53 protein-coding genes and 1 pseudogene (2 of these 54 running past the window's edge) are annotated in these 55,935 nt (G+C 72.6%); 24 read left to right on the top strand and 30 right to left on the bottom strand.

Annotation, left to right across the window (positions count from 1 at the left end; translation table 11 throughout):
- Positions 1 to 94 carry the 3' portion of a D-alanyl-D-alanine carboxypeptidase family protein gene (locus OG448_RS28450; protein ID WP_405558020.1) on the top strand. The gene continues 1,091 nt to the left of window position 1, outside the view, so the window shows 94 of its 1,185 coding nt (coding positions 1,092-1,185); its start codon lies beyond the left edge, outside the window; its stop codon occupies positions 92 to 94.
- Between the two features lie 4 nt (positions 95 to 98).
- Here OG448_RS28450 and OG448_RS28445 read toward each other — a convergent pair whose 3' ends face one another.
- From OG448_RS28445 to OG448_RS28430, 4 genes are all read right to left on the bottom strand, one after another.
- A complete protein-coding gene (locus OG448_RS28445) occupies positions 99 to 1,133 on the bottom strand; it encodes an asparaginase (RefSeq protein WP_405558019.1) in 1,035 nt (344 codons plus the stop codon).
- Positions 1,130 to 1,888, bottom strand: a complete 759-nt coding sequence (locus tag OG448_RS28440) for a FadR/GntR family transcriptional regulator (protein WP_405558018.1) — start codon at positions 1,886 to 1,888, stop codon at positions 1,130 to 1,132. Before OG448_RS28440 ends, OG448_RS28445 begins: the two co-directional genes overlap by 4 nt.
- Positions 1,889 to 2,006: 118 nt before the next feature.
- Positions 2,007 to 2,843 carry an undecaprenyl-diphosphate phosphatase gene (locus OG448_RS28435; RefSeq protein WP_030804062.1) on the bottom strand — a complete coding sequence of 279 codons (837 nt, stop codon included), beginning with the start codon at positions 2,841 to 2,843 and terminating at the stop codon, positions 2,007 to 2,009.
- A gap of 222 nt (positions 2,844 to 3,065) precedes the next feature.
- Entirely contained in the window at positions 3,066 to 3,350 is a 285-nt protein-coding gene (locus OG448_RS28430; protein WP_405558016.1) for an ArsR family transcriptional regulator, read from the bottom strand.
- Positions 3,351 to 3,585: 235 nt separating this feature from the next.
- Between OG448_RS28430 and OG448_RS28425 the strand changes: the two genes are divergently transcribed.
- Entirely contained in the window at positions 3,586 to 3,987 is a 402-nt protein-coding gene (locus OG448_RS28425; protein WP_405558014.1) for a MarR family winged helix-turn-helix transcriptional regulator, read from the top strand.
- A gap of 181 nt (positions 3,988 to 4,168) precedes the next feature.
- On the opposite strand, the gene OG448_RS28420 is transcribed toward OG448_RS28425, so the two are convergent.
- The 3 genes from OG448_RS28420 to OG448_RS28410 form a co-directional block, all read right to left on the bottom strand.
- Complete coding sequence (locus OG448_RS28420) at positions 4,169 to 4,573, bottom strand: SseB family protein (RefSeq protein ID WP_030804053.1); 405 nt, start codon at positions 4,571 to 4,573, stop codon at positions 4,169 to 4,171.
- A 165-nt stretch (positions 4,574 to 4,738) separates the two neighbouring features.
- On the bottom strand, positions 4,739 to 5,296 hold the full coding sequence (locus OG448_RS28415) for a cysteine hydrolase family protein (protein ID WP_405558012.1): 558 nt from the start codon (positions 5,294 to 5,296) through the stop codon (positions 4,739 to 4,741).
- Positions 5,293 to 6,798, bottom strand: coding sequence for a purine-cytosine permease family protein (locus OG448_RS28410; RefSeq protein WP_405558010.1), 1,506 nt, complete (start codon positions 6,796 to 6,798; stop codon positions 5,293 to 5,295). Before OG448_RS28410 ends, OG448_RS28415 begins: the two co-directional genes overlap by 4 nt.
- Before the next feature lie 103 nt (positions 6,799 to 6,901).
- Between OG448_RS28410 and OG448_RS28405 the strand changes: the two are divergent.
- The 3 genes and pseudogenes from OG448_RS28405 (at position 6,902) to OG448_RS28395 (ending at position 9,734) form a co-directional block, all read left to right on the top strand.
- Positions 6,902 to 7,404: pseudogene (locus OG448_RS28405) on the top strand (heme oxygenase (biliverdin-producing)).
- Between the two features lie 86 nt (positions 7,405 to 7,490).
- Positions 7,491 to 7,940, top strand: a complete 450-nt coding sequence (locus tag OG448_RS28400; RefSeq protein WP_405558008.1) for a MarR family winged helix-turn-helix transcriptional regulator — start codon at positions 7,491 to 7,493, stop codon at positions 7,938 to 7,940.
- A gap of 72 nt (positions 7,941 to 8,012) precedes the next feature.
- Positions 8,013 to 9,734: an MFS transporter gene (locus OG448_RS28395; RefSeq protein WP_405558006.1), complete on the top strand. Its 1,722-nt coding sequence runs from the start codon at positions 8,013 to 8,015 to the stop codon at positions 9,732 to 9,734.
- Between the two features lie 58 nt (positions 9,735 to 9,792).
- Here OG448_RS28395 and OG448_RS28390 read toward each other — a convergent pair whose 3' ends face one another.
- Together OG448_RS28390 and OG448_RS28385 are read right to left on the bottom strand one after the other, a co-directional pair.
- Positions 9,793 to 10,500: an FAD binding domain-containing protein gene (locus tag OG448_RS28390; protein WP_405559013.1), complete on the bottom strand. Its 708-nt coding sequence runs from the start codon at positions 10,498 to 10,500 to the stop codon at positions 9,793 to 9,795.
- 237 nt (positions 10,501 to 10,737) lie between these two features.
- Positions 10,738 to 11,526 carry an SAM-dependent methyltransferase gene (locus OG448_RS28385; protein WP_405558004.1) on the bottom strand — a complete coding sequence of 263 codons (789 nt, stop codon included), beginning with the start codon at positions 11,524 to 11,526 and terminating at the stop codon, positions 10,738 to 10,740.
- Between the two features lie 567 nt (positions 11,527 to 12,093).
- Here OG448_RS28385 and OG448_RS28380 point away from each other — a divergent pair.
- The 4 genes from OG448_RS28380 (at position 12,094) to OG448_RS28365 (ending at position 17,687) form a co-directional block, all read left to right on the top strand.
- On the top strand, positions 12,094 to 14,256 hold the full coding sequence (locus tag OG448_RS28380; protein WP_405559011.1) for a transglycosylase domain-containing protein: 2,163 nt from the start codon (positions 12,094 to 12,096) through the stop codon (positions 14,254 to 14,256).
- A 70-nt stretch (positions 14,257 to 14,326) separates the two neighbouring features.
- On the top strand, positions 14,327 to 15,601 hold the full coding sequence (locus OG448_RS28375; RefSeq protein WP_405558002.1) for a hypothetical protein: 1,275 nt from the start codon (positions 14,327 to 14,329) through the stop codon (positions 15,599 to 15,601).
- A gap of 196 nt (positions 15,602 to 15,797) precedes the next feature.
- Positions 15,798 to 16,910 (top strand): amidase domain-containing protein, encoded by a 1,113-nt coding sequence (locus OG448_RS28370; RefSeq protein WP_405559009.1) that lies wholly within the window; start codon positions 15,798 to 15,800, stop codon positions 16,908 to 16,910.
- A 150-nt stretch (positions 16,911 to 17,060) separates the two neighbouring features.
- A complete protein-coding gene (locus OG448_RS28365; RefSeq protein WP_405558001.1) occupies positions 17,061 to 17,687 on the top strand; it encodes a pyridoxamine 5'-phosphate oxidase family protein in 627 nt (208 codons plus the stop codon).
- A gap of 79 nt (positions 17,688 to 17,766) precedes the next feature.
- Here OG448_RS28365 and OG448_RS28360 read toward each other — a convergent pair whose 3' ends face one another.
- The 12 genes from OG448_RS28360 to OG448_RS28305 all read right to left on the bottom strand — a co-directional run bounded on the left by OG448_RS28360 (position 17,767) and on the right by OG448_RS28305 (position 28,981).
- A complete protein-coding gene (locus tag OG448_RS28360) occupies positions 17,767 to 18,591 on the bottom strand; it encodes a class I SAM-dependent methyltransferase (protein WP_405557999.1) in 825 nt (274 codons plus the stop codon).
- A gap of 71 nt (positions 18,592 to 18,662) precedes the next feature.
- Positions 18,663 to 20,054, bottom strand: a complete 1,392-nt coding sequence (locus tag OG448_RS28355; RefSeq protein ID WP_405557997.1) for an aldehyde dehydrogenase family protein — start codon at positions 20,052 to 20,054, stop codon at positions 18,663 to 18,665.
- Positions 20,054 to 21,163 (bottom strand): phenazine antibiotic biosynthesis protein, encoded by a 1,110-nt coding sequence (locus OG448_RS28350; protein ID WP_405557996.1) that lies wholly within the window; start codon positions 21,161 to 21,163, stop codon positions 20,054 to 20,056. Before OG448_RS28350 ends, OG448_RS28355 begins: the two co-directional genes overlap by 1 nt.
- 21 nt (positions 21,164 to 21,184) lie before the next feature.
- Entirely contained in the window at positions 21,185 to 21,568 is a 384-nt protein-coding gene (locus OG448_RS28345; RefSeq protein WP_405557994.1) for a VOC family protein, read from the bottom strand.
- A 29-nt stretch (positions 21,569 to 21,597) separates the two neighbouring features.
- On the bottom strand, positions 21,598 to 22,236 hold the full coding sequence (gene phzG / locus OG448_RS28340) for a phenazine biosynthesis FMN-dependent oxidase PhzG (RefSeq protein WP_405557992.1): 639 nt from the start codon (positions 22,234 to 22,236) through the stop codon (positions 21,598 to 21,600).
- A 24-nt stretch (positions 22,237 to 22,260) separates the two neighbouring features.
- Entirely contained in the window at positions 22,261 to 23,094 is an 834-nt protein-coding gene (locus OG448_RS28335) for a PhzF family phenazine biosynthesis protein (protein WP_405557990.1), read from the bottom strand.
- A complete protein-coding gene (locus OG448_RS28330; RefSeq protein WP_405557988.1) occupies positions 23,094 to 23,420 on the bottom strand; it encodes a hypothetical protein in 327 nt (108 codons plus the stop codon). The genes OG448_RS28335 and OG448_RS28330 overlap by 1 nt, the downstream gene beginning before the upstream one ends.
- On the bottom strand, positions 23,417 to 25,318 hold the full coding sequence (locus OG448_RS28325) for an anthranilate synthase family protein (RefSeq protein WP_405557987.1): 1,902 nt from the start codon (positions 25,316 to 25,318) through the stop codon (positions 23,417 to 23,419). The genes OG448_RS28330 and OG448_RS28325 overlap by 4 nt, the downstream gene beginning before the upstream one ends.
- Complete coding sequence (locus tag OG448_RS28320) at positions 25,315 to 25,938, bottom strand: isochorismatase family protein (RefSeq protein ID WP_405557985.1); 624 nt, start codon at positions 25,936 to 25,938, stop codon at positions 25,315 to 25,317. Before OG448_RS28320 ends, OG448_RS28325 begins: the two co-directional genes overlap by 4 nt.
- 55 nt (positions 25,939 to 25,993) lie before the next feature.
- Entirely contained in the window at positions 25,994 to 27,166 is a 1,173-nt protein-coding gene (locus tag OG448_RS28315) for a 3-deoxy-7-phosphoheptulonate synthase (protein WP_405557983.1), read from the bottom strand.
- Positions 27,167 to 27,216: 50 nt separating this feature from the next.
- The gene (locus tag OG448_RS28310; RefSeq protein ID WP_030803987.1) at positions 27,217 to 27,678 is read right to left on the bottom strand and encodes a PhzA/PhzB family protein; all 462 of its coding nucleotides are present in this window, start codon (positions 27,676 to 27,678) and stop codon (positions 27,217 to 27,219) included.
- A gap of 106 nt (positions 27,679 to 27,784) precedes the next feature.
- Positions 27,785 to 28,981 carry an acyl-CoA dehydrogenase family protein gene (locus tag OG448_RS28305; protein WP_405557980.1) on the bottom strand — a complete coding sequence of 399 codons (1,197 nt, stop codon included), beginning with the start codon at positions 28,979 to 28,981 and terminating at the stop codon, positions 27,785 to 27,787.
- A 381-nt stretch (positions 28,982 to 29,362) separates the two neighbouring features.
- Between OG448_RS28305 and OG448_RS28300 the strand changes: the two genes are divergently transcribed.
- The 8 genes from OG448_RS28300 (at position 29,363) to OG448_RS28265 (ending at position 36,728) form a co-directional block, all read left to right on the top strand.
- Positions 29,363 to 30,073: a class I SAM-dependent methyltransferase gene (locus OG448_RS28300; protein ID WP_405557978.1), complete on the top strand. Its 711-nt coding sequence runs from the start codon at positions 29,363 to 29,365 to the stop codon at positions 30,071 to 30,073.
- A 48-nt stretch (positions 30,074 to 30,121) separates the two neighbouring features.
- Positions 30,122 to 31,000, top strand: coding sequence for a diiron oxygenase (locus OG448_RS28295; protein WP_135790815.1), 879 nt, complete (start codon positions 30,122 to 30,124; stop codon positions 30,998 to 31,000).
- Complete coding sequence (locus tag OG448_RS28290) at positions 30,997 to 31,245, top strand: acyl carrier protein (protein ID WP_391298561.1); 249 nt, start codon at positions 30,997 to 30,999, stop codon at positions 31,243 to 31,245. Before OG448_RS28295 ends, OG448_RS28290 begins: the two co-directional genes overlap by 4 nt.
- Complete coding sequence (locus OG448_RS28285) at positions 31,245 to 32,081, top strand: hypothetical protein (protein WP_405557976.1); 837 nt, start codon at positions 31,245 to 31,247, stop codon at positions 32,079 to 32,081. The genes OG448_RS28290 and OG448_RS28285 overlap by 1 nt, the downstream gene beginning before the upstream one ends.
- A 43-nt stretch (positions 32,082 to 32,124) precedes the next feature.
- Entirely contained in the window at positions 32,125 to 32,976 is an 852-nt protein-coding gene (locus OG448_RS28280) for an alpha/beta fold hydrolase (protein WP_051720139.1), read from the top strand.
- Between the two features lie 64 nt (positions 32,977 to 33,040).
- Positions 33,041 to 33,568 carry a 4'-phosphopantetheinyl transferase superfamily protein gene (locus OG448_RS28275; RefSeq protein ID WP_405557974.1) on the top strand — a complete coding sequence of 176 codons (528 nt, stop codon included), beginning with the start codon at positions 33,041 to 33,043 and terminating at the stop codon, positions 33,566 to 33,568.
- A 131-nt stretch (positions 33,569 to 33,699) separates the two neighbouring features.
- A complete protein-coding gene (locus tag OG448_RS28270; RefSeq protein WP_405557972.1) occupies positions 33,700 to 35,121 on the top strand; it encodes an FAD-binding oxidoreductase in 1,422 nt (473 codons plus the stop codon).
- A gap of 38 nt (positions 35,122 to 35,159) precedes the next feature.
- Positions 35,160 to 36,728, top strand: a complete 1,569-nt coding sequence (locus OG448_RS28265; protein ID WP_405557970.1) for an MFS transporter — start codon at positions 35,160 to 35,162, stop codon at positions 36,726 to 36,728.
- A gap of 64 nt (positions 36,729 to 36,792) precedes the next feature.
- Here OG448_RS28265 and OG448_RS28260 read toward each other — a convergent pair whose 3' ends face one another.
- Positions 36,793 to 37,707, bottom strand: a complete 915-nt coding sequence (locus OG448_RS28260; protein ID WP_405557968.1) for a LysR family transcriptional regulator — start codon at positions 37,705 to 37,707, stop codon at positions 36,793 to 36,795.
- 102 nt (positions 37,708 to 37,809) lie between these two features.
- On the opposite strand from OG448_RS28260, the gene OG448_RS28255 reads away from it, so the two are divergent.
- The 5 genes from OG448_RS28255 (at position 37,810) to metK (ending at position 42,968) form a co-directional block, all read left to right on the top strand.
- Positions 37,810 to 38,175, top strand: a complete 366-nt coding sequence (locus OG448_RS28255) for a nuclear transport factor 2 family protein (protein WP_161149662.1) — start codon at positions 37,810 to 37,812, stop codon at positions 38,173 to 38,175.
- A 532-nt stretch (positions 38,176 to 38,707) separates the two neighbouring features.
- Positions 38,708 to 39,769 (top strand): ParB N-terminal domain-containing protein, encoded by a 1,062-nt coding sequence (locus OG448_RS28250; protein ID WP_405557967.1) that lies wholly within the window; start codon positions 38,708 to 38,710, stop codon positions 39,767 to 39,769.
- A 62-nt stretch (positions 39,770 to 39,831) separates the two neighbouring features.
- Positions 39,832 to 40,686 (top strand): SDR family oxidoreductase, encoded by an 855-nt coding sequence (locus OG448_RS28245; RefSeq protein ID WP_405557966.1) that lies wholly within the window; start codon positions 39,832 to 39,834, stop codon positions 40,684 to 40,686.
- Between the two features lie 52 nt (positions 40,687 to 40,738).
- Positions 40,739 to 41,710 carry an aldo/keto reductase gene (locus OG448_RS28240; RefSeq protein WP_405557965.1) on the top strand — a complete coding sequence of 324 codons (972 nt, stop codon included), beginning with the start codon at positions 40,739 to 40,741 and terminating at the stop codon, positions 41,708 to 41,710.
- Between the two features lie 70 nt (positions 41,711 to 41,780).
- Positions 41,781 to 42,968: a methionine adenosyltransferase gene (gene metK, locus OG448_RS28235; protein WP_405557963.1), complete on the top strand. Its 1,188-nt coding sequence runs from the start codon at positions 41,781 to 41,783 to the stop codon at positions 42,966 to 42,968.
- A 56-nt stretch (positions 42,969 to 43,024) separates the two neighbouring features.
- Here the strand turns inward: metK and OG448_RS28230 are convergent, their stop codons facing one another.
- The 4 genes from OG448_RS28230 to OG448_RS28215 form a co-directional block, all read right to left on the bottom strand.
- Positions 43,025 to 43,759, bottom strand: coding sequence for an isocitrate lyase/phosphoenolpyruvate mutase family protein (locus OG448_RS28230; RefSeq protein ID WP_405557962.1), 735 nt, complete (start codon positions 43,757 to 43,759; stop codon positions 43,025 to 43,027).
- Between the two features lie 209 nt (positions 43,760 to 43,968).
- Positions 43,969 to 45,360 (bottom strand): lyase family protein, encoded by a 1,392-nt coding sequence (locus OG448_RS28225; RefSeq protein ID WP_405557960.1) that lies wholly within the window; start codon positions 45,358 to 45,360, stop codon positions 43,969 to 43,971.
- Positions 45,357 to 47,297, bottom strand: coding sequence for an FAD/NAD(P)-binding protein (locus OG448_RS28220; protein ID WP_405557959.1), 1,941 nt, complete (start codon positions 47,295 to 47,297; stop codon positions 45,357 to 45,359). Before OG448_RS28220 ends, OG448_RS28225 begins: the two co-directional genes overlap by 4 nt.
- Positions 47,298 to 47,301: 4 nt before the next feature.
- The gene (locus OG448_RS28215) at positions 47,302 to 49,044 is read right to left on the bottom strand and encodes an AMP-binding protein (RefSeq protein WP_405557958.1); all 1,743 of its coding nucleotides are present in this window, start codon (positions 49,042 to 49,044) and stop codon (positions 47,302 to 47,304) included.
- A gap of 294 nt (positions 49,045 to 49,338) precedes the next feature.
- On the opposite strand from OG448_RS28215, the gene OG448_RS28210 reads away from it, so the two are divergent.
- Together OG448_RS28210 and hisC are read left to right on the top strand one after the other, a co-directional pair.
- Positions 49,339 to 50,337, top strand: coding sequence for a hypothetical protein (locus OG448_RS28210; RefSeq protein ID WP_405557957.1), 999 nt, complete (start codon positions 49,339 to 49,341; stop codon positions 50,335 to 50,337).
- On the top strand, positions 50,334 to 51,314 hold the full coding sequence (gene hisC, locus OG448_RS28205) for a histidinol-phosphate transaminase (protein WP_405557956.1): 981 nt from the start codon (positions 50,334 to 50,336) through the stop codon (positions 51,312 to 51,314). Before OG448_RS28210 ends, hisC begins: the two co-directional genes overlap by 4 nt.
- A gap of 3 nt (positions 51,315 to 51,317) precedes the next feature.
- Here hisC and OG448_RS28200 read toward each other — a convergent pair whose 3' ends face one another.
- From OG448_RS28200 to OG448_RS28185, 4 genes are all read right to left on the bottom strand, one after another.
- Entirely contained in the window at positions 51,318 to 52,565 is a 1,248-nt protein-coding gene (locus OG448_RS28200; RefSeq protein ID WP_405557954.1) for an MFS transporter, read from the bottom strand.
- 82 nt (positions 52,566 to 52,647) lie between these two features.
- Positions 52,648 to 53,853, bottom strand: coding sequence for an ATP-grasp domain-containing protein (locus tag OG448_RS28195; protein WP_405557952.1), 1,206 nt, complete (start codon positions 53,851 to 53,853; stop codon positions 52,648 to 52,650).
- Entirely contained in the window at positions 53,850 to 55,109 is a 1,260-nt protein-coding gene (locus OG448_RS28190; RefSeq protein WP_405557950.1) for an MFS transporter, read from the bottom strand. The genes OG448_RS28195 and OG448_RS28190 overlap by 4 nt, the downstream gene beginning before the upstream one ends.
- On the bottom strand, positions 55,106 to 55,935 hold the end of the coding sequence (locus OG448_RS28185; protein ID WP_405557948.1) for an ATP-grasp domain-containing protein. It continues 1,798 nt past the right edge of the window; only the last 830 of its 2,628 coding nucleotides appear in the window; the start codon falls outside the window, past its right edge — the gene reads right to left on this strand; it ends in the stop codon at positions 55,106 to 55,108. Before OG448_RS28185 ends, OG448_RS28190 begins: the two co-directional genes overlap by 4 nt.

Raw genomic sequence — 55,935 nt, 5'->3', positions numbered from 1 at the left:
CATCGCCGGCATCGTCATCCTCGGCGCGGCCGGCGTCACCCTGGCCCTGCGCGGCAAGAGCGGCAAGGACACCGGTAGCGGCACCAAAGCCTGACCGGTCAGGAGGCGAGGTCCAGCGCCGGCACCGTACGTACCGCCCCCACCGGCCGCCCCCCGCCCAGCAGGGGTGCGCCCGCGAACTCTGTGAGGAGGGCCGGGTCGATCCCGGCGTGGGCGAGGGCGGCCGCGGCGACGGGGATACGGGCCCGGTCGGCGCCGTCCGCGATCTTCACGGCGATGGCGCGGCCGTCGGGCAGCGCGGCCACCTGGACGCCCTCGAAGCCGTCCTTGGCGAGCAGGCCGGGCACGGCCCGCATCAGCGCGGCCACGTCGCGGCGGACCCCGGAGGCCATCTCCGCGTGCTCGCGCATCGCGTCCGCCACGCGCGCCTCGGGCGTGCCGGGGGCGGCGGTGGTGATGCGGGCGAGGGCGCGGGCGAGTCCGTGCAGGGAGACGGCGAACAGGGGCGCGCCGCAGCCGTCCACGGTGACATGGGCGACCCGCTGGCCGGTGAGGTCCTCGACGGTCTCGGCGACGGCCCGCTGGAGGGGGTGGGCCGGGTCGAGGTAGTCCTCCAGGGACCAGCCGTTGAGCTTCGCGGTCCACAGCATGGCGGCGTGCTTGCCGGAGCAGTTCTGCGCGAGCCGGGAGGGGCCCCGGCCCTCGCGGACCCAGAGGTCGCGGACGACGGGGTCGAACGGCATGTCGGGGGTGTTGCGCAGCTCGGCCTCGGTGAGTCCGGCGAGTTCCAGGATGCGCCGGGTGCCGTCGAGGTGGCGTTCCTCGCCGGAGTGGCTGGCGGCGGCCAAGGAGAGCAGGTCGCCGTCGAGGGGCAGGTCCGCACGCAGCATGGCGACGGCCTGGAGGGGCTTGAGGGCGGAGCGCGGGTAGAAGGCGGCCTCGGTGTCACCGAGCCGGAACCGCACCTCGCCGTCGGCGCCTAGGACGACGACCGAGCCGTGGTGGACGCCCTCGATCACTCCGCCGCGCACCAGGTGGGCGACGGGGGTGTGGCCGGGTTCCCGGAGGGCGGGGGCGCCGGCCGGCGTCACTGCCCGGGTCGCGGGGTCGGGGATGGCCTGGGCATGGGTCACGCGTCGGCTCCTGTGGTCTCGGGACCGCCCGGTACGGGCAGCGCCGGGGGTGTGGCGGTGCCCGCGGGGCGGACGATTCGGGTGAGGGTCGTGGCGACCCGGTCGAGGTGGTGGGTCATCGCGGCGACGGCGTCGTCCTCGGAACCCGCGGCGAGCGCGTCGAGGAGGGCGCGGTGCTCGCGGTCGGACTGCTCGCGGCGGCCGCCCAGTTCGGTGAGGAAGGCCGACTGGCGGGCGAGGGCGTCGCGGATCTCCTCGATCACCTTGCGGAAGACCGGGTTGCGGGCGGCCTCGGCGACGGCGAGGTGGAAGAGGGTGTCCATGGCGACCCAGGCGGCGGTGTCCGTCTCCCGCTCCATGCGGTCCAGGAGCAGGGTCAGCCGGTCCAGGTCCTCCGGGGTGCGGCGCCGGGCGGCGTACCCCGCGACCGGGACCTCGACGTGCCGGCGGACCTCCAGCAGGTCGCTGGCCGCGTAGTCGCCGAAGGTGGGGTCCTCCACCGCGTCGGCGACGACGAACGTTCCCTTGCCGGTACGGGAGACCGTGAGCCCCATGGTGTGCAGGGCGCGCAGGGCCTCGCGGACGACGGGCCGGGAGACCTCCAGGGTGCGGCACAGCTCGGCCTCGGAGGGCAGCTTGTCGCCGATCGCGTACTCGCCGCGCTCGATGGCGCCGCGGAGGTGGCCGAGGACCGCTTCCAGGGCGCTGACGCGTCGGGGGGCCGGACCACCTGTCTGGCTGTCTGACAGGTTCACGGAGCGATCGTGCGGTCTGAGGCCAGAACCTGTCAAGACGTGACGATCCGGCACGCGAACGGGGTGCGGACGCCCGGCTTGTCCGGACGTCCGCACCCCGTGCGGTGGCGCGCTCGCCTCAGTTGCTGAGCGTGCCGGTGGCCAGCAGGCCGATCAGCGCCACGCCGACGACGATCCGGTAGATCACGAAGGCGTTGAAGGAGTGCTTGGCGACGAACTTCAGCAGCCAGGCGATGGAGGCGTAGGCGACGACGAAGGAGACGACGGTGCCCACCGCCAGCGGGGCCGCGCTCACGCCGGCGCCGAGGGCGTCCTTCAGTTCGTAGACACCGGCGCCGGTGAGGGCCGGGATGCCGAGGAAGAAGGAGAGGCGGGTGGCGGCGACCCGGTCGAGGTCGAGGATGAGCGCCGTGGACATGGTGGCGCCGGAGCGGGAGAAGCCGGGGAAGAGCAGCGCGAGGATCTGCGAGCAGCCGACCAGCATCGCGTCCTTGAACGAGGTGTCGTCCTCACCGCGCTTGTGGCGGCCCATCTGGTCGGCGGCCCACATGACACCGGAGCCCACGATCAGCGAGCCGGCGACCACCCACAGGGAGGCGAGCGGGCCGTCGATGAGCGGCTTGGCGGCCAGTCCGACGACGACGATCGGGATGGTGGCCGCGATCACCCACCAGGCGAACTTGTAGTCGTGGCGGTAGCGCTCCTCGGGGTTGAAGAGGCCCCGGAACCAGGCGCTGACGATCCGCTTGATGTCCTTGAAGAAGTACACGAGCACGGCCGCGATGGCGCCGACCTGGATCACCGCGGAGAACCCGACCACGGACTTGTCGTCCACGGGGATGCCCATGAGCCCCTCGGTGATCTTCAGGTGGCCGGTGGAGGACACCGGGAGGAACTCGGTCACCCCCTCCACTACTCCGAGGACGACGGCCTGACCGACAGAGATGGCACTCATGGATTCCAGTTCTGGGGAGAGGGGGTCGACGGCGGTGCGGACACGTCTTGGCGCGCCCGTACGGCACCGGCGCGGACCGCTCCGGAGCGCCGCCCGCGCGTACGGCAGCGTAGAGGCACCCGGGGTGTGGGACGGAACAGGGCCACGCGTGCTCCGGGCGGAACCCGGCTCCCTCACAACGACTTCTTACCGTCGACGCCCGTATTGCCCGGTAAGTGAGGGTCACCAGTTCTTCTCGAAGAGCTGGGCCACCTCGGCGATACGGGCCTCGTCCCGGCGGTAGTAGGTGCGCAGCAGCCGGCGGCGGGTACGCAGGAGGCCGAGGCGGGTGAGGAAGTCGAGGTGGGCCGCGGCCGTCCGGCGGGGCACGCCGAGCTTGGCGGCGACGGCGCGCGGGGTGACGCCGGTGCCGAGGGGGTCGAGGCTCGCCGGGGGGAAGTGGGCGGGCGGGTCCTTGAGCCAGTCCAGGAGGGTCTGCCGTATGCGGCCCGAGGGAGTGCCCATCATGCCTACGCCTCCCCTCCCCCGCCCTGGGCTGCTGGTGTCCCGTGGTCCCACTGTGGCGCAGGCGGCGGGGGCGCGTCCGGCTCTCGGGACGGGTTGTCCGGTACCCGACGGCGGGCGGGGCGGGGGGCGTGGTGAGGCGGGGTGAGGCCGGAGGGCCGGGGTCGCCCGTACGGGGGCTTGCGCCCGCACTAGTTGCACAGTCAACGATTGGCTGGATCGGTGCTACCGTGCGGGTATGGCAGTGAAGACGGGCGAGGGCGCCCGGCTCGAAGAACGTTGGCGGGACATCCTCGCGGTGCACGCGCGCACCATGTGCGAGATAGACCGCGCCCTGCATCCGCACGGGCTCGGTGCCAGCGACTTCGAGGTGCTGGACATCCTGTCCACGGAGACGCCCGCCGAGGGCGACCACTGCCGGGTGCAGAACCTGGTCGGCCGGGTCCACCTCAGCCAGTCCGCGCTCTCGCGGCTGATCGGACGGCTGGAGAAGGAAGGGCTGGTCGAGCGCTCGGTGTGCGCGGAGGACCGGCGCGGGGTGTGGGTGAGCCTCACCCGCCGGGGCCGCGAGCTGCACGCGGAGGTGCTGCCGCTGCAGCGCGGTGTGCTGGAGCGGATGCTGGCGGAGTCTTCGGACTGACGTCAGGCTCGCACATGGGGCCCTCCGTACAGGGGCCATCGCACATATGCGCCGCCCACACAGGCGCACCGCACGCGGGTGCGGCCCACATAGGTGCGCCACACATGGGCTGAGCCCACTCCCCCAGAGGCACACGTATGGCGAAGCCGCCCACGTGCGACTCCGCCATACGTCAGGTGACTCAGCGCGCCAGCAGTGAGCGCACGCCCTGCGAGGTCAGCGTCAGCCCGTGCTCCGAGCTGCCGTCGATGGTGAGCGACAGCTCCTCCTCCGGCCACTGGGAGGCGAGGGCGCCGAGCTGGATCAGCCGGTAGCGGGAGACGGAGGGCAGCAGCCCGGCCATCTCCAGTTCCGAGGTGAAGACGGGTACCACCTGCTCACCGCCGGGCTGCTCGAGCACCGGCAGGGCGACCATGGTGGAGTCGGCGCCCTCCGCGTCCACGGCCTCGTCGGGCATCGGGACGAGCACGTCGCTGTGCGCGAGGGTCTCAAGGGCGGCCTGGTCGTCGGTGTTGACGGCCAGCACGTCCAGCGCCTGCTGGGCGGGCGTCGGCGTCGGAAGGTCGTCGTGTGCGGGTGTCTCCATGGCACATCCCCAGGTAGTGCGGTCGTACGGGCTCACGCTGGACCGGGGCCCGAGCGCGCTCCCGGCCGCGTACCCATCCGGACCCGGACCATGCGCGCGGGTTTCCAGCGGGCCGGAGCCCGTCCCGGACCTTCACCCGATCGGACGGCAGGCAGCCACACCCCCTCAGGGCCCGCCCACGCCCAGCAGTTCGTCGACGGTGGTGACACGGGCCAAGGGCCGGTACAGGTCCAGCACGTGCAGCGCCTTGGCGTGCGCCTCGTCGTCCACGCCCGCGCAGGCGTCCGCGACGACCACGACCTCGGTGCCCGCGTCGGCGGCGGCCAGGGCGGTGGTGAGGACGCAGCACTCGGTGCTGACCCCGGCCAGGACCAGCCGCGAGCCGGGAGCGAGGCCGGCGGCGAGTTCCGGGGTCCACTTGCCGAAGGTCTCCGCGTCCAGGACCGGAGCACCCAGGCCGGCGAACTCCGGCGTCAGCCGCCACAGCTCCGCGTCCGGGGGCTGGCGGGCGAAGGGCCACTGGTCATAGTAGGCGCGCCAGGCCCCGGTGGGCCGGGCGGGGGCGAGGAAGCGGGTGAACACCACCCGGTCTCCGAACGCGGGAAGCAGCCGCGCCACCCCCGCGGCCGCCTCGGCGTAACGCGGGGTGGCCCAGGGACTGTCCGGGTCGGCGAAGACGCGCTGCATGTCGATGACGGCGAGCAGCCCGGGCACCGGCCTCACGCCCCGTACATCCCCTGGACCGGGGCCGGGCTCGGCGGGAGTGCCTCTTGGGCGCGGACCCGGTTCCGGGTCAGCAGCAGGGTGCCGAGGAAAGCGAGGGCCAGGGCGACGAGGACGCCGAGGTTGGCGTACGCCCACTGGCCGGACCGGCCGCCGAGGCCGAGCGGGCCGAGGAGGTAGCCCTGCCAGCTCAGCCAGCGCGCGGCGGTGTTGGTGACCAGGCCCCAACCGATCACGGTGGCGCCGACGGTGAGGACGAGGGGCAGGGCGCGGGCATCGCCGTAGCGGCCGTCGGGGCGGAACAGGTCGCCCTCGTCGTAGTCCCGGTGGCGCAGGGCGAGGTCGGCGAGCATCACGCCGCACCAGGCGGCGATGGGGACGCCGAGGGTGGTGAGGAAGCCCATGAACTCACCGAGGAAGGCCCCGCCGAAGAACACGATGTACACAGAGCCGGCGATCATCAGGACGCCGTCGACGAGGGCGGCCAGATAACGGGGCACGTGCAGTCCGGCGGAGAGCAGGGCGAGGCCGGAGGAGTAGATGTCCAGCACCGCGCCGCCGACCAGGCCGAGCACGGCGACCAGGGCGAAGGGGACGAGGAACCAGGTCGGCAGCATGGTGGTCAGCGCGCCGATGGGGTCGGCGGCGATGGCCTGGCTCAGCCGGTCGGAGGACCCGGCGAGGAGCAGGCCGAAGGCCAGCAGGAGCAGCGGGGCGGCGGAGGCGCCGAGGGTGGTCCAGCCGATGACGCCGCGGCTGGAGGAGGAGCGCGGGAGGTAACGGGAGTAGTCGGCGGCGGCGTTGACCCAGCCGAGCCCGAAACCGGTCATCATGAACACCAGCGCGCCGATGAACTGCTGGGTCGAGCCCGCCGGGATGGCGCTGACGGTGGACCAGTGGACGTGGTCGGCGACGAGGCCGACGTAGACCAGGGTGAGCACGCCGGTGATGACGGTGATCACGGTCTGGAGGCGCATGATCAGGTCGAAGCCCATGACGCCGCCGACCACGGTGAGCGCGGCGACGACGAGGAGGGCGACGGCCATGGTCTCGGTGCCGCCGCCCCAGCCGAGGCGGCTGAAGACGGTGGCGGTGGCGAGGGTGGCGAGCGAGGCGAGTACGGTCTCCCAGCCGACCGTGAGTATCCAGGAGATGACGGACGGCAGGCGGTTGCCGCGTACTCCGTAGGCGGCGCGGCTGAGCACCATGGTGGGCGCCGAGCCGCGCTTCCCGGCGACGGCGATGAGGCCGCAGAGCAGGAACGAGGCGAGGATGCCGAGGACTCCGGCGGCGAGTGCCTGCCAGAAGGAGATGCCGAAGCCGAGGGCGAAGGCGCCGTAGCTGAGGCCGAGGACGCTGACGTTGGCGCCGAACCAGGGCCAGAAGAGGGTGCGCGGGGTGCCCTTGCGGTCCGCGTCCCCGATGACGTCGAGGCCGTGGGTCTCCAGTTGGATCTGGCGGCCGTCGGCTCCGCTGTCCTGGGGGTGCTGCGGCTGCGTCATCGGCGGCCCACCTATCCTGACGTGTCGCGTCCAAGCTAGGCGGGTGGATGGAGGGACGCAAGGAACGACCCATCTGACCGCGGGCTCTGCCGGGGAGGCAGCGTTGTCGACACCCCTCTTCTCCCCGGTCATCCGCACCGCCGGCCAGGACCGGCACACCGAGGCCGAGCAGGCGCCGTTCATGAACGATCTGCTCGGCGGCCGGTTCGGCGTGGACGCCTTCACCAGATACACCGAGCAACTCCGCTTCGTCTACCGCGCGTCGGAGGATTCCGCCACCCGGCTGGAAGGCGATCCGGTGGCGGGCACGTTCCTTCGTCCACCACTACACCCGTTAGCCGGGACGATCTGTCGGGCGGTCAGGTGATCCGGCGGATCGCGGAGCGGACCTGGGGGCTGGAGACCAAGGGCGACGGCGTCCGCTTCTACGTCTTCGAAGGCATCGACAACCCGGCCGCCTTCAAACGCGAGTACCGCGCGCGGCTCGACGCGCTGCCGGTGGAGGAGCTGGAGAAACAGCGCGTCGCGGAGGAGTGCCGGTCGGCGTTCGCACTGAACAACGCCGTCTTCGCGGAGCTGGGCACCCTCTTCCGGGCCACCGCCTGACCTCCCCTCATGAGCCACCGGCTACGGAGCCGGCTTCTGCGCCCCGAAAACTTGCTTCACCGTACACGCATCTGCATAATGAGCTTATGCATAAGCGGGTTATGGACAGTGGTCCCGCCGAGACCTCCGCCGAGGAACTGATGATCGCCGTGGAGCAGCTCGTCCGTCATGTGCGGCGCAGCGCCACGGCCGGCGGGCTCAGTACCGCCGCGTCCTCGGCGCTCGGCCGGCTGGGCCGCGAGGGGCCGCAGCGGCTGACCGAGCTGGCGCGGGCGGAGAACGCCACCCAGCCGAACATGACCCAGCTCGTCACCCGCATGGAGCGTGCGGGGCTGGTACGGCGGGTCGCCGACCACACGGACGGGCGGGGCGTGCTGGTGGAGGTCACCGAGCGGGGCGAGGAGGTGTTCCGGGAGCGCCGGGCCGAGCGTGCCGAGGCGCTGGGACAGCTCGTCGGTGAACTGTCCGAGCCGGAGCGGCAGGCCGTGCGGGTCGCGCTGCCGGCCCTGGCCCGCGCGATACAGGAGCGTTCCTGAACCATCCGTCGGATCTCTCCGGCGCCGCCACGGCAGGGCCGAGGAGAGCGACTTGACTGGAGAGAAGCGGTAATGAGTGCACCGCACGGAAGGGCCGCGAGCCCGTTCCGGCAGCCGAAGGCCGTCTGGGCCGTGGCGTTCGCCTGCGTGATCTCGTTCATGGGCATCGGGCTCGTCGACCCGATCCTGCCCGCCCTGGCCGACAGTCTGCACGCCACACCGAGCCAGGTGTCCCTGCTGTTCAGCAGCTATCTGATCGTGACGGCCGTCGCCATGCTGTTCGTCGGCTGGTTCTCCAGCCGGTTCGGCGCCAAGCGCACCCTGATCGTCGGCCTGGCGGTCATCGTGGTCTTCGCGGCGCTGGCCGGGACCACCGACTCGATCAACGGCATCGTCGGCTTCCGGGCCGGCTGGGGTCTGGGCAACGCCCTGTTCATCGCCACCTCGCTCGCCGTGATCGTCGCCTCGGCCAGCGGCGGCTTCGGCGGCGCGATCATCCTGTACGAGACCGCGCTCGGCCTCGGCATCGCCGTCGGGCCTTTGCTGGGCGGGGAGTTGGGGGCGATCAGTTGGCGCGGGCCGTTCTTCGGGGTGGCCGTGCTGATGGCCGTGGCGCTGCTCGCCACGCTGGCCTTCGTCCCCTCGATGCCGAAGCCCGCCCGGCCCACGTCCCCCATCGCCCCGCTGAAGGCGCTGCGGCACCGGGGGCTGCTCACGATGGGCATCATGGCGCTGCTCTACAACTGGGGCTTCTTCACCATGCTGGGCTACGCGCCCTACCCGATGAAGCTGAGCGCCCACGAACTCGGCCTGGTCTTCACCGGCTGGGGTCTGCTGGTGGCCGCGTTCAGCGTGTTCTTCGCCCCGCGCCTCCAGGCCCGCTTCGGCACGGCGCCGGTGCTGTACGCCAACCTCCTGGGCCTCGGCGTCGTGATGGCGGTCATCGCGGCGGGGGTCGACAGTCCCACGGTGGTGATCGTGGCGGTCATCGTGAGCGGTGCCTTCATCGGCATCAACAACACGCTGACCACGCAGGCGGTCATGCTCGTCTCCCCCGTCGAGCGTCCGGTGGCGTCCTCCGCGTACGGCTTCCTGAGGTTCATCGGCGGTGGTCTCGCGCCGTTCGTCGCGGGCAAGCTGGCGGACGCCACGGATCTGAGTGTGCCGTTCTACCTGGGCGCGGCGACCTTCGTGCTGGCCATCCCGGTGCTGGCCAGCGGGCACGGGCTGCTGCGGAAGGCGGAGGAGCGGCCGGAGGATGAGCCCGTCGTGACGCCCTCGCTCACCGCGGTCGGCGCGCCCGTGGCGGCGGGCGGGCCGCGGGTCATCGTGGCGGTCGGCGCGCACGGCGGGGCCGCGGCCATCGTGGACGCGGCGGCGCGGCTCGCGCGGGAGACCGGCAGTCCGCTGGAGGTCGTGCATGTCCGGGAGACGGTCGTGGTGGAGGAGCAGGCCGTGGAGCCGGAGGGCGCCGAGGAGGCGCGGGCGGCCGTCTCGGCCCATCTCGCCCGGCTGGCCGCGCACGGCGTGACGGCGTCGGGGCAGGTGCTCACCAGCGTCGGCGACCACGCCGCCGCCGGACGGGTGCTGGCCGAGCACGCGGCGCGGGTGGGCGCGCGGGCGGTGGCGGTGGGCCGTTCGCCGCGCGGGCCGCTGGCCCAGTTCGCGGACGGCAGCATCACCTCCGCCCTCACCCACGGGGCGCCCTGCGACGTGCTGTTGGTGGACGCGGAGTCGGTGCCCCGGCAGTTGACCAAGGACTCACTGGCGGAACTGCGCGACAGCGCGGTCTGAGCGGCGTACGGCGAAGGGGGCCATGGCAGGAGCCGTGGCCCCCTTCTCGGTGTCCGGTTCAGCGGGGCAGCAGCCCGTTGACCTGGTCGTGGACCGCCGTGCGCGCGGCCGGGATGTCGCTCAGGAGCGTCGTTCCGAGTGCCGACAGCGGTTCCTCGGGGTCGGTGCCGCACTCGGTGCTCTCGCTGACGACCTCGTAGCCGTCGCGTACGGCGATGTTGAGCCGGTAGCGGCCCTCACCCAGGGCGTGCAGGGCGGAGGCGACGACGAGGGGCGGTGGTCCGCCGGGCTCGCCCTCGTACTTGCGGTAGGCGCTGGCCACGGGGGTGCGCCAGCGCAGGCTGAGCAGGACGGGGCTCTTGGCGACGACCTCGGCCAGGTCGGTGTCGTACACACCGGTGGAGGTCAGGACCGTGGCGCGGGTGTCCAGGACGAGAGCCGCCGGGAGGAGGCAGCGCAGGGTGCTGCCCGCTATGTTGCCGCCGACCGTGGCCGCGCGGCGTACGGCGCCGGTGCCGACCGAGCCCGCCGCGCGGCGCAGCACCTCGGGGACGCGGTCGTCGACGCGGTTGAGGACGACGGCGCCGCCCAGTTCCTCGGGGCCGAGGACGTTGGCCTCCGGCAGCTCGCGCAGCGACACGGCCTGGGCCGGGAACCCGTCGCGCTGCCAGGTGGCCCAGACCAGGGTGGCGCCGCCTACGGGCACGGCTCCCTCGGCCAGGTATTCCCGCGCTTCGGATACGGACGTGGGCAGACGCAGCAGCACTGTGGCCAACCTGCCTTTCCTCGGGGGTCAGGCGAACGGCCGCCTCCGCCGCCAGGGTCATTCTCGCTGCCTCCGGAGGGGCGCGTACAGGGCTCATCGTCACGCGCCCCGTGCGCCCCTCCGCGCCTCTCCACGACCCCGCTGAAAACGGACTTCGGGCCGCCACACTGGATGTGACGGCCCGAAGTTGCCCGGCACACATCATCGGAAGTCAGGTCGGCTTACCTCAGTGAGTTGCTAGGGGAGGCGCGCCACCCCGGCGTAGATCCCGCTCTCCTCGGCCGCCGGGGCGTCGCCGTCCTTGAACCACTCGGTGGCCGTGACGAGACCGGGCTCGACCAGTTCCAGACCCTCGAAGAAGCGCTCGACGCCCGCGCGGTCGCGGAAGCCGAGCCGGATGCCGCCCTTGGCGTACTCGGCCGTGACCTGCGCGGACAGCTCCGGGAAGATGTCGGAGGAGGCGTGGGAGAGGACCAGGTAGCTGCCCGGGGGAAGGGTGGCGAGAAGGTTGGAGACGAGCCCGTACGGGTCCTGGTCGTCGTTGATGAAATGCATCAGGGCGATCAGGGACAGGGCTATGGGCCGGTCGAAGTCGAGCGTCTGCCGGGCGTTCTTGATGATGGCGGCCGGGTCGCGGACGTCGGCCTCCACGTACTGGGTGGCGCCCTCGGGGCGGCCGACGAGCAACGCCTCCGCGTGCCGCAGCACGATCGGGTCGTTGTCGGTGTAGACGATCCGGGCGGTCGGCACGATCCGCTGGACGATCTGGTGCAGGTTCGGCTCGGTGGGGATGCCGGTGCCGATGTCGAGGAACTGGTCGATGCCCTGCGCGGCGAGCCAGGCGACCGCGCGGTTCATGAACGCACGGTTCTGCCGGGCGCCGTCCCGCGCCTCGGCGGGCAGCCGCTCCCCCACCGCCTCGTCCACGGGGTAGTTGTCCTTGCCGCCGAGCAGCCAGTCGTATACCCGCGCGGGGTGAGCCGTGCTGGTGTCGATCTGCCGGGGGCCGGGGATGCCGGTGGTCATGGGCGGGCTCCGTCATGATTCTGGCCGGTGCGAACACAGACGATCATCGAGTGGTGGTCGTCATTCTGCATGCGGGGCACGGGAGTTGACCAGGCCGGGGCGAGTCCCGACCGCACCGGGTGCACGGCACGCGGGTCGTCCGTACGGGCGGGCGTCGCGGGGTGGGTGACGGGGCCGATCACGCGGGCGGCCGGGTGTGACCCATGACCGACCCTGGTCTCCGGGTTTCGAAAGTATTAGCTGATAATTTGTGAAGCTCGCGGGCAGACACGGGGCCAGGGGGTAACAAATTGGCCACCGGTGCCACCGTGATGGTCACCGATTTCGGCCGGTCCGTCTGCCCACGCGAGCAAGGCCGAGTGGGGAGGGAGACCTGTCGTGACCGAGGCAGGGCGGGGGGCGGACGCCAATGACGCCGCTGACGGCGCCGGTGGTGCCGACGGCGTCCGGCGTGGGCGGGGTCGGCGCGCGGCGCCGAAACGGGCGTGGGGACGCCGCACCCAGGAGCCGGACCAGCAGGAGCCCGAAAGCACCCCGAATTCGGCCGCGTTCGAGCCCGAGGCCACCATGCAGCTCCGGGTCGGCACCATCCGCCCCGACGAGACGATGCAGCTCAAGATCGTCGCGCTGGACGGCACCCGCCCCGCACCGGAGCCCGAGCCGAAGGCCACCGAGGAGTCCCGCGCCCCCCGCCCCTCCGGCGTCCTGGCCCCGTTGCTGACCGTCCTCGCCGTCCTGCGCCGTCTCCTCGCCCCGGTCACCACCAGGCTCGCCCCCTACGCCGCACTCGCCGCGCCCCACGTCCGCAAGCTGCGCCCGGAGTACCCGCGTCCGGGCCGGGAGGACTGGCGGCGCTGGATACCGTCCTGGCGCCAGTGGCTCGCGGGCTGGCTCGCCCTGGCCGGCCTCTCCGGTCTCTTCCTGACCGTGGCCTACGCGGCGACCGACGTCCCCACCAACCTCAACTCCTATGCCACCCAGCAGGACAACGTCTACTTCTGGTCCGACGGCACCCCGATGGCCCGGACCGGCTGGGTGCGCCGGCAGGCGATGCCGCTCAAGGACATCCCGGAGGGGGTGCGCTGGGCGGTGCTGGCGGCGGAGAACGAGAGCTTCTACTCCGACCCCGGCATCTCCGCCAAGGGCATCACCCGTGCCCTGTGGCGCACGGTCGGCCAGGGTGACACCGAGGGCGGCTCCACGATCACCCAGCAATACGTCAAGAACGTCTATCTGAACCAGGACCAGAACCTCGGCCGCAAGCTCACCGAGGCGATGATCGCCCTCAAGCTCGACAACCGGATGAGCAAGGACAAGATCCTCGAGGGCTACCTCAACACCAGTTGGTTCGGGCGCGGCACCTACGGCATCCAGCGCGCCTCCCAGGCGTACTACGGCAAGGACGTCAGCAAGCTGAACCCCAGCGAGGCCGCCATGCTCGCCTCGCTGCTCAAGGGCGCCGGCCTGTACGACCCCACGCTCAGCGCGGCCAACCACCGCCGGGCGGTGGAGCGGTGGTCGTGGATTCTCGACCGCATGGTCAAGATCGGCAAGCTGTCCCCGGCCGAGCGCGCCAAGTACACCAGGTTCCCCGAGCCGATCAAGACGCTCCAGATCTACGACACCGGCAAGCAGAGCGACTACCTGGTGGAGCTGGCGTCGAGTTACGCCAAGAAGAACGCCCATCTGTCGGACAAGGAGTTCGACCTCGGCGGCTACCAGATCTACACCACCTTCGACCGCAAGCGGGAGAGCGAGCTGACCGACGCGGTCACCAAGGCCCGCGAGGCCGCGCTGAAGAAGGACCCCAAGGCCGCCCGCACCGCCCACTACGGTGCCGCCTCGGTCGCCACCGACGGCCGGATCGTCGCCGTCTACGGCGGCCCCGACCACCGCAAGCAGGGCTACAACGAGTCCAACGCCACTACCGTGCCCGCTGGTTCGGCCTTCACACCCTTCGTCTACGCGGCGGGCCTGGAGAACGGCGTGCACAAGACCCGCGAGGGGCCAGCCACCCCGGTCACCCCGGAGTCGGTGTACGACGGCGACGACGCGGTGCCCGTCACCACCCCCGAGGGCCCCTACTGGGACCGCAGCGGCAAGAAGGTCGCCGCACACAACGACGGCAAGCGCTCCTACGGGCCGGTCTCCCTGCGCCAGGCGCTCGCGCGCTCGGTGAACACGCCGTTCATGCAGCTCGGCATGGACACCGGGCTGGAGAAGGTGAAGGCCACCGCGCAGGCGGCCGGGCTGCTGCCCTCCAGCTTCGGCCCGGCGACTCCCGCGCTGTCGCTCGGCACCTCCACGCCCAGCACGATCCGCATGGCCAGCGGCTACGCCACCTTCGCGGCGGACGGCCGGCACACCGAGCCGTACTCGGTGCGCCGGGTCACCCGCAACGGCGCCGGTGTCCGCCTGGACGCCCCCGACCGGCGCCGGGCGGTACGCCCCGAGGTCGCCCAGCAGGTCAGCGAGGCGCTCGCGGACAACTTCCGCACCTTCCACCCCACCCCCGCGGCGACCACCCCGGCCGCCGGAAAGGACGGGACCACGGACAAGGACACCGCGCTCTGGTACACGGGCACCCTCAAGTCGGTGTCGACCGCGATCGTCGTCTACCGCATCGACCTGGGCAAGAGCCTGGAACCGCTGCCGCTGGACGGTCTGGCCGGCACCCGTGAGAACAGCGTGCCGTTCGGAATCTGGTCGCAGGCCGTGGGCGTCGGCTGAGCCCCGCCGCCGCCCCGGCCCACCCCTTCCCGGCTCCTCAACCCGCAACCCGCCCCGGAGATCGATCCGTATGAAGTCGTCGAGCACAGGCCGCCGTCGCAAGGCACGCACCACCGAGGGCGGCCCCCTCACGCGCCCCGCCGTTCTCGCGCTGGCCGTGCTGCTCGTGCTCGTCTCCACGGTCACGGGATATCTGCTGCTGAACCACGAGGACGACACAGCCTCCGCGGTCTCCCCCGCCAAGGAGCCCGGCGCGTCCGCGGAGCCGGAGTGGGACGGGAAGACCAAGGTGCTCGGGGACGGCTCCACGTCCTACACCGGGCCGCAGAAGGGCACGCTGAAGCCCGTGCGGCTCAAGCCCGGTGAGAAACCGCCCCAGTTCGTCGTCTTCTCCTGGGACGGCGGCCTGGAGGGCAGCGACCATCTCTTCTCGCACTACCGCCAACTGGCAAAGCAGTACAACGCCCATATGACGTTCTTCCTCACCGGCATCTATCTGCTGCCGAAGACCAAGAAGGACCTCTACCACCCGCCGCAGCACTCCCCCGGCGCCGCCGCCATCGACTACGCCACCGACGAGCACATCCGCGAGACGGTGGAGCAGTTGCGCGAGGCGTACGAGGACGGCAACGAGATCGGCACCCACTTCAACGGCCACTTCTGCGGCGCCAAGGGCGGTGGCGACTGGAGCGTGACCGAGTGGAAGAGCGAGATCGACCAGTTCTTCTCGTTCGTGGAGCACTGGAAGACCAACACCGGCTACAAGGACATCGACCCGCTGCCCTTCGACTTCAAGAAGGAGGTCACCGGCGGCCGGGCGCCCTGTCTGGAGGGCCAGAAGAACCTGCTCAAGGCCATCAAGAGCTACGGCTGGCGCTACGACGCCAGTTCCGCGGGCGACTTCCAGATCTGGCCGGAGAAGAAGAACGGCATCTGGGACTTCCCGCTCCAGATGCTCCCCTACGAGTCCGGCAAGTACCAGGGCCTGTCCATGGACTTCAACTTCCTGTACAACCAGTCGGACGGCGAGACGCAGGGCAACCCGGCCGACTTCCCCAAGTGGGAGCAGCAGACGGTCGATTCGTACATGGCCGGTTTCAACCGGGTGTACTACGGGAGCCGGGCGCCGCTGTTCATCGGCAACCACTTCGAGGACTGGAACGGCGGCATCTACATGCGGGCCATCGACCAGGTGGTCAAGAACGTGTGCACCAAGAAGGGCGTGAAGTGCGTGTCCTTCAAGGAACTGGCCGACTGGATGGACGTCCAGACGCCGCAGACGCTGGCGCGGCTGCGCACCCTGGATCCCGCGCAGTCGCCTGACTGGTCGTCGGTCGTCAAGTGACCTGTGAAACAGTCTGGTTCCACTTGTGCATCCCGTCTTCACACCTGCCGCACACGGCATGCGAAGATGCGTTCGCCCGGTCTCTGTCACCGGAGTCCCGGTCTGTGTACCGGCGTAGAGGGGAACATCATTGAAGTCGAGAAAATTGAGCCGTAAGCGGAGCCGCGCCACCATAATCTCGGCGGCGGCCGCCTCCGTGGTGGCGGGCGTCGCCCTGCTGCCGAACTGGAGCGCGGGCGCGGCGGTCACCGACGACCCGACCGTCGACACGGCGACCAAGGCGACCTTCCAGCGGCTGGCGGACGCGGTCTTCACCGACCGCACCCAGGCCCTGGTGGGCGGTGCTTCGGAGGACCGCAAGCAGCGGACCTCCGGTTTCTCCGGCGATGTGCGCCTGTCCGGCACGCAGTCGCGCCAGGAGGACTCCGCGCTCAGCCAGCTTCGCGGCCGCAAGAGCCGTCTGGCCGCGCTGGGCGAGCAGTACAGCGCGGGCAGCACCAGCGTGAAGCTGGACGCCACGCAGGTCAAGGGACGGCGTGCCACGGTGGCCGTCACCGAGACGACGTCGCTCACGTACAAGAAGGTCACGGGCAACGAGCCCCCCACCACGGGGTTCCAGGCCCACCACGAGCTGACCTTCCAGGCGGACCGCGGTGGCGACTGGCAGCTCACGCGCATCAAGGACACCGACGAGGGTTACCTCGCGGTGAACCAGGTGGCGAAGCCCGAGGTCGCCAAGCCGACGGTCAAGGCGGACGACGGCCCGCCGGACGCGCCTCGCGCGGCCACCACGCGGCCGGCTCCGGCGAAGCCGAAGAGCATGACCGGTACCGGTTATGACTACAAGGCCATGGTCGCGTACGCGACGAAGTACTGGAGCAAGTACAACACCGCGTACCCGGACTTCAACGGAGCCGGCGCGGGTGGTGACTGCACCAACTTCGTCAGCCAGGCGCTGAAGGCGGGTGGCTGGAAGCACGTTCCCGGTTACACGAACGACTTCCACAAGTGGTTCGGCACCGCCGACATCCAGTCGGACTCCTTCGTGGGTGTGAACGAGTTCTCCTGGTTCGCGCTGTCCTCGAAGCGGGTCACGAGCCTTGCGAATGTCTACCAGGCCGACATCGGCGATGTCATCCAGATGGACTTCAACAAGGACGGGTCCAAGGACCACACGATGATCGTCACCAAGCGCGACGCCCAGGGCGTGCCCTACGTGACGTACCACTCCACCAACACCTACAACCGGTCGGTGGCGAGCCTCGTCGCGTCCTACCCGACGGCGGCGTTCTACGCCTACCGCACCTGAGGTGAGCGAGGGCCCCCGTACGGCACGCCGGTTCCGGTGCCGTACGGGGGCCTTCGCGCGTGCGGGCACCGGTCCTTTGCGGCTGCTCGCGGCCTGGCTATGGTCGTGCACCGACCAGGTTTCGGCGGGTGTGGCCTTCAGGGGGCGTGGATGAGCCGGTATGCGCGGTTGGCGTTCACCAAGAATGTGCGGGGCGTGCAGGAGGAGCGCGGCAGTGCGCAGGCGATGGCACGGCTGCTGGCGCGGGACACCGAGGAGCCGGACCGGCTGGGGCCGGACGAGGCGGACTTCATCACGGCCCGCGACGGGTTCTACCTGGCCAGCACCGGGGAGGACGGCTGGCCGTACGTCCAGTTCCGGGGCGGCCCGCCGGGCTTCGTGCACGTGCTGGACAGCGGCACGCTGGCCTGGGTGGAGGTGCGCGGCAACCGGCAGTACATCACCACGGGCAACCTCCGCTCCGACGACCGGGTCTCGCTGTTCTTCATGGACTACGCGAACCCCACCCGGCTGAAGATCTTCGGCCGCGCGGAGACCCGTGATCCGGCCGAATTCCCGGAGCTGCACGAGCAGTTGTCCGATCTGCGCACCGACGGCCCGCTGGAGCAGCTCATGCTGATCCGGGTGGAGGGCCTGTTCTGGAACTGCCCCAAGCACATCACCCCGCGCTACTCGGAGCTGGAGCTGGCCGAGGCGCTGGAGCCGGTGCGGGAACGGCTGCGGATGCTGGCGGAGGAGAACCTGGAGCTGCGGGAGCGGCTCCAGGCGCGGGACTGATCGGCGCCGGCGGTCCACGGGCCGCGGCGGCGAAACCCCTCGTCGGGGGTCCGGCCGCCGCGGGCCCGGAGACCGGGCGTCACTGTGCGGCGAGCCGGGCGCGGATCAGCCACAGCCGGTTGGCGAAGCGGCGCCCGCGCGGCTGGACGTCGTAGGGCCAGCGCCCCTCCCCCGCGCCGGGCTGGCCCGGCTCCTTCAGCGACTCGATCTCCCAGCCGTTGGCCTCCAGGAACGGCTCCGGCTCGTCGGTGCCGAAGATCCACGGCGTGCCGTCCTCGGCGAGCCGGTCGAGGAACGGCTTGGAGAACGGGCTGCGCAGCAGGGTCCGGCCGAGGATGTCGAAGGCCAGGTGGCTGCCGGGCGCGGAGGCGGAGGCCAGCAGGCGCAGCAGCCCGGCGGCCTGCTCCTCGGTGAGGAAGAAGGTCAGCGCCTCGGCGACCCACAGCGTCGGCCGCGTCCGGTCGAAGCCCGCCGCCTCCAGGTCGGGCAGCCACTCCTTGGTCAGGTCCGCGGACACCTCGTGGCGCCGTACGGCGGGCTTGGCGCCCAGCGCGTCGAGGCGGCGCCGCTTCTCGGTGATCAGCGGGCCGTGGTCGACCTCGTAGACGTCGACGTCGTCGGGCCAGTCGAGCCGGAAGGCGCGGGTGTCCATCCCGGCCGCGATCAGCACGACCTGGCCTATCGAGCCGTCCGCGAGCAGGTCCCGGATCGCGTCGTCCAGGAAGCGGGTGCGGATGGAGATGAACGGCAGCAGACCGCCGCCGACATAGCGGTCGATCAGCTCGAACCCCTTGGGCTCGGCGAGGGACCGGGCCAGCGGGTCGACGTAGAGGGCGTCCTCGCGCTCGGACTCCAGGGCGCGGGCGGCGGCCATCCACTGTGCGGTGTACGAAACGGCGTGCATGGGTGTGGTGGTCCCTTCGACAAGTGCGCGGAAAGTGCGCGGATTCAACAGGACGGTTGAGAGGCGGAGGCTCAGGTGCGGATGACCGCCTTGGTGCGCATCAGGAAGTCGCCGAGGAAGCCGTCGTGCGGCAGTCCGGGCGCGATGCGGTAGGTGGGGGTGTCGCCGACGTAGACATTGCCGATGGTGGGCTCGTCCAGCAGCCGGTCGATCAGCTCCTCCCGTCGGGTCAGCGCGGTCACGACGAGGCTGTCCCGCAGGACGGCCGTGCCGGCCTCGGAGGTCCAGGGCGCCACCCAGACGCAGGGAAAGGGCAGTTCGACGCCGAGCTGGGCCGCGTCGGGCCGGTCGACCTGGTGCACGGCGGGCCGCAACGCGGCGCTGCCGTCCCCGAGTTCGGCCACGACCCCCTCCGCACCCAGCCAGGGCCGGGTGCCTGCCGCCCGGTTGGCCAGATGGGCGCCGAACGCCCTTGCCGTGGCTACCGGTTGGACGGGCAGTACGGCCTTGTCGTCCTCCGGTGCGAGGGCGGGCAGCGCGCCGAGCCGTTCGGCGAGGGCCGCGCACAGCGGTGCCGGGTCGCCCTCCACGAGGACGGCGGTGGCGTTGACGCACCCCGTTCCGCCGTGGTGGCTGACGGAGTCGACGATGGTGTCCAGGTGCTCGCGCCAGTCCACGTCGGCGGTGACGAGGATCTTGGACCGGCCGGGGCCCTGGGTCAGCACCGCCGGGTCGGCCCGGTGGCGCCGGACCGCGTCGTCGCCGCCGTACACCATGCCGAGGTCGGCGCCGCGCAGCAGCTCGTCGGCCAGCTCGTGCCCGGTGGGCAGGAACGCCACCTGGTCCGGTCCGAGCCCGGCGTCCCGCAGCGCGGTGATCAGACGGTACGGGGTGAAGGGCTCCCGGCGCGAGGGGCGGACGGCGACCCGGAAGCCGAGCGCCAGCGCCTCGGGCCAGAGGCTGTGGGTGCCGGGGTGGTTGCCGGCCGCGTTCACCGCGAACACCTCGCCGCGCCGGGTCCACACCGCGCGCCCGGCACGGGTGAGCGGGTCCCGCCAGTCGTCACGGGCGTCCACCGGCCGCGCCCGCCGCGCGCTGTCGTACGCGGCGGCCAGGCGCTCACCGATGGCGCGGGTCGCGGTCCGGACGACGCCGAGGGGCACTCCGCCGACCCGGCTGACGAGGTGCTCGTGCTCGGCGACGGTCAGCCCGCCCACCCGGCCGGTGGTGAACAGCTCGGCCGCACGGGCCAGTACGGCGGCCCGCCGGTCGGGGGCCGGAGGCTCGGCGCGGCGCAGCGCGGTCAGTGCGCGGTGCAGGAACACACCCGGCACCAGGCTGAGTTGGGCGACCGGCGCGCCGGAGACATCGGTGACCGTGAGCCGGTTGCGGGCGCGGTACGGGCCCCTCGGCCCGAGCGCGTCGAGCTGGGGCAGTTCCTTCTCTTCCGCTGCGGCCGGCATCAGTAGACCCCCTCGATGACCTGTTCGTTCTCGAAGGTGCCGACGGGCGCGATGTCCGCGACGGAATCCCCGATCCCGCCCTCGGGCGGCCGGACGCGGGTGGCCAGGTCGCGTTCGAGGTTGTTGGGCAGCAGGAAGGACTTGCTGACGTGGTGGGCGACCACCCGCCCCCGCTCCCCGTAGAGGACGGGCTTGCCGGTCTCCGGGTCGACCACACCGAAGGTGACCCAGGGGTCGAGGGTGTCGAAGACGCAGGGCCCGTCGTCGGGGAGGTCCGGCCGCTCCCCCGCGAAGCCGAGGATCATCGTGCTGCCGTAGTTGCCGCTGAGGACGGTGTCGGGGAAGACCTCGGTGCGGTACAGGTGGCGGGAATCGGCGTCCATCTGGGTGCCGCCCCAGCGGATCGCGCGGACCTTGTCGTTGACGAGGTCGACCAGGTCGTCCCGGCGGGCCAGCCGCTCCAGCAGGGGCGGGGTGATGGTCATGACGCCGATGTCCTGGGTGCGCAGCACCTCGGCGGCCTGGTCGACGACGTGCTCGGCGTAGGCGCCCGCCTCGGGTCCCCGTCCCTCGGCGATGGTCCGCTTGACCCAGCGCGGGTCGAGGTCGACGCGGAACCCGTAGCGGCCGTGGGTGGCGGCGGAGCGCTGGAAGTACTCGCCGACGATGTGCGGGCCGCCGGGCACCAGGCCGAGCCAGTCGGCGCCGCGCGGGAACCCGTGGGCGTCGAGGGCCTCGTTGCTCCAGTGCAGGGTGCGCTCCAGCCAGTCCCGCAGCAGCACCACGCGCTTGGGGGCGCCGGTGGTGCCGCCGCTCTCGTAGACCCCGATCACGTCGGGGCGGTCGCCGTAGCCGCGCGGGACGAGGTCGGCTGCGGGTACGTGCCGCAGTTCGGCCGCGACGTTGGGGAAGCGGGCCAGGTCGGCGTGGGTGCGGATGTCGCGGCGGGGGTCGAAGTCGAAGGCGGTGGCCCGCTTGAGCCAGAACGGCGATCCGGTGTCCGGGTCGAAGTGCCAGGCCATGGCGGCCTGGACGAAGGCGTCCGGGTCGGGGCGGGTGCCGTGCGGCGGTTCGAGGATGCGGTCGGTCTCGGCGATGTCCAGCGTCATGGCGCGTCCCAGGTCAGGTGGTCAGGAGTGGGGTCCGGCGGCGAGGGCGACGGGGTTGCCGTCGGGGTCGGTGACATAGGCGATCCGCTCGCCCCACGGCATCTCCACGGGGTCGCGCAGCAACGGGACGCCGGCACCGGCGAGTTCCTTCAGCGTGGTGTCCAGGTCGTCGACGAGGACGAACATCTCGAACCGGACCCCGGTGCCCAGCGGCCTGTCGTACCGGGTGGCGGGCCACTCGGCGGAGACCACGGCCAGCTCGGCCGTGCCGCGGGCGAGGGCGATGTACGTGGGCTCGCCCTCGGGCGGGTTCTGCCGCAGCCTGGTGAAGCCGAGCCGTTCGTAGAAGGCCGCGGTCGCCGGGACGCGCTCGGCGAAGACCAGGGGGAAGGCGCGTTCCTGCATGGCGGGTCGGCTCCTGTCGTCGGGGGCGGTCATGGCTGGAGCCGGGTGACGTGCCAGTCGGCGCCGTCGCGCTCGTAGCGCAGCCGGTGGTGCATCCGGTCGGAGCGGGCGGACCAGAACTCCACCTCGTGCGGGACCAGCCGGTAGCCGGTGAACCGGGCGGGGCGGTCGAGGGCGGCGCCGGTGGCGGCGAGGGACTCGGCGGCGGCCCGCAGGGCGCCCGGGTCGGTGAGGGGTTCGCTCTGCTGGGACGCGGCGGACATGGCGTGCAACGGGACGGGCCGCGCGTGCCAGAGGGCGTCCGCCTCCGCCTCCCCGATGGGGACGGCCGGGCCGCCGATGCTGATCTGCTGGGCGGTCTCGCGCCAGTAGAGCAGCCCGGAGGCCCAGCCGGTCTCCTCGATGTCCCGGCTCTTGCGGCTGGTGCTGTGGGTGGTGAACAGCAGGCCCTCGTCGTCGATGCCGCCGAAGACCACGACCCGGGTGGAGGCGCGGCCGCGCTTGTCGGCGGTGGCCAGGGCGAGCGCCCTCGGCTCGCGCACCCCCTGCTCGGCGGCCTGGGCCAGCCAGTCCCGGACCAGGCCCAGGGGCTCCGCCGGCGGGTCGTCGTACTCCGGGAAGCGGCGGTCGGTGCGCCCGGTGAGGCTCTCGAACTTGCTGCTGTTCATGCCGTGCCTTCCTGGTGTCGGGGCCTAGACGTAGAGGGTTCCGCGCCCCACGGGGACGCCGTGGCCGCCGACCTGGACGGAGGTGATGTGCTCCCCGGTGCCCTCGGCGGTGGCGAGCATCAGCGAGGGGCGGCCCATCTCCACGCCCTGGAGGATCTCCAGCGGCTGCCCGTAGCGGGCCAGGCCGTGCCGGGCGAGGTGGATGGCGAGTGGGCCCGCCGCCGAGCCGGTCGCCGCGTCCTCGACGACGCCGTAGGCCGGGGAGAACATCCGGGTCCGCCAGTGCGAACCCTCCCCGGCGAAGCAGTTGGCCGCCATATCGGGGAAGCGGGCGAGGGCGCGGTGGTCCGGGGTGAGCGCGGAGAGCGCGGCGACGCTCTCCAGCCCGACGAAGACGTGCCGGGGCCCGTTGCGGTATATCTCCACCGGGGCGACGGTCCCGGTGACGCCGAGCGCCTCCAGCAACTCCCCCGCGTGCTCGTACGGTTCCCAGACGGGGTGCGGCTGTTCCATGCGGACGGTCACCGCGCCGTCGTCGTCGCCGAGTTCGACCGGGATCGTCCCCATGGCGGTCTCCAGCCTCAGCCGGTCCCGCTTGAGCACCTCGCCGAGCGCGACCGCCGTTCCGAGCAACGGATGCCCGGCGAAGGGCAGTTCGTTGACCGGGGTGAAGATGCGGATGCGCGCGTCGCCGCCGTCGCGGGCGGGGTGGACGAAGGTGGTCTCGGAGAGGTTCATCTCCCGCGCGATCCGCTGCATCTTCTCGGCCGACAGGTCGCCGGCGTCCAGGAAGACGGCGACCGGGTTGCCGTAGAGCGGCTTGCGGGAGAAGGCGTCCACGAGCAGGTACTCGTGCATCAGCGGGGCTCCTGGGTGGCCTGGGGTATCGGGAGGGCGGCGGGGTCGGCGAGGGCCTCGACGGCGAAGCCCATGCGGTGGTCCGGGGGGCGGCCGATCAGGTCGGCGGCGCGGTTGGGCGGCAGCGGGTGGCCGGCGGGCCGGTCGGTCTCCCACACCATGACGGCGCCCCAGCGGTTGTGCGCCGGGTCCGCGACCCAGTACTTCACCCTGAGGCCGGGCACCTCCGCCCAGTCGCCGGTCACCCCCTCCGACAGGTGCTCGTTGAGGGTGCGGATGCTGTGGGGCGAGTCGTCCAGGTCCCACCAGGCGATCTCCAGCCTCATCGGGAGAGCACCCCCCGCAGAGCGTCCCCGAGCAGCCGGGGTCCGTCGACGGTGAGCACGGACTCGGCGTGGAACTGGAAGGAGGCGAAGTGCGGCCCGCGCAGCGCGTCGACCTCGCCGGTGTCGGGGTCCCGGCTGACCGCGACCTCTCCGGTGCCGGGTACGTGGTGGTGGTCGGCGGGGCTGACGGCGGCGAACGTGTTGTAGAAGCCGACGCGTTCACGCCGTCCGAACAGGTCGATGGCGCGCTGCAGGCCCTGGTTGGGTTCCGCGCGCCGGATCAGCGGGAGGCCGAGGCGGCGGCTGAGCACCTGATGGCTGAGGCAGACCGCGAGGAACGGCAGCCGTTCGCGCAGGAGGTGGGCCACGGCGGCGTCCAGCGCGGCGATCTTCGGGTCGGCGGTGTCCTGCGGGTCGCCGGGGCCGGGGCCCATGACGACCGCGTCGAACCCGTCGAGACGGCCGTGCAGCCGGTCGTAGCGCAGCACCTCGGCGGTGGGGCCCAGTGCTTCGAGCTGCTGGACGATCATCGCGGTGAAGGCGTCCTCCGCGTCCACCACCAGGATCTTCAGCCCCTTCAGCTCGGGCACCCGGAGGGCACCGGGGGGCGCGGCCGCGAGCCAGAAGTCGGCGATGTCGGCGTTCCGGCCGCGCAGCGCCTCCTGGACCTCGGGCCGGTCCCCGAAGCGAGCCGCCGACACCGGGGGGACGTCGGGGCCGGCCGCGCCGCCCAGGGCGTGCAGCAGCCCGGCCGCCTTGGCACGGGTCTCCGCGGCCTCCGCACGCGGCGAGGAGTGGCGTACGAGGGTGGCGCCGACTGCGAGCCGCAGCTTGCCGTCGGCGGCGATGTCGGCGGTGCGGATCAGGATGGCGGAGTCGAGCGAGCGCCCGCCGCCGGGTTCGCGGCTGATCAGCGCGGCGACTCCGCTGTAGTAGCCACGCCCCTGGGGTTCGTGGCGCTGGATGACGCGGGCCGCGCTCTCCACCGGGCTGCCGGTGACGGTGGGCGCGAACAGGGTCTCGCGGAGGATGTCACGCAGGTCGCGGCGGGTGCGGCCCTCGATGAAGTACTCGGTGTGGGCGAGCCGGGCCATCTCCTTGAGCCGGGGTCCGGTGACACGGACGCCGGGCTCGCAGACGCGGGACATCATCTTCAGTTCCTCGTCCAGCACCATGTACAGCTCGTCGGTCTCCTTGCGGTCCTCCAAGAACGCGGTGAGACCGGCCAGGTCGGCGCCGCCGGGCGGGTAGCGGTAGGTGCCGCTGATGGGGTTCATCACGGCGTGGCCGTCCCGCACCGAGATGTGCCGCTCCGGGGTGGCGCCGACGAAGGCACGGCCGCCGACGTGGATGACGAAGGTCCAGTAGGCGCTGTGCTCGACCGCGGTCAGCCGGCGGAAGACGGCCAGCGCGGTGTGCGGGGTGTAGCCGTCGAGATCGGCGAGCAGGGTGCGGCGCAGCACGAAGTTGGCGCCCTCGCCGGTGCCGATCTCGTCCGCGACGACCCGCCGCACCTTCTCGGCGTACTCGTCGTCGGACAGGTCGAAGCGGTGGCCGCTCATGCCGACCGGGGTGTCGGGCAGCCGCTCCAGCACGTCCGCCAGGGGCAGCTCGGCCTGCTCGGTGACGGTGAGCGCGATGAGGGGCGAGCCGTCGTCGGGGGCGGCGAAGTCCCGTTCGGCGAGCTGGCGGTAGGGCACCAGGACGAGGGCCTCGTGGCCGGAGCCCTCCGTGCCCTCCGGCAGCGGCAGCCCGGCGAGCGTGGCCGGGTGGGAGACCTCGCCCAGCAGGACGTCGACGGTGCCGGGGGCGCCGCTCTCCGGCCGGTGCAGCAGGGCGAAGTCGTGGTCGCCGGGGGCGGCGAGCAGGCGGTCCAGGAGGTCGCTGGGCGGGCTCACCGGAACACCTCCGCGCTGGGCAGGACCACCCCGCAGCGCTCGGCCACGTAGTCCAGGGCGAGGCGGTGCCGTTCGGCGGAGAAGTCGGCGACGGCGTCGGCGGCGAGGAAGACCTGGATGTCGTTGGTGAACGCCTCGACGGCCGTGGCGAGCACGCCGATGTGGGCGTAGACCCCGCAGAGCACGAGCTGGTCGCGGCCGGCGGCGCGCAGCCGGCGCAGCAGGCCGGAGCGGTGGAAGGCGCTGTAGCGGTACTTGGTGAGCACCCAGTCGCCGGGGTCCGGGGCGAGTTCGGGCACCACCTCGCGGTCCTCGGGGGCGGTGCGCATGCCCGGTCCCCAGAAGTCCTTGAGCAGCCCCCGGTCCTCGTCGGTCATGCCGCCCGGCTGCGCGGTGTAGGCGACCGGCACCGCGAGGCTCACGGCGCGCTTTCGCAGCCGGGCGGCGTTGTCGACTAGTTCGGAGCGCAGCGGGTCCGGGATGGAACGCAGGAAGAAGTGCTGCATGTCGTGGATCAGCAGCGTGGCCCGCTGCGGGTCCGGCGTCCAGTGGGCCGTGTTCGCCGGGAGGCTGTCCGCCGCCGGCAGAGCGTAGGGCGCGATACGGGGTATGCCGACCACCAGTCGGCTCCTTTCGGGGCGGGAGGGATACGGGCCTGCCGGGGCGCGGCGGGGCTCAGCGCAGGGTGTGCGCCCAGCCGGTGACCATGCGCAGCGCCTGGTCGGGGTTGAGCCGGGGGTCGCAGAACGTGGTGTGCCGGTCCCCCACGCTGCCGAGCTGGGAGACGTCGGCGGCGCACTCGGTGACGTCGTCCGGGGTGGTCTCCAGGTGGAGGCCGCCGTTGACGCCGCCGCTCTCGGCCAGGGCGGTGCCGAAGCCCTCGATCTCGGCGAGCATCGCGTCCACCAGGCGGGTCTTGTGCCCGGCGGGGCTGGTGATGGTGTTGCCGTGCATGGGGTCGCACAGCCAGATCGCCGGGTGTCCGGCGGCCCGTACGGCCTCCACCAGCGGGGGCAGCCTGCTGGTCACGAAGTCGGTGCCCATGCGGGCGACCAGCACGAGCCGGCCGGGTTCCCGGTGCGGGTCGAGGCGGTCGGCCAGGGCGGTGACGTCGTCGGTGGTGGTACCGGAGCCGATCTTGCAGGCGACCGGGTTGAGCACCTCGGCCAGCAGCCGCACATGGGCGCCCTCGGGCTGCCGGGTGCGTTCCCCGATCCACGGCAGGTGGGTGGAGCCCAGGTAGGGGCGGGTGCCGTCCTGGCGCAGCATGGGCAGTTCGTAGTCGAGCAGCAGGGCCTCGTGGCTGGTCCACACCTGTTCGGCGGGCGGCCGGCCGGCGTTCACGGCGGCCAGTTCGCGGACGATCTCCTGGGCGGCCCGGTGGCAGGTGAGGATGCGCTCGGGGTCGGCGCGTCGGCTGACCGGGTCGGCCTCGGGGCCGTTGACCATGTGGCCGCGGAAGACGGGCAGGGTGATGCCGCCGACCTGCTCCACGGGCTTGGAGCGCGGCTTGGCGAACTGCCCGGCGATACGGCCGACGCGCAGCACGGGCTTGCCGGTGACCGCGCCGACCGTCTCCGCGAGGTGGTCGAGCAGGTCGGTCTTGCGGCGTACGTGCCGCGGGGTGGACTCGGCCGGGTCCTCGGCGCAGTCCCCCGCCTGGAGCAGCAGGGCCCGCCCGGCGGCGACGTCGGCGAGCAGGTGGCGCAGCCCTTCGGCGGCGTCGGCGGTGACCAGGGGTGGACAGGTGCGGAGGGTGGCGCGCACCCGCTCGACCGGGCGGGCGTCGTCCCACTGGGGCTGCTGTAGGGCGAGTGACGCTTGGATGTCCTGGAGGGAGGGGCGCACGGCTTCCTCTTGCGGGGTCGGGGCGGGGACCGGGGGCCGGCCGGCCGGCGTCAGGTCGGGATTCCGTCGCGGCGGACCGCGGGGACGTCGATGCCGAGGGCCCGGAACTGCTGGCAGGGGTTCATGAACTCGCGCTGCTGCTTGATCTTCCCGTTCTCGAACGTGAAGGAGTGCAGGAAGTGGTTGCGGTAGAGACCGGGCTCGTAGCCGGGGAAGAGGATCTGGCCCTCGCCGTCGCACTCCACCCAGAACCGGTCGGGGTCCTGGGTGTCGAAGATCTCGATGTTGATCCAGGCCCAGTCGGGGAAGCACTTGAGGGACCAGACGGCGTGCTCGCCGAGGCGGTCCCGGCCGCTGATGACGATGGGCTCGCCGGTCTCGGTGGTCCACAGACCGCCGGTGCCGTCCTCGGTGAACAGCAGGTGCCGCTTCAGGCGGTCCTGGCCGCGGGTGTTCATGTACTGGGCGACGATGGCGCGGTTCTGTTCGCGGATCTCGTGCTCGTCGGACATGTCTGATCTCGCTTTCCGTCACTGGGCGGCGAAGGGCCACTCCCGCGCAGCGGCGGGCGGGCCTGGAGCACATCGGAACGAAGGGGAGTTCGCGTCGTACGGGCCGTCAGACCAGCATGCTGATGGCACGCGGGTCCTGGCCCACGAGGGCGCTGCCGTAGACCTGCTCGGGGACGCCCATGCCGAAGCCGGCGTGCCGGCTGCCGGTGTGGACGTCGCGCCACAGCCGCTGGAGGGGGTTGGACTCGTCCAGGGCGGAGGAGCCGTAGAGCGTGACGATGTCGTCGACGGCCTGGCGGCACTGCTGGACGACATGGGTGGCGTCCATGCGGGCGCGGGCCCGGGTGAGCAGGTCGGGGTTCTCGCCCGCCAGGGCGTGCTCGTCCACGCTGTCGGCGAGGCGGCGGGCGTGCAGCCGGGCGGTGTCCAGCCGGGTGGCGGCGGCCGCGAGGGCGAGTCGGGCGGTGGGCGACTCGGCCTGATGGGCGAAGGTGGTCCCGGCCACGCGCCGGGTCCCGGCGTGTTCCAGGGCGTAGCGCAGGGCGGTGTCGGCGCCGCCGAGCAGTGAGCCGATCAGACCGACCATGAAGACGCCGGTCAGGCTGTCGCGGTAGCGGCGGTCGGCCGGCACCAGGCCGTCGGTCTCGCCGTCGATCAGGGGCTTGTAGGGGAGCAGCCGGTGCGCGGGCACGAACACCCGGTCGGCGACGACCGTGTTGCTGCCGGTGCCACGCATCCCGACGAAGTGCCAGGTGTCGCGGACGGTGATGTCGGCGGCCGGCATCAGCGCGAAGTGCGGCTGGAGTCCGGTGCCGGTGTCGGCGAGGAGCAGTCCGCCGATCCACTCCGCGTGCAACGAGCCGGAGGCGTACGGCCATTCACCGCTGACCCGGACCCCGCCGTCCACCGGTTCCACGGTGCGCACGGGGGCGCCGAGGATGAGGGCGGTACGGGCGTCGGGGTCGTCGTCCCAGACCTCGGCGCGGGTGCGCTCGGGGAAGAGGGAGACGACGAAGTTGCCCACGTTGAGCACGCCGGTGACCCAGGCGGCGGAGACACAGCCGCGGCCCAGCTCGGTACAGACCTCCAGCAGGGTGCGGATGGAGGTCTCGTGGCCGCCGTTGCTTTCGGGCACCAGCAGCCGGGTGAGCCCGGCGCCGGTGACGCGGGCCATGACCTCGTCGGGCAGCCGCCGGTCGCGGTCGCTGTCGGCGGCGCGTTTCCAGAGGTCCTCACGGAGGCCGGCGGCCTGGTTCACCAGCTCCGCCGCACGCGCGTCGAGGTTATTGCCTGAACCGCGCAATTTCTTTTTCCTTCCGGATTTTCGGGACGCACAGGGCCCCGGTGCGGATGACGCTCCGGACGATTGGCGGTCCGTTTCCTCCGGCCGCCCCGGCATCGTACGTGGGCCGGTTCGGCACAGCCACCCCCGTTGAATTCGCCGCGCCGGATACGAAACTTTCCGTTCCGCTTGGCGGCCGCTCCCGGGCACCCACGGCCAGGAAAAGCGGAATACGCTCTTTCCATCCACCCGGCCACCAGGGAACGGGCGTTCAACCGTGGAATCTCCTCGGTTGAACGGGCGCCGGAGCGCGTCGGCGCGCCTTACGCGGACGTCGGCGGCTGTGGTAATCCCTTTGGTTCGACAGGGCCGGACGCCGGATCTATTCCTCAGGAGACTGGCATGAGCAATAGCGCCCAGAAGTCCTACGATTACGCGACCGCCGACTTCAACGCCGTATATCGCGGAGGTGAACTGCTGGGTGACGCCGGGATCACCCGGGTCCCCTGGGACATCGGTGAACCGCAGCCCGGTGTGCTTGAATTCGAGCGACGCGGACGAATTCGCGGCGAGGTGCTGGACGCGGGCTGTGGTCTGGGTGACAACGCCGTGTTCCTGGCCGCCCGCGGATATCGGGTCACCGCCGTCGACGCCGCCTCCACGGCGATCGAGCGGGCCAGGGAGCGCGCGGCGAAGCAGGAGGGCGGGGCGGAGATCGAGTTCGCCGTCGCCGACGCCACGAGTCTGGCCGGCTACGAGGGCCGCTTCGACACCGTCCTCGACAGCGCGCTGTTCCACACGCTCGGCGCGGAGGGGCGCCGCCGTTACGCCGCCGCACTCGGCCGGGCCGCCCGGCCCGGCGCCTGGCTGGACATGCTGTGCTTCGCGGCGGTCCCCGGCGGGATGCCCGAGCCGCTGTCCGTCTCCGAGGAGACGGTGCGCGAGGTGCTGACCGGGGCCGGCTGGACGGTCACGGAGCTGACCCGGACCGTCTACTGGGGCGTGGCCGAGGCCACCCGCACCTTCCTGGAGAAGACCGGCGTCCAGGTGGAGATCGACGAGGCGGGACGCACCCAGCTCCCGGTCTGGTCCGTCCTGGCCGAGCGCGCCTGACCCGCGCGCGCCGCCGTACCGCAACGTTCCCCGAAAGAAGGTCTGCCGATGCCGACGACCGTCAAACCCGTCAAGCTGGATCTGGCCCGGCTGGAAGCGATGGCGGAGTCCGACTACTACAACCCCTACACGATCTTCGACTGGCCCGAGTCCCTCGGCACCGACCGGCCGTGGATGAGCGAGGACCTGGTCACGCTCGCCGGCACCGAGGAGTGGGGGAAGCTGACGCGGGAGCAGCAGCTCGCCCTGACCCGGTTCGAGGCGGTGAACTTCTTCAGCCTCAACGTGCACGGCATCCGCGAGCTGCTCAGCGAGGTCGTGCTCCGCATCCACACCAAGACCTACGCCGACGCCTCGGAGTTCCTCCACCACTTCATCGGGGAGGAGAACGAGCACATGTGGTTCTTCGGGACCTTCTGCCTGAAGTACGGCGGGAAGGTGTACCCGGCGGTGCCGCAGGTCGGTCCGGGCCGGATCGAGGGGGTGGGCGACGCGGCGACCGAACTGGTCATCTTCGCCCGCATCCTGATCTTCGAGGAGCTGGTCGACTACTTCAACGCGCGGATGGCGACGGACGATTCGCTGCCGCCCATCGCGCAGGAGATCAACCGGGTCCACCACCAGGACGAGAGCCGCCATGTCGCCTTCGGGCGGCACCTGTTCACCCAACTGCTGGACCAGGTCAAGGAGAGCCGCCCGGAGGACATCCCGGTGCTGGCCAACTACCTGGAGACGTACCTGGAGTACAGCGTCCGCAGCCTGTACAACCCGGCCGTGTACCGCGACGCCGGGCTCGACCAGCCCCTCGAACTGCGCCGCCGCCTGCTGGAGCACCCGGCCCGGCACGCCGCGCACAACGCGATCCTCAACCGCACCCGCAAGTTCCTCGCCCGCAACGGCCTTCAGGTCCAGGGAGCATCGGCATGAGCGACGACAAGCTGACCAAGATCCTCACCTTCATCCACCAGCGCAACCCCGAGGTGGGCGAGCTGAAGCTGGACGACGACCTGATCGACCGCCGCGCGGTGGACTCGCTGGCCTTCGTCGAGTTCCTCTACCTGCTGGAGGAGCTGAGCGGGGAGACCATCGACCCCGAGGAGATCGACGTCGAGGACTTCCGCACCCTGCGCGCCATCGACAAGCGCTTCCTGCACGGCGCGGCGGCCCGCTGATGGGCACCGCCACGGGGACGGACAACGGCCTCGGCGTCCTCGGCCCGGACGAGCTGCGGCTGCTGCGCGCGTTCGACTCGCTGATGCTGTCCTGGGCGCACGAGTGGGAGGCCGAGGAGCGGCGCTACCCGTTCCTGCTGCGGCCGGCGGACCTGGAGTCCATCGACTACTACGAGAACTTCCCGCACCTGGGTCTGGCCGCCGTCGCGGCCGACCCGGCCCGGCTCGGGGAACTGCGCGCCGGCGCCGCGAGCCCGCTGACGGAGCTGCCGGCGTCCGTGCTGGGCGACGCGGCGCTGGCCCTGCCTTCGGCCGCGTGTTACTCGGTCTACTTCGACCTGAAGGACCAGGCCCTTCAGGCGACGGAGAACCGGTTCACCACGGTCGCCACCTGTTTCCGCAACGAGACGCGCTACGAGGGGCTGCGCAGGCTGCTCGGCTTCAGCATGCGCGAGATCGTGTTCGTCGGCTCGCCCGAGGGCGCCACCGAGCACCTGAAGCGGGCCAAGGAGCAGGTGCTGGGCCTCGCCGACCGGCTGGGCCTGGCGATGAGCACCGAGGTCGCCACCGACCCGTTCTTCGACCGCACCGGATCACGGGCCACGATGCAGCGGCTCTTCCCGGTGAAGGAGGAGTTCGTGGTGGACGGCCTGGCCATCGGGTCGGTGAACTACCACCGCAACTTCTTCGGGGAGCGCTGCGCGATCTCCCTGCCCGACGGCGCGCCCGCCTCCACCAGTTGCCTGGCCTTCGGCCTGGAGCGGTGGGTGCACGCGCTGACCGCCCGGTTCGGGGACGCCCGGTCCGCCGCCGAGGCGGTCCTCGAAGCCGTCTGAGTCCCGCCCGCCCTTCGCCCGCCTTCCGCCCGAAAGTGAGCCGATGACCGACACGACCGTCGACGACGCCCTGGAGACCGGCGAGATCCAGGTGAGCGACGACATCCGGATAGCGTACGAGCGACGCGGGTCCGGCCCCGACATCGTCCTCGTCAACAACTTCTTCATGGACCGCAAGTCCTGGCGGTCCTACACCGCGAAGCTGGCCACCACGGCCCGGCTCACCTCCTACGACCTGCGCGGCCAGGGCGACTCCAGCCCGCACGCCGGGGAGCCGGTGTGGGAGGACCACATCAGTGACCTCAAGGCCCTGTTCGACGGGCTGGGTCTGGAGAAGGCGATCCTGGTGGGCACGTCGTTCTCGACGCTGATCTGCCGGGACTTCGCCGTGGCCCACCCGGACCGGGTGCAGGGCCTGATCCTGGCGGGGCCGGCGATGAGCCCGCACGGCCCGCAGCGGCTGCGCCGGATCACCAAGTCCTGGCTGAAGACGCTGGAGACGTCCGGACTGGGCGTGCTGTACGAGCAGTTGTACCCGCTCGTCTCCGGCGACCGGGCGGTGGAGGAGGCGGGGCCCATCGGGTTCATGGGCCGCAAGCAGAACTTCCTCGGCATCCACACCGTGGACTCCCTGCGCGCCGGGCTCGCGGTGTCGGTGAAGGCGCCGCTGGACCCGCAGATCATGACCAAGGTGGCCGCTCCGACGCTGCTGTTCGTCGGCGGGGACGACTTCTCGCTGAGCACGGACGCGGTGCGGGAGATGGTGGGGCTGTTCCCGGACGCCGTCACCGTCACCGTGCCGGACGGCGGGCATCTGGCCTTCCTGGAGGAGCCCGAGTGGTTCCAGCGGGAGGTGGAGTCGTTCATCGAGCGGGTCGCCGGGACGGGTGACTGAGGCACCGCTTCCGGGGCTCCCGAGCGCATGGCTGCTCGGGAGCCCCGGCCGTGTCCGGCGGGTCGTGCTGGCGAGCACCGCGGTCGCCCCGCCGGGCACCGGCGCGGCACAGCACCGGGCCGGCCGGGACGCGGTGGGCGCGGCGCTGCGGCGCGCGGGCAGCCCGGTGACGTCGGTGGGCCGCGCGTACAGCGGGGCGCCGGTGTGTCCGGCGGGATTCCCGGCCTCGGTGACCCACAGCACCGCGCTGGCGGTGGCCGCGGTCGCGCCCGGTGCCCGCGGCGTGGGCGTGGACCTGGAGCCGCGCTGCCCGGACCTGCGGCTGCACCGGTTCCTGCTGGACGAGCGGGAGCGGGCCGAGCTGTGGCCGGAGGGCGACCCGCCGGGCCTGCGGCGGCTGTTCGCCGCGAAGGAGGCCGCCTTCAAAGCGCTGTCCGAGTGCGTGGACGCCCATGGCGGGCTGTTCTGGCGGGTGCGGCTCGGCCTACGCGAGGGGCGGCTGTGGGCACGGGCCGGCGACCGGTACGCGCTGGTCGGTGAGCTGACGGCACCCACGTTCGCGCTGGCCGTGGCGGTCACCGCTGATCCATAACCAAAAGTTCGGTATCCCAGAAAAACTAGGTCTTGGACTTCTGATCGCATCGTCGGGACCATGACTGGGACGACAGTGCCGCAGCGACCCCCGTCAGCGGCACTGTCGTCCCTCGACGAAAGGAACGGACCGTGCCCGCTCGCCCCGAACCGCCCACCGCGCGCGAGGACCTGAGCGCGGCCGCCCGGCAACTGGCCGAGCGCGTCGGCGGCCCGCTGTTCGTCGCGGGCCAGGACGGCTACGACGAGGAACGCGCCCGCTACCAGACCCACCGGCCGCACCGCCCGGCGCTCGTCGTCGGCGCGGCCGAGCCCAAGGACGTACAGCTCGCGGTGGAGTTCGCCGCCGCGCGCGACCTCCCGGTGGGCGTGCAGGCCACCGGGCACGCACCCGCGCTGCCCGCTGCCACCGGGGTCCTCGTCAGCACCCGCCGGATGACCGAGGTGCGCGTGGACCCGGCCGCCCGTACGGCCTTCGTGGGCGCGGGCGTGCGGTGGAAGCAGGTCGTCGAGGCGGCCGCGCCGCACGGGTTGGCCCCGCTCAGCGGCAGCGCCCCGGACGTGGGCGCGATCGGCTACACCCTCGGCGGCGGAATCGGCCTGCTGGCCCGGAAGTTCGGGTACGCGGCCGACCACGTCCGGCGCGTGGAGTGCGTCACCGCCGACGGCCGGCCCCGCGAGGTCACCGCCGACAGCGACCCCGACCTGTTCTGGGCGCTGCGCGGCGGCCGCGACAACTTCGGCCTGGTCACCGGCCTCGAAGTCGACCTGGTCCCGGTGACCCGGCTCTACGGCGGCGGCCTGTTCTTCGACGGCGCGTCCGCCGAGCGCATCCTGAACGCCTACCTGCGCTGGACGGACACGGTCCCCGAGGAGATGACCTCCTCCCTGGCCCTGGTCCCGCTCCCCGACGCCCCGACCCTGCCCCCGCCGCTGCGCGGGCGGTACGTGGTGCACGTCCGGATCGCCTACCTGGGCGACCCGGCGTACGGGGAGCGGCTGGTCGCCCCGCTGCGGGCGCTCGGGCCACGGCTGGCGGACTCGGTGCGCGAGCTGCCGTACACCGACTCGGGGTCGATCCACAACGACCCGGTGGCACCGGCCGCGTACGTCGGGACCAACGCGATGCTCAGCGGGCTCGACGGGTCGGCGGTGCGCACCGTGCTCGACCTGGCCGGGCCGGACGCGCCGATCACCAGCATCGTCGAGGTGCGCCACCTGGGCGGTGCCCTGGCCCGGTCACCGCGCGTGCCGAACTCGGTCGGCCACCGCTCGGCCCGCTATCTGCTCGCGGTGCTGGACCGGGTCACCGACGACAGCGCCGACACCGTCCGCGCCGCGCACACCCGGCTCACCGACGCCCTCTCCCCGATCACCACGGGCCGCAACCTGAACTTCCTCTACGGCGCCGCCGCCACCCCGGACCAGGTGCGCAGGGCGTACGAGCCCGGCGACTACGCGCGCCTCGGCCGGATCAAGGCCGCCTACGACCCCGGAAACCTCTTCCGGCTGAACCACAACATCCCGCCGAACCCCTCCCCCGGCCCCCGCTGACGGGCCGCGGCCGACCGCTCAGGACAGCAGAAGGAACGATGATGGAAAAGAAATGGTGGACCCTGTTGGGGGTGTGCGGCGGGACGTTCATGCTCCTGCTGGACACCACCATCGTGTACGTCGTCATGCCCGATGTGCAGCGCGACCTGGAAGCCAGCTTCGCCGACCTCCAGTGGGTGATCGACGGCTACGCGCTGGCGCTGGCCTCCTTCCTGCTGACGAGCGGCACGCTGGCCGACCGGTTCGGGCGCAAGCGCCTCTACGCGATCGGCGTGGCCCTGTTCACGGTCGCCTCGCTGCTGTGCGGTGTGGCGCAGTCGCCGCTGATGCTGATCATGTCCCGGGTGCTCCAGGGCGTGGGCGGCTCGGTCATGTTCGCCACCGGTCTGGCGCTGCTCGCGGGCAGCTTCCAGGGCAAGGAACGCGGCATGGCGTTCGGCGTGTGGGGCATGGTCACCGGCCTCGCCTCCGCCATCGGCCCGGTGGCCGGCGGCCTGATCTCCAGCGGCATCAGCTGGCGGGGCATCTTCCTGGTCAACGTGCCGATCGGCGTCATCGTGGCCCTGATCATCGCGCTGCGCGTGGACGAGTCGAAGTCGCCGTTCGCCCGCAAGCTGGACTGGCCCGGCTTCGTCCTGCTCACCGGCGGCCTCGCCACCCTGGTCTACGGCCTGATCCGCGCCGGCGAGACCGAGTGGAGCGACGGCCGCGCGGTGACCGGTCTGGTGGTGGGCGCGGCGCTGCTGCTCGCGTTCCTGCTGGTGGAGGCGAAGTCCGAGCAGCCCATGTTCGACCTGAGGCTGTTCCGCATCCCCACCTTCGTCGGCGGTTCCATCGCGGCGTTCGCCATGAACGGCTCGCTGTTCGCGATGTTCCTGTTCCTGGCGATCTACTTCCAGGAGGCGCTGAACTACTCCTCGCTGGAGACCGGTCTGCGCCTGCTCACCGCCTCGCTGTCGATGCTGGTCGCCTCCCTGATCGCCGGGCGGCTCAGCGCCAAGGTGCAGCCCCGCTACATGATCGGGGTCGGGCTGCTGCTGGTCGGTGCCGCGCTGCTGCTGATGAGCGGGATCACCGAGTCCAGCGGCTGGGAGCACTTCATCCCCGGTCTGGTGCTGGGCGGTGTCGGCGCCGGTCTGGTGAACCCGCCGCTGGCCTCCACGGCCGTGGGCGTCGTGGACTTCTCCCGCTCCGGCATGGCGTCGGGCGTGAACGGCACCTTCCGTCAGCTCGGTGTGAGCGCGGGTGTCGCGGTGCTCGGCTCGACCTTCGCCGGGGTCATCAGCGACCGGTTCCGCGACGGACTGCGCGGGGTGCCGGAACTGGCGGGCCGGAGCGACCAGTTGGCCGCGCTGACGCGGGGCGGCGAGACCGGTGAGGCGGTGCGCCTCGTGCCCGAGCAGTACGGGGAGAAGGTGCAGCAGATCGCCACGACCGGGTTCGTGGACGGCCTCAACACCCTGCTCGGCGTGTCGGCCGGACTGGCCCTGCTCGGCGGTGTGCTGGCGCTGGTACTGATCCGGCCCGCCGACTTCCAGGCGGCCCAGCAGCCGAAGCCCGAGGCGAAGGACGCCCCCGGCCAGTCGCCGGTGGCCGCGGAGAGCTGAGCCCGGCACACGCGAGCGGGCCCGTCGGTTGCCGACGGGCCCGCTTTCGTGGTGCTGGAAGCGGTTACGCGCCGCTCATCGACGCGACGGCCTGCGTCGGGGCGGGCTCGCCGAACGACTGCCGGCAGTGCAGCAGCAGTTCGCGCAGGGCGGGGCTCTTGGTGGGCGCGGAGATCAGGGCCAGCACCGCGGGAACGTCGGCGTCGGTGATGGCGACCGTCTTGAGCCCCTTCTGGTGGGCGGTCATCGACTCGGAGAGCACCGCGACACCGAGGCCCCGCTCGGCCAGGTGCATCACCGCGCCGGGCGCGCTCGCCTGAAGGGCGATGGTGGGGGTCAGCCCGAGCGCGGCGGACGCCTCGTCCAGCGTCGCCCGGATGCCGGTCCCCTCGGGCAGGCAGACGAGCGGGTAGGCGCTCAGTTCCGCGAGGGTGACCCCGTCCTTTTCGGCCAGCGGGTGCTCGTGCGGCACCGCGGCGACGATCGGCTCGCTGATCACCTGCCAGCCGTCCAGGTCCTCCGGCGCCCGATGGGCGGCGCCGATCAGCGCCAGGTCGACGGTGCCCTCGCGGACGTACTCGACCAGCTTGGCGGAATCGTCCTCGAGCAGGCTGATCTCGACGCCGGGGTGGGCGAGGTGGAATCCGGACAGGGCGTCGAAGAGCGGCTGGACGGTGCAGGCGGTGACCATGCCGACGACCAGCTTGCCCCGGACCAGGCCGTTCATCTCGTCCACGGCCTGCCGCAGCGAGTCCATCGAGGACAGCACGGACTTGGCGTGTGCCAGCACCACCTCGCCGACGGCCGTGAGCTGCACGCTGCGGCCGGAGCGGTCGATCAGGGTGGCCCCGAGGTCGTTCTCCAGTTGGCGGATCTGGGCGCTGATCCCAGGCTGGCTGATATGCACCAGCTCCGCGGCCCTGGTGAAATTGGCTTCCTGCGCCACGGCGATGAAGTACCTGAGCTGCCTGATCTCCATAACTCCAAATTATAACGCCGATCCGGATGATTGATTGGACTTGTTCTCGGCCAATGACGGAAAATTGCCACGTTGGTACCCGGACCGCAGGAAAGGATGATTGTGTCCGAGAACGAGAAGGCCCTGAAGCCGGAAGACCTCACCCGACTCTTCGTGGAGCGCGCCAACGCCGGTGACGCCGCCGGCCTCGCCGCGCTGTACGACGAGGAGGCCGTGATGGCCTACCCGCCCGGCAGCACCACCGTGGGCCGGGAGGCGATCCGCCAGCTCTGGGAGAAGGTGCTGTCCAACGCGCCGCACTTCGAGCCCGAAGAGCCCCTGCCCACGCTGGTGTTCGGTGACATCGCGCTCACCTCCACGCCGCCCAAGGACGGTTCCGGCGCCCGCGCGCAGGTGGTCAAGCGCCAGGCGGACGGCAGTTGGCTGCGCATCATCGACCAGCCGGAGTTCCGCCCGCCGACGAGCTGACGGCCTGTCGTTTTCTGGCCATCCTCGCCTGGGCGCCACCGGCCACCACACGGCTGGCGCCCGGTGCGCGAGGCGGGACGCCCGGCCGAAAAACCTGTTGTCTCCCACGAGGCGCTGGTTCCCGTCCGGGTGTTTTCCCTGATCGCGCGTTGACGATTCACCGGCACCGGATATGGTGCACGGCAGCAGGTCCAGAGCCAAACGGGGGAGGCTCTTCACAGTGATACGCGATACTCGGCGCCGCTTTTCGGCGCGGCGGGTCCTTTTCCGGAGTCGCCCCTTCCAGCCCGGCCCACTCGGTCCACGCCGCCCCATGAGCGCGGCGCAGCACCGGCGGCCGGGCTCTCGTGTATCCCCGGTCTGTTGTTACGGCCGGGTATTCGCGCACCGCCGCTGACCGCCCTGAAACACCGTCGCCGGTTCCTCCCGGCACCCTTCCGGGTGTCCCGAACCGGGCGACCGGTCTGTAGCCACGCGCGTCAATCTCACATCTTTATGCCCCCCGTACGGACATATGAACAGGAGATTGAGAATGGCTGTGACGGAAACCAGAGGAATTCACCTCGCCGCCCCGGTGATCTGTGAGTCGGCGGAACTGTGGAACGCGCAGGCGGACAGCCTGCCGGTGACACGGGCGCCCATCGAGTCGTTGTCGACCGACGACTCCCCCCGTATATCGGGGGAGAACGAGGAACACGTCCGGCACCTCGCACAGTGCGTCTCGCCGCTGCCGCCGATCATCGTGCACCGCGCCACGCTCCGCGTCATCGACGGCGTCCACCGGCTGCGGGCGGCCCGGCTCAACGGGCAGACCCACATCGACGTGCAGTACTTCGACGGCTCCGCCAAGGACGCCTTCCTGCTGGCGGTGGAGCGCAACGCCCACCACGGGCTGCCGCTGACGCGCGCCGACCGGAACGCGGCCGCGTTGCGCATCATCCGCTCGCACCCGGACTGGTCGGACCGGATGATCGCGTCCGCCACCGGGCTGTCACCGAAGACGGTGGGCTCGATCCGGCGTCGTTCGGGTGACGCAATTCCTCAGTTGAACGCCCGGATCGGCCGGGACGGCCGGTCGCGCCCGGTCGACAACTCCGAGCGACGCCGGCTGGCGGGCGAGTACGCCCGTACCCATCCGCAGGCCACGCTGCGGGAGATCGCCCGGGAGAGCGGGCTGTCCCTGGCGACCGCCCGCGATGTGCGCGAACGCGTGCAGAAGGGCGCGAGTCCGACCCTCGCCGGGCGGCCGTCCGGCGGTCCGGTGCCCGGGCCGGCCGCGCCGTCGCCCGCGTCCCGCGGTCCGGAACAGGGCGGCGTGACCGCCTTCGCGCTGGCGGAGACCCTACTGCTGCTCAAGCGGGACCCGTCGATACGGCTCACCGAGCACGGCCGGTTCCTGCTGCGGCTGCTGGACACCCACGCGCTGGCGAACCGGCGCTGGGAGGAGCTGGTGGACCGGATACCGCCGCACTGCGCGGCCAAGGTCGCGGCCGCGGCCCGGGAATGCGCGGCCTCCTGGCGCGACGCGGCCCAGCAGTTGGAGGAGCGGGCCCGCGCGGTCGACGGGCGGGGGGCGGTGAACACCATCGCCTGAACGGGAGTTGCGCCAAATAGGCGTCTCTCGTGAAATCCGGCGGTTTTCCCTATGCTCTCCGCATGACAATTCTGGTGACCGGAGCCACCGGTAAGACGGGCCGCCACGTGGTACGGGAACTGCTTGCCGCGGGCGAAGAAGTACGTGTATTGACCCGCAGTCCGGAAAAGGCGGAAGTCCCTTCCGGGGCGAGTGTCGTGCGGGGTGACCTGAATGAACCGGACAGCCTTTATCCGGCGCTCGACGGGGTGTCCTCCGTATTCCTCTTTCCGGTTCTCGACGGCATCCCGGCGTTCGCGGCGACGGCGAAACGCGCGGGCGTGGAGAAAGTGGTGCTGTTCACCGGCGCCTGGGCCGCGGGACACACCGGGCGGGACCGGGCCTCCTGGGTCTATCCGAGGTACCGGGCGGCCGAGGCGGCGCTCGCGGAGAACGGGCCGGAGCGATGGACGGTGCTCCGGCCGGCGCCCTTCGCCACCAACGCGCTGTGGTGGGCGCCGGGCGCGCGGGCGGACGGGGTGGTGCGGCTGCCCCATCCCGACGCCGTCTGCCCGGTGGTCCACGAGGCCGACCTCGCGGCGGCGGCGGTGGCCGCGCTGCGGACGGACGGCCACCACGGGCGGTGGTACACGGTCACCGGGCCCGCGCCCGTCTCGCAGGCGGAGCAGGTCGCCGCGATAGCGGAGGCGAGCGGGCGGCCGCTGCGGGTGGCCCGGATCGACCCGGAGGTCTGGCGGTCCGAGGCGGAGCGCTTCCTGCGGCCGGGCATCGTCGCCGACCTGCTGAACGAGTGGTCCCAGACCGAGGCCGACCCGGCCGCCGCCCTGCCGGTCACCTCGGCCGTGGAGGACCTCACCGGCCGTCCCGCGCGCACCTTCGCCCGCTGGGCCGCCGACCACGCCGGCGACTTCCGCTGACCCAGGCCCGCCAGGACCCGGCCCGCCCCGAACCCGGCCCCGAAAGGACGTCATGGAGTACACCCAGCTCGGCCGCAGCGGTCTGCGCGTCTCCCGGCTCTGCCTCGGCACCATGAACTTCGGGGTGCACACCGAGGAGGCCGAGGCCCACCGCATCCTGGACGCCGCCCTGGACGCGGGCGTCAACTTCGTGGACACCGCCGACCTGTACGGCTGGCCCGAGCACCCCGGCCTGACCGAGACGGTGATCGGCAACTGGCTCGCGCGGGGCGGCGGCCGCCGCGACCGGACGGTGCTGGCCACCAAGGTGTACTCGGACATGGGCGACTGGCCCAACGAGGGCGGGCTGTCCGCGCTGCACATCCGCCGGGCGGTCGAGGCCAGCCTGCGGCGGCTGCGCACCGACCACATCGACCTGTACCAGATGCACCACGTCGACCGGTCCACCCCGTGGGACGAGATCTGGCAGGCCATGGACGTCCTGGTGGCCCAGGGCAAGATCGTCTACGTCGGCTCCAGCAACTTCGCGGGCTGGCACCTGGCCGAGGCCCAGGAGACCGCGCGCGCCCGGCACCTGCCCGGCCTGGTGAGCGAGCAGTCCCACTACAACCTCCTGGAGCGCACCGTCGAGCTGGAGGTGATCCCGGCCGCCCGGCGCTACGGCATCGGGCTGCTCCCCTGGTCCCCGCTGCACAGCGGCCTCCTCGCCGGGGTGCTGCGGGACGAACGCCGGGGTGTGCGCCGCACGGTCGCGCGGGCCGCCGCCGCGCTGGCGACCCGGCGCCCGCAGATCCAGGAGTACGAGGACTTCGCCGCCGAGCTGGGCCAGGAGCCGGGGCATGTCGCGCTGGCCTGGCTGCTCGCCAACCCCGCCGTCACCGCGCCCGTGGTCGGCCCACGCACGCTGGCCCAGTTGCACGGCGCGCTCGCCGCGCTCGACGTCGAGCTGGAGCCGAAGGCGCTGGCCCGGCTCGACGAGATCTTCCCCGGTCACCGGCCCGCGCCCGAGGCGTACGCCTGGTGACGCCCGGCCGGGGCCACGCCGCCCGGCCACCCCGCATCCGTCAGCAGCCGCTGCGAACCCGAGGAGTGTCATGCCCCGCCGTCTGTTCACTTCGGAGTCCGTCACCGAGGGCCATCCCGACAAGATGGCCGACCGGATCAGCGACACGGTCCTCGACGCGCTGCTGGCGCGTGACCCGCGCTCGCGCGTCGCCGTGGAGACCCTGATCACCACCGGCCAGGTGCACGTGGCCGGCGAGGTCACCACGCGGGCCTGGGCGGACGTGCCCGCCCTGGTCCGCGAGGCCGTGCTCGACATCGGCTACGACGCCTCGGCGAAGGGCTTCGACGGCGCCTCCTGCGGGGTGTCCGTCTCCATCGGTGCCCAGTCCCCCGACATCGCGCGCGGTGTCGACGCGGACACCGAGGACATCCTGGCCGCCCAGGGCGCCGGGGACCAGGGCCTGATGTTCGGGTACGCGACCGACGAGACCCCTGAGCTGATGCCGTTGCCGATCCGGCTCGCGCACCGGCTGGCCCAGCGGCTGACCGAGGTGCGGCGCTCCGGGAACATGCCGTACCTGCGGCCCGACGGGAAGACCCAGGTCACCGTGGAGTACGACGGGGACCGGGCGGTCCGGCTGGACACGGTCGTGGTCTCCGCGCAGCACGCGGCGGACGTCTCGCTGGAGGACCTGCTGGTGCCCGAGGTGCGCCGGAACGTGGTCGACGTGGAGCTGGCGCGGCTGGCCGGGGAGGGCATCGAACTCGACACCGAGGGCTGCCGGTTGCTGGTGAATCCCACCGGGCGCTTCCACATCGGCGGCCCGATGGGCGACGCGGGGCTGACCGGCCGGAAGATCATCATCGACACCTACGGCGGCATGGCCCGCCACGGGGGCGGCGCCTTCTCGGGCAAGGACCCGTCCAAGGTGGACCGCAGTGCCGCGTATGCCATGCGCTGGGTGGCCAAGAACGTCGTGGCCGCCGGTCTCGCCGCGCGCTGCGAGGTGCAGGTGGCCTACGCGATCGGACGGGCCGAGCCGGTGGGCCTGTTCATCGAGACCTTCGGCACCCACCGGGTCGGGGTGGACGTGATCGGCAAGGCCATCGACGAGGTCTTCGACCTGCGCCCGGCGGCCATCATCCGCGACCTCGACCTGCTGCGCCCGATCTACGCCCAGACGGCTGCCTACGGCCACTTCGGCCGTGAGCTGCCGGACTTCACCTGGGAGCGCACGGACCGCGCGGAGGCGCTGCGCGCGGTGGCCGGGCTCTAGCTTCGACAGGTGCGCCCCGCCCAGGACTCGGGCGGGGCGCGTCGTCGTACCGGGGGTCAGGCGGGCAGGGTGCGGGCGATCTCCGTGAGGGCGGCCTCGGCACGCTGGTGCAGGCCGCCGCCGAAGGTGACGCGGGCGGCGCCCAGCCGGCCCAGCTCCGCCGGGGTCGGCCCGTTCGGCAGGTACAGGGCGTTCAGCGGGGCCGGAATGCCCTTGGCCAGCTCGGGCAGCAGCTCGGCCGGGGCCAGGATCGGATAGACCACGTCCGCCCCCGCCTCGGCGTACAGGCGGCCCCGGACGATCGTCTCCTCCGCGTCGCTCGCGCCGTGCAGGAACGTGTCCACGCGGGCGTTGAGCACCACCCGGCCCGCGGCGGCCGCCACGAACTCGGCCAGCCGGTCGGCGTGTTCGCGGGCGTCCTTGAGCTTGCCGGAGGCGTGATCGGTGTCCTCCAGGTTGCAGCCGACCGCGCCCACGCCGAGCAGCCGCTCCACGATCCCGGCCGGGGCGAGCCCGTAGCCGTCCTCGATGTCGACGGTCACCGGGACGTCGACGGCGCGGATGATCCGGGCGAGCGCGTCGAACACCTCGTCGGCCGGTGCCGCTCCCCCGTCGGAGTATCCGAGCACGGCGGCGACGGCGGCGCTGGAGGTCGCCAGCACCCGGTGCCCGGCGTCCGCGAACACCCGGGCGCTCACCGCGTCCCAGACGTTGGGGATCACCAGCGGGTCACCGGGTTCGGGCCGCTGATGCAGCGCACGAAACTCCTCGGTCCGAGTACGGCTGGGCACAGGTCGCCTCCTGAAAACGGTCACCACGAACGAGCCGTCGCCAGCGTAGGCAACGGGGGGTGCGTACGTCCCGTGGCGCCGTCAGCGTTTCAGGACGCCGACCGCGCCCGCCACGCCTGTGTGATGGGCGGAGTCCAGCAGCTCGGGGTTCTCCAGCCCTCTCGCCACGCCGACGGCACTTCGGGCAGCGGCGCCTCTTGGAGCCGCCCTCAGCGCTTCAACGCCCGGTCCACCAACGCCCCCGCCGCACCCGTGTAGCGAGCCGGATCGAGCAGCTCTACCAACTCGGGGCCGTCCAGCACGCCCGCCAACTCCGGCAGCGCCGACAGCACTTCGCCCAGCGGCACTCCCTCCGCCGCCGCCCGCCTCGACGCCTCGCTCAGCAGCCGCCGGGCCTCCGCCTTGCCGAGGCGTGGCGCCAGGACGGCGGCGACGCGCTCGGAGACGATCTGGCCGCCGGTCAGGTCGAGGTTGGCGCGCATGCGGTCGGTGTGGACGGTGAGGCCGCGGGCGAGGTCGAGGGCGGTGTGTGCGGCGCCGCCGGTCAGGCGCAGGGCCTCGCGGAGCAGGGGCCATTCGGCGTGCCAGGCCCCGGCGGACCGCTCGTCCTCGGTGGTGAGGCACTGGGTCAACCCGGCTGCCAGCACCGGCACTTGGAGGGCGGCCGAGCGGATCAGCGTGGCGAGGACCGGGTTGCGTTTGTGCGGCATGGCGGAGGAGGCGCCCCGGCCGGCCGGGGCGGGCTCGGCCGCCTCGCCGACCTCGGTGCGGGCCAGTACCTGTACATCGACCGCGATCTTCCCCAGCGCGGCCGCCGTATGGGCGAGCGCGGCGCCGAGGTCGGCGACCGGGGTGCGCAGCGCGTGCCAGGGCAGGACGGGCCGGGCGAGGCCGGTCTCGTCGGCGTAGGCGGCGATGAGGGCGTCCAGGTAGCCGCCGGCGTCGTCGGCGCCGGTGGCCCCGTCGAGGCGGGCGTACTCCAGGTATCCGGCGAGGGTGCCCGCCGCGCCGCCGAGCGCCACCGGAAGGCCGTGGTCCAGGACGCGGCCGAGCCGGTCGGCGGAGTCCAGCACCAGGGACCGCCAGCCCGCCGCCTTGAGCCCGAAGGTGGTGGGCACGGCGTGCAGGGCGAGCGTGCGCCCGGCCATGACGGTGTCCCGGTGCTCGCCGGCGAGGCGGGCCAGCTCCTCGGCGGTGGCGCGCAGATCGGCGACGGTGAGCCGCAGCGCGCGGGCGGCCACCAGCATGGTGCCGGTGTCGAGGATGTCCTGGCTGGTGGAGCCCCGGTGGACGTACTCGGCGGCGGCCGGGTCGGCGGCCGCCACCACGCCGGTGAAGGCGCGGACCAGCCCGACCACCGGGTTGGCGGTCTCGCGGGCCGCGAGGGCCAGCGCGCGGGCGTCCAGCCGCCGCGCGTCGGCGGCCTCGGTGATGACGGCGGCGGCCGAGGCGGGCACGGCGCCGAGCCGTGCCTGGGCCCGCGCCAGCGCGGCCTCCGCGTCGAGCATGGCCTGGAGCCATGCCAGGTCCCCGGTCGCCTCCTCCACGGGCACCCCGGCGCGCACCGGGGACAGCAGGCCGACGTCGAGTCCGGCGTTCATGCCGTCACCTCCGCCGGTCCGGCGGCCCTCGGGGTGGACGCCGGGGCGGGCAGGGACAGTACGGCGTGCGCGATGGCGTCGGAGTCCTCCAGCGTCACGGAGCCCACACCGGGCCGGATGCCCGCCGCGGTGACCCAGTGCACGGCCTCGGTGGGGACGCCGTAGGCGAAGCGCCGGGGGTGGGCCCGGCCGGCGGCGTCGAGCAGCCGGTAGGGGCGCGTCGACACGTCGAGCCCGCCGGTCTCGTACACCCCGCCGTGCGCGGTGGGTATCCGGTGCGGGCGGCACTGGCCGGTGTTCAGCAGGTGGCGCAGCAGCGGGTCGGCGGTGCGCAGCAGGTCGGGCTCGGGCAGCCGGGCCTCGATGAGCGTGGTGAAGGGCGGGGCGACGTCCGCTCCGCCGAGGGTGCGGGCCACGAAGGCGGGACCGTCGGCCACGGTGTCCACGAGCAGACCGGGCGGCAGGACCTCCACGATCCCGGCCTCGATGAGCGCGCCGAGTTCCTCGATGCGGGAGGCGGGTGGGCCGATGGAGAGGAAGGCGTTGAGGGGGGTGTACCAGGCTTGCAGTTGGTCGCGGTAGGAGGCGCCGTCGATGCCGTCGTGGTCGACCACGAGGCGGATCTCGTTGCGCAGGTCCCGCAGCACGTCGAGGGCGGCCTTCCGCGGGCCGGTGACGTTCCCCGCGCGGGCGTCGGCCACGTCCTGGCGGAGATGCCCGAGCAGCCAGGCGCGGTAATCGGCCACGGAGCTGAACTCCCGGTCCCCGTACGGCCGGGCGATGCGCGCCCAGTCCCAGCGGTCGGCGGCGCCGATGCCGGCCGCGTCGAGGAACGCGTCCTCCTCGCTCTCCGGGACGTACGGGTAGGCGTCCGCGAAGGCGGTGGCGTCCTGCCCGCGCTGGGTGAGCAGGGCCGCGTAGTAGACGCCCTGGACCTCGCGGGCGATCAGCGGCCACAGGTCGGCACGGAAGCTCAACCGCTCGCCGCGCCGGGAGCGCTCGCGCAGGGCGGCCACCCTCTCCTGGTCCAGCAGCCGTGGCTCGTGCCGGCCGTGCGCGCCCTTCTGGTTCTCGCCGCGCGCGTGGTACGGCACTCCGCGCCGCGAGCCCGCGAACATGCGGGGTTCCTCGCCGGAGGCCCGGTACACGAGCCGGTCCCCGGCACGCGCGAAGGAGCCGCCCCGGCCGAGCGTGAACAGGGCGACGTGGTCGAAGAAGTTGAGGCCGAGTCCGCGCAGCAGCACCGGCTGCCCGGCGCCGATGGCGGACAGGTCGTGGTCGGCGGGGTTGGCGGGTGGCAGATAGGTCAGCCCGTGCGTGGCGGCGAAGTCCGCGAACCGGCGTGTCTCGTCGGTGGGTCGGTTCGGGAGGTGGCCGAGGGCGAGGACGACGGCGTCGAGGCCGGTCAGTTCGGTGCCGTCGGCCAGGAGCACGCTCTGCGGGCCGTCCGGCACGGGACCGGTGTCGTCCAGGGCGACAGCGCGCGAGGCGTGCACCCGGACGGTGATGTGGGCCGGGGCGGTGGCGAGGAGGCGCCGGAAGACCCAGCGCAGGTAGTGGCCGTAGAAGGCGCGGGTCGGGTAGGAGTCGGGGCCGAGGGAGCGGGCCTCGGCGGCGACCGACTCCTCGGCGGTACCGGTGCCGGCGAGTCGGCGCGCCCACTCGTACAGGCTGGGGCCGTCCTCGACCGGGCCGACGATGTCGACGCTGTGGTCGGTGAACAGGGTGACCTGGGAGGCCACCGTGTTCATCAGCAGGTGCGGGGACTGCGCGGTGCGCCAGACCCGGCCCGGCCCCGGGGGCGAGGGGTCGACGAGGTGCACGGTGAGCCGCTCGCGCGAGGGCGACTTCCGTTCCTGGGCGAGCAGCCGCTCCAGGACGGACACGCCGCGGGGCCCCGCCCCGACGACGCAGATCTCCGAGGGTGTGCTGATCAAGGGGTCACTCTCCGCTGGACTGTGGAGTGGGCGTGGCCGGTCCGGGGACCGGACGGGGAGCGGGGCGGTGGGCGGTGGGGGCCGGGGTGAGTCGGATGGAGACCTCCACTCCGGCACCGACCGGCAGGGGTATGGAGAGGTAGTCCTCGCTGTCGCGCACCCGGTCGAGGTAGGGGCCGGTGGGGGCGGAGCCCAGAGCGAGCACGATGGTGCCGGGGCGCATCCGCCCCTCCAGCGCGGTGAGCGCGGGCAGGGTCAGGTCGGGGCGGCAGTCGAGCAGGGCGAGGTCGACCGGGGCGGGGGCGCGGCCGAGGTCGTGCAGGCCGGCGTGGCGGACCTCCGCCCAGGGGGCGAGCCCGGCGGCCGTGAGCCGGGCGCGGGTGTCGGCGGCCAGGTGGGCGTCGGGCACGTGGCCGACGATGCGCCCGGTGCCGTTCGCCCGTGCCCCGGCGGCGAGTTGGTCGAGGGAGCCGTCGGCGGTGCCGTCGAACGCCACCACGCAGTCCGCGCGCAGCGAGCGGACCAGCGAGTACAGCAGGCGTCCGATCTCGGGGGTCAGCGGTTCTCCGGCGCGCGGGGCGCGGTCGGGGCGGACGAGGTGGACGAACCCGTCGGCGTCGATGGCGGCCCGCACCCCGGTGTGCAGCCAGCCGTCGGTTCCGTCACCCGGCTCGTCCGGGGTGAGTGGCACGGCCAACCCGGCGCCCCCGACGAGGAGTTCACCGTCTGGCCCGATCTCGGCGCGGACATGGGACAGGGGCCGCCCGACCGTGCCGGACCTGCGGGCGGCCGGGGTGTTCCAGCTCACCGCCCCGGTGTTGCCGGCCAGCCCGTACCCGGCGTACACCGGCAGCCCGAGGCCCTCGCACTCGCGGAGCAGCGGGTGGGGCACCTCGGTGCCGCACCACAGCAGCGGTACCCCAGGGGTGCCGAACAGGGCGGCCGGTACGGGTGTGCCCTCGCGGCGCGCGGTGCGGGCGGCGCCGATCAGGGCCGTCGCGGCGGGCGGGGTGACGGCGAGCGCGGTGGGCCGGACCGTGGCCGTCCAGTCCGGCAGGGCGGTGGCGGGGATGCCGCGCGGGGGCAGCAGCAGGCAGCCTCCGTCCGCGATGGCCATCGGGGTGGCGGCCACCTGGTGGGCGAGGGCGCCCAGCGGGACGGTGACCGCGCAGCGGGCGAAGGCTCCGACGGGCAACTCGGCGCGCAGCGCGTCGAGGTGGGCGCCGACGGCATGGGCGCGGATGCCGACCCGGCCGGCCGAGCCCGCCGAGGCGGGGAGGATCTTGCAGATCCAGTCCCGGTCGTCGTCGGGGACGCGATAGGCACTGGGCGCGGAGTCGGTGAGCGCGGCGAGGTCGACCGGGACGACCGGGCAGCCCTCGGGCAGTACGCGCCGGCCCGCCCAGGCGGCCAGCAGGGCCAGGCCGCGGGTGTCGGCGAGGACGGCGGACACGTCCGCGAGCAGGGCGGCCGCGGTGCGCGCGGAGGCGCCGGGCGGTACGGGGCAGCCGGTCACCCGCAGTGCCAGCAGGGCGAGTTCGGCGACGACGGCCTCGGCGGTGTCGCCGCACAGGATGCCCACCCTGTGCCGGGGACCGAGGTCCAGGCGGTCCCCCAGGGCGCGGGCGGCGCGGGTGATCTCGCGGTAGGAGTGGACGACGGCGGTGCCGTCCTCGGCCGTCACCTCCACCAGCGGCCGGTCGCCGTCCTCGGCATGTCTGCGCAGGACGGTCTCAACGGCCCTCACGCTCGGTTTCCTCCCGTCGGGCGCGCCGCCGGGCGCGGTGGTGACGTCCGCCGCTCAGGCGGTGGTGCGCTCCGGGCCGAAACGGTTCCAGCCGACGTCGTCGGACCCGAGCAGCGGAACATCGGTGATTACGCCGTACATGTCTCCCCCTCTTCGGTAAATGCGTCGGAAACAAGGGGTCGGAAAATAAGCGAGCGCCAGTGCGGTTCGCGGCTCGATCCTCCGACGGAACAACCGTCACCCGTCGGCGAACGAACACAAAAGACCTAACATGCTTCGGGTCGGCGCAGTGCCGTGAAACGAAGGATTGAAATGGAAACAGCTCAGCGTAAATCGGGCACGGAAATGACCGGGACACCCCTGGAGGAGTACGCGCCCGGCCCGCTCCAGGAGGCGATAGCCGCCTGCTCGGCCGGCCTCACCGAGGACGTCCCGGACTACCGCACCACCATGCGCAACGTCGCCGAGGCCCTGAGCGGCCTCTCGCGCGCCGTCGCCGAGCAGGCCGACTGGGCGCCCCCGGAGCCGCACGGCGCCTCCGGGACCCGTCCGGACACCGGGGAAACCGGCAGCGTGAACTCCGCTTTCCGGTACCTGAACGGCCTTCCGGACATCAACCGGGCCATTCAGAATGAGTTGGCGGGGGCTCGCGAGGAGATCCTCACCGCCCAGCCGGACGGCTCGCGCCCGCCCTCCGTGCTGCGCGACGCGCTCGCCTCGGTACGCCGGCAGCTCGCCGCCGGGGTGGCCATGCGGACGCTCTACCAGCACAGCACGCGGTTCGACGAGCCGACCAAGCAATACGTCAAGGTGGTGACCGAGTTCGGTGTCCAGGTGCGCACACTGCCGGAGTTCTTCGAGCGGCTCATCATCATCGACCGGTCGGCCGCGTTCATCCCGGGCAGCCGGGACCGGCAGACCGCGGTGCTGGTCCGGGAGCCGGCCGTGGTCGCTTTCCTCACGGACGTGTTCACCCGGCAGTGGGACCGCGCCGAACCGTTTCCCTTCGTCCCGGTGCGCGCCGCGGAGGCCGCCGGAGAAGTGATCCCTGACATGCGGGAATCGATCCGGAAACTCCTGATCGAGGGCCGCTCGGACAAAGAGATAGCCCGGCGTCTGGGATTGAGCCTGCGTTCACTGCAAAGTCATGTGGCGCGCCTGAAAGAGGATTACGGTGCCCAGCACCGGCTCCAGCTCGGATATCTCATGGCATTGAGCGATCATTCCCCGGCCGGACCGGATTCGGGGAATTCCCCGCACCCTCGATCGACCCCAGGAGAAACGCGTCCATGACCCGCCACGCGCTGGCCGCGAACGAGAACCCCTATCCGCCGCTGCCCTCGGTGCGGACCGCGCTCGCGGCGGCGGCCGGCGGCCTCAACCGCTACCCCGACCGCACGGTGACCGAGCTGGTCGACGCCCTCGCGGACCGCCACGGGGTGCCGCGTTCGCACATCGTGACCGGCGCCGGATCGGTGGGTGTCACCCACCATCTGCTGCACGCCGTGGTCCGTGACGGTGACGAAGTGGTGTACGCGTGGCCGTCGTTCGAGGCGTACCCGCACCTCACCGAGATCTGCCGGGGCACCTCGGTACGGGTGCCGCTGCGCGAGGAACGGCACGACCTGGCGGCGATGGCCGACGCCATCACCCCGCGCACCGCCCTGGCCGTCGTCTGCAACCCCAACAACCCCACCGGCACCGCCGTCACCCGTGCCGAACTGGAAGCCTTCCTGGACCGCGTGCCGGAGAACGTCCTCGTACTGCTGGACGAGGCGTACCGGGAGTTCGTGCGCGACCCGGAGGTCCCGGACGGCATCGAGCTGTACCGGAGCCGGCCGAACCTGGTCGTGCTGCGGACCTTCTCCAAGGCGTACGGCCTGGCCGCGCTGCGGGTCGGCTACGCGTTCGCGCACGCGGAGGTGGCCGCCCGGATCAGGCACACCGTCGTGCCGTTCGGGGTGAACGCGCTGGCCCAGACCGCCGCCCTGGCCTCCCTGGTGGCGGAGGACGAGCTGCTGGAGCGGGTGGAGGCCGTGGTCAAGGAACGCGACCGGCTGACCAGCGCGCTGCGGCCGATGGTGCCGGTGACCGCGTCGGAGGCCAACTTCCTCTGGCTGCCGCTGGCCGAGCGCACGACGGCGTTCGCGGAGGCGTGCGCCCGGGACGGGGTCGCCGTACGGGCCTTCCCCGGCGAGGGCGTACGCGTCACGGTCGGCACCCCGGAGGCGAACGACGCCGTGCTGCGGGTCGCGGCGGCGCTCACCTGAGGCTCAGTCCCGTACGGGCGCCGACTCCCGCATCTCGGCCGGGCGCCGCGCCTCCGCCCACCGCACGGCGGGTTCCATGGCGAGGCCCGCCCCCAGGAACAGGGCGCCCACGACCAGCCAGCCCCCGGTGCCCCAGGACAGGATGAGCGTGGTCAGCAGCAGCGGGCCGATGAGCCGCGCGACGGCGGTCCCGGCGCCGTAGAAGCCCTGGTACTGGCCCTGCTTGTCGGCAGGGGCGAGCGCGAAGCCGATCTCCCAGGAGCCGGAGCCGAGCAGCATCTCGCCGAAGACCTGCACACACGCGGCGAGCAGCAGCACCAGCACCGGCAGCCAGGCCGAGGTACCGGCCGCCGACACCGCGAAACAAACACAGGCCAGCAGCAGCACCATGCCCGCCTGCCGCACGGCACGCGCGGCCGACCGCAGTCCCGTCACCCGCGCGGCCATCCTGACCTGGAACAGGACCACGCTGAGCGTGTTGAGCACCAGCAGCGCCGACACCGTCCAGCCCGGCGCCCCGGTCCGCTGCACGATCCACAGCGGCAGCACCACGCTGAGCAGCGGCATGTACAGCAGCATGACCATGTTCAGCAATGAGACCAGCGCGTACGGGCGGTCCCGGAGCACGGTGAGGGCGCGCCCGGCGGGCCGGTCGGCCGAGGTGAGCTGCCGGGCGGGCACGGGCAGCCGGCTCAGCACCCAGGCGGCCAGGACGAAGGTGACCGCGTCCATCGCCAGCGCCGTGAGGTAGGACGCCTCGCTGTCGAGCTGGAGGGCGATGCCGCCGAGCGCGGCGCCGAGGGCCAGACCCGCGTTCACGGTCGACTGCAGGTAGGCCCGCGTCTCGGTGCGCCGGGCGGGCTCCACAAGCCCGGCCAGCAGGGCCTGCCGGGCGGCCGCCAGCCCGCACTGGCAGCAGGTGTACAGGCACACGGCGGCGAGGAACGCCGGGTAGGTCCGTACGAAGAGCAGGGAGGCGATGGCGGCGCCGGTGGCGAGCGACATCAGGATGGCGATCCCGCGCGGTCCGCGCCGGTCGGCGAGATGCCCGAGCGGTACACCGACGACTGCGCCGAGCGCCCAGCCGATGGTGAGCGCGGCGCCGATCTGGGTCGGGGACAGCCCGACGACCCGGCTGAAGTACAGCACCGAACACACGTAATAGGCGCCGTCGCCCACGGAGTTGGTGAGCTGCGCCAGGGCCAGGGTCCTGGGCGGCCCCGGTGGGGGGATGATCCGGCTGACGCGCATTCAGTTCCTTCCGTACGGGGCCGTGCTGGGAGGAGTCTTTCCGGCTCACGGTGGGGCGCGCCACCGGAAAGGACCGTTCCGGCTAGGGGACTTGAGGTGTCACGGTGAAGCGCAGGTTCTCGCGGACGAACTTCACGGCGTCCTCCCGCTCGGTGGGCGACCCGGCGTCGATGAGCACGTGCCCGAGCCGCCGGCCGGACGAGGTGAGCGGGAGGACCGTGTCCCCCACTCCTTTGCGGGGCCGTACCCGGACGACCGCCGGGTGCGCCCGCACCTCGTCCAGTCCCCCGATCCCGGTGATGGTGCCGGGCACGGCGGTGAGGAAGACCGTGGCCGCATGGGACACCGGCCGCTCGGGCAGGGCGGGCAGGGGCAGGCCGACCGACAGCAGCACCATGGCCTCGTACAGGTCGAAGCCGTAGGTCAGGCCGATCGCGTCGGGCAGATAGTCGCCGGGGGTGCGCACCGCGACCTCCATCAGCACCGGGCCGGCCGCGCCCATCCGGAACTCCAGGTGCACCAGGCCGGTGTCCATGCCCAGGGCGCGGAGCACGCCCGAGGTCAACTCCCCGACCTGGGCGGCGGATTCGGGGCCGAGGTCGTGGCCACAGCGGTGGACGAGTTCGACGAAGTACGGCGGTGGGGTGGTCTCCTTGGCGGTGACGTTCTCGAAGAGGACCTCGCCCTCGCGGACCAGGGCCTCCCAACTGAACTCGGGCCCCTCCACGGCCGTTTCCACGAGGAGCTGTCCCTCCCCGTCCCGCCGGGCGACGACCTCCTCGACCTCCTGCGGGGTACGGATCAGCTCGACGCCCTGGCTGCCGGACAGGCTGAGCGGTTTGACCACCACGGGGAGGTGCTGGAGCATCCAGTCGCGGGCCTCGCCGAGCCGGGCCACGTGCAGATACTCGGGCTGCGGGACACCGTGCGCCCCGAACAGGGCGCGTTGCAGGGCCTTGTTGCGGGAGACGACCGCCGCGTGCAGCGAGGGTCCGCGCAGGCCGTGCCGCTGCTGGGCGAGGGCCGCGGCGACGACCTGGGGTTCGGCGAAGCCGATCAGGCCGTCCGGCACCCGCTCGGTCACGGCGGCCGCGACCGCACCGGCCCAGGACTCCTCGTGACCGTCGGGCACCCGGTAGAAGCGTTCCGCGAGCGCGGTCGGGCGGCTCCCCCAGGTCGCGGCGGACTCCAGCGCGCGGGCCCGTACGCCCAGCCGGGCGGCGGCCTCCAGGTAGGGGCGGCCCATGGTGCCGACGCCGGCCAGCAGCAGTTCCCTCGGCGCGGTCATGACGCGGTCCTCTCGACGGGGGCCGGCGCGTCCGCGGGCGGCGGGGTGCGCAGCAGGCGGGTGACGGGGGTGACGAGCAGCGCGGCCAGGGCGAACGCAGCCGCGAGGCCGGCCCAGCCGAGCGGGCCCCCGGCGATCACGACCGAGGTGATCAGTGCGGGGCCCACGATGCGCTGGCCGGTGCCGCCGAGGCTGAACACCGAGAGGTAGACGCCCTTCCGGTCCTCGGGGGCGCACTCGTAGCTCAGTTCCCAGCCTCCGGTGGCCTGCCACATCTCCCCGAAGGTGAGCAGCACACAGGCCAGCCCGAGCACCGCGGCCGCCGCCCAGGCCGAGTCGGGGGCACCGGACACGGCGAGGGCGGCGCAGCAGAGGGTCAGCGCCACCCCGCCGAGCCGCAGGGAGCGCGCCGCGCCGTCCGGACGTTCCGCGATCCGGGCGACCGGGACCTGGAGCGCGATCGACAGCAGGGTGTTGACCAGCACCAGGAAGGGCAGCGCCCCGGCGGGCATCTCGGTGGCCTGGAGCGCCCACAGCGGCAGGCCCACCGACAGGATCGTGACGTGCAGGTTGAGGAAGCCGTTGAGGACGGTCAGCAGCCCGTACCGCCAGTCCCGGAAGCGCCGGACCGCGTCCAGCGGGCCGACCTTGCGCTGGACGGTGTCGGCGCCGTCGAGCCGGAGCCGGGTCAGCATGAGCGCCGAGAGGACGAAGGCGGCGGCGGTGCCCAGCACGATGGCCCGGTACGGCCAGACGCTGTCGGCGGTCAGCAGCGGCGCGGCGAGCAGCGCGCCGACGGAGAAGCCGGCGTTGCGCACGGTGCGGATGATGGCCATGGTGCGGGTGCGGTCGGTGCCCGCCACCGTCGCGGACGCCACCGCCTGGGTCATCGGCTGGGTGGCCGCCTCGGCGGCGGCCAGCGCGCAGGAGACGAGGGTGAAGCCGACCAGCCCGTGCACCAGGCACAGCAGCGCGAAGCCGCCCGCCCGCCACACCTGGAGGGCGATCAGGGTGCGCCGGGCACCGAACCGGTCCCCCGCCGCGCCGATCGGCACGGTGGTCAGGAAGCCGACGACCCCCGAGATGGCGAGGCCGGTGCCGACCTCGGCCGGGGTCAGTCCCACCGAGCGGACGAAGAACACCGCCGACGCGGCCAGATACAGGCCGGTGCCGATCGCGTTGACCAGCGAAATGACCGCGAAGGCACGCCCGTCGGGGGTGGCGGGGACGTAGGCGCGCCAGAAGGAGCGGCTCATCCCTCCTCCCCCGGCACGGACTCCGGCGCGGCCTCGGGCTCGGTGGCGATGTCGATCAGCGCGGCCGCCCACTCGGCGAGCCGGCCCGCGGCGGCCGGTCCCTCCTCGGCGGTGGCGATGATGAACCCGGCGCGCTCCCACGAGCTGGTGACGGGCCGCATCACGGCCCCCGGCTCGACGGCGAGGTGCACCTCGCGCACCCCTTCCGCCTCCCGTGCCCGGTCGGCGCCGGACACCCGTGCGACCCGGCCGGGCGGCGGGGTGAGGAAACGTACGGCGGCGCCCTTGAGGGCGGGCCGGGGCTCCACGGGCCCGCGCCCCTCCAGCACCCGGAGCAGACAGCTCAGGATGTCGGTGCCGTACGCCTCGTCGATGAGGACGGTGATGCCGCCGCCCGGCATCCGCCCGGCGCACTCGATCAGGTGCGGGCGTCCGTCCGGTCCGGCGAGCAGCCACTCGGAGTGCAGGATGCCGGAGCGGAAGCCGATGCTCTGGGCGAGCCGCACCAGGGACCGGCGCAGCTCGGTCTCCGTCTCGTCGGGCAGCGGGGCGGGCACGGTGTGGCCGGTCTCGACGGGGTGCCGGGAGTCCCGCACGGTCTTGGCGGTGATGTTGAGGAAGCCGACGACGCCGTCGTGGACGACGGCCTCCACGCTGAACTCCGGCCCGCGCAGGCGCTGTTCGACCAGGTAGCGGGCGGGTTCGGGGTGGCGGGCGCGCAGGGTCGGCTCGTCGGCGGCGGTGGTGTGGGCCCAGGCCGCCGTCACGTCGTCGTCGGGGCCGAGGAGCTGGACGCCGAGGCTGGCCTGGCGGCCGGCGGGCTTGA

Origin of the sequence: Streptomyces sp. NBC_01171 (genome assembly GCF_045039805.1) — a bacterium.
Classification (GTDB): Bacteria; Actinomycetota; Actinomycetes; order Streptomycetales; family Streptomycetaceae; genus Streptomyces.
Note: the sequence above shows the minus strand (reverse complement) of the source record. Positions and strands in the feature narration are given on the sequence as shown.

Excerpts from the sequence above, each read along its gene's own strand:
- OG448_RS28225 (WP_405557960.1), bottom strand. The coding sequence starts at position 45,360 with ATGAACGCCGGACTCGACGTCGGCCTGCTGTCCCCGGTGCGCGCCGGG.
- OG448_RS28190 (WP_405557950.1), bottom strand. The coding sequence starts at position 55,109 with ATGAGCCGCTCCTTCTGGCGCGCCTACGTCCCCGCCACCCCCGACGGG.
- OG448_RS28245 (WP_405557966.1), top strand. The coding sequence starts at position 39,832 with ATGACAATTCTGGTGACCGGAGCCACCGGTAAGACGGGCCGCCACGTG.
- OG448_RS28380 (WP_405559011.1), top strand. The coding sequence starts at position 12,094 with ATGCAGCTCCGGGTCGGCACCATCCGCCCCGACGAGACGATGCAGCTC.
- OG448_RS28290 (WP_391298561.1), top strand. The coding sequence starts at position 30,997 with ATGAGCGACGACAAGCTGACCAAGATCCTCACCTTCATCCACCAGCGC.
- OG448_RS28395 (WP_405558006.1), top strand. The coding sequence starts at position 8,013 with ATGAGTGCACCGCACGGAAGGGCCGCGAGCCCGTTCCGGCAGCCGAAG.
- OG448_RS28430 (WP_405558016.1), bottom strand. The coding sequence starts at position 3,350 with ATGATGGGCACTCCCTCGGGCCGCATACGGCAGACCCTCCTGGACTGG.
- OG448_RS28420 (WP_030804053.1), bottom strand. The coding sequence starts at position 4,573 with ATGGAGACACCCGCACACGACGACCTTCCGACGCCGACGCCCGCCCAG.
- OG448_RS28410 (WP_405558010.1), bottom strand. The coding sequence starts at position 6,798 with ATGACGCAGCCGCAGCACCCCCAGGACAGCGGAGCCGACGGCCGCCAG.
- OG448_RS28375 (WP_405558002.1), top strand. The coding sequence starts at position 14,327 with ATGAAGTCGTCGAGCACAGGCCGCCGTCGCAAGGCACGCACCACCGAG.
- OG448_RS28360 (WP_405557999.1), bottom strand. The coding sequence starts at position 18,591 with ATGCACGCCGTTTCGTACACCGCACAGTGGATGGCCGCCGCCCGCGCC.
- OG448_RS28350 (WP_405557996.1), bottom strand. The coding sequence starts at position 21,163 with ATGACGCTGGACATCGCCGAGACCGACCGCATCCTCGAACCGCCGCAC.
- OG448_RS28195 (WP_405557952.1), bottom strand. The coding sequence starts at position 53,853 with ATGACCGCGCCGAGGGAACTGCTGCTGGCCGGCGTCGGCACCATGGGC.
- OG448_RS28240 (WP_405557965.1), top strand. The coding sequence starts at position 40,739 with ATGGAGTACACCCAGCTCGGCCGCAGCGGTCTGCGCGTCTCCCGGCTC.
- OG448_RS28335 (WP_405557990.1), bottom strand. The coding sequence starts at position 23,094 with ATGCACGAGTACCTGCTCGTGGACGCCTTCTCCCGCAAGCCGCTCTAC.
- phzG (WP_405557992.1), bottom strand. The coding sequence starts at position 22,236 with ATGAACAGCAGCAAGTTCGAGAGCCTCACCGGGCGCACCGACCGCCGC.
- hisC (WP_405557956.1), top strand. The coding sequence starts at position 50,334 with ATGACCCGCCACGCGCTGGCCGCGAACGAGAACCCCTATCCGCCGCTG.
- OG448_RS28310 (WP_030803987.1), bottom strand. The coding sequence starts at position 27,678 with ATGTCCGACGAGCACGAGATCCGCGAACAGAACCGCGCCATCGTCGCC.
- OG448_RS28385 (WP_405558004.1), bottom strand. The coding sequence starts at position 11,526 with ATGACCACCGGCATCCCCGGCCCCCGGCAGATCGACACCAGCACGGCT.
- OG448_RS28295 (WP_135790815.1), top strand. The coding sequence starts at position 30,122 with ATGCCGACGACCGTCAAACCCGTCAAGCTGGATCTGGCCCGGCTGGAA.
- OG448_RS28425 (WP_405558014.1), top strand. The coding sequence starts at position 3,586 with ATGGCAGTGAAGACGGGCGAGGGCGCCCGGCTCGAAGAACGTTGGCGG.
- OG448_RS28285 (WP_405557976.1), top strand. The coding sequence starts at position 31,245 with ATGGGCACCGCCACGGGGACGGACAACGGCCTCGGCGTCCTCGGCCCG.
- OG448_RS28300 (WP_405557978.1), top strand. The coding sequence starts at position 29,363 with ATGAGCAATAGCGCCCAGAAGTCCTACGATTACGCGACCGCCGACTTC.
- OG448_RS28330 (WP_405557988.1), bottom strand. The coding sequence starts at position 23,420 with ATGAGGCTGGAGATCGCCTGGTGGGACCTGGACGACTCGCCCCACAGC.
- OG448_RS28345 (WP_405557994.1), bottom strand. The coding sequence starts at position 21,568 with ATGCAGGAACGCGCCTTCCCCCTGGTCTTCGCCGAGCGCGTCCCGGCG.
- OG448_RS28265 (WP_405557970.1), top strand. The coding sequence starts at position 35,160 with ATGATGGAAAAGAAATGGTGGACCCTGTTGGGGGTGTGCGGCGGGACG.
- OG448_RS28400 (WP_405558008.1), top strand. The coding sequence starts at position 7,491 with ATGCATAAGCGGGTTATGGACAGTGGTCCCGCCGAGACCTCCGCCGAG.
- metK (WP_405557963.1), top strand. The coding sequence starts at position 41,781 with ATGCCCCGCCGTCTGTTCACTTCGGAGTCCGTCACCGAGGGCCATCCC.
- OG448_RS28200 (WP_405557954.1), bottom strand. The coding sequence starts at position 52,565 with ATGCGCGTCAGCCGGATCATCCCCCCACCGGGGCCGCCCAGGACCCTG.
- OG448_RS28260 (WP_405557968.1), bottom strand. The coding sequence starts at position 37,707 with ATGGAGATCAGGCAGCTCAGGTACTTCATCGCCGTGGCGCAGGAAGCC.
- OG448_RS28250 (WP_405557967.1), top strand. The coding sequence starts at position 38,708 with ATGGCTGTGACGGAAACCAGAGGAATTCACCTCGCCGCCCCGGTGATC.
- OG448_RS28365 (WP_405558001.1), top strand. The coding sequence starts at position 17,061 with ATGAGCCGGTATGCGCGGTTGGCGTTCACCAAGAATGTGCGGGGCGTG.
- OG448_RS28435 (WP_030804062.1), bottom strand. The coding sequence starts at position 2,843 with ATGAGTGCCATCTCTGTCGGTCAGGCCGTCGTCCTCGGAGTAGTGGAG.
- OG448_RS28280 (WP_051720139.1), top strand. The coding sequence starts at position 32,125 with ATGACCGACACGACCGTCGACGACGCCCTGGAGACCGGCGAGATCCAG.
- OG448_RS28355 (WP_405557997.1), bottom strand. The coding sequence starts at position 20,054 with ATGCCGGCCGCAGCGGAAGAGAAGGAACTGCCCCAGCTCGACGCGCTC.